At 70.0% G+C, this 56,093-nt stretch carries 54 protein-coding genes; 30 read left to right on the top strand and 24 right to left on the bottom strand.

Annotated features, from left to right (window positions below; translation table 11 throughout):
- Positions 1-198: 198 nt before the first annotated feature.
- A complete protein-coding gene (locus tag ACGFIO_RS41190; RefSeq protein WP_392835923.1) occupies positions 199-1,416 on the bottom strand; it encodes an ROK family protein in 1,218 nt (405 codons plus the stop codon).
- 85 nt (positions 1,417-1,501) lie between these two features.
- Here ACGFIO_RS41190 and ACGFIO_RS41195 point away from each other — a divergent pair, with 85 nt between their 5' ends.
- The gene (locus ACGFIO_RS41195) at positions 1,502-2,335 is read left to right on the top strand and encodes a class I SAM-dependent methyltransferase (protein ID WP_392835925.1); all 834 of its coding nucleotides are present in this window, start codon (positions 1,502-1,504) and stop codon (positions 2,333-2,335) included.
- Between the two features lie 52 nt (positions 2,336-2,387).
- Positions 2,388-2,597 carry a hypothetical protein gene (locus ACGFIO_RS41200; RefSeq protein WP_392835927.1) on the top strand — a complete coding sequence of 70 codons (210 nt, stop codon included), beginning with the start codon at positions 2,388-2,390 and terminating at the stop codon, positions 2,595-2,597.
- A 746-nt stretch (positions 2,598-3,343) separates the two neighbouring features.
- On the opposite strand, the gene ACGFIO_RS41205 is transcribed toward ACGFIO_RS41200, so the two are convergent.
- Positions 3,344-3,490 carry a hypothetical protein gene (locus ACGFIO_RS41205; protein WP_392835930.1) on the bottom strand — a complete coding sequence of 49 codons (147 nt, stop codon included), beginning with the start codon at positions 3,488-3,490 and terminating at the stop codon, positions 3,344-3,346.
- A 58-nt stretch (positions 3,491-3,548) separates the two neighbouring features.
- On the opposite strand from ACGFIO_RS41205, the gene ACGFIO_RS41210 reads away from it, so the two are divergent.
- The 9 genes from ACGFIO_RS41210 (at position 3,549) to ACGFIO_RS41250 (ending at position 10,912) form a co-directional block, all read left to right on the top strand.
- A complete protein-coding gene (locus tag ACGFIO_RS41210) occupies positions 3,549-3,752 on the top strand; it encodes a hypothetical protein (protein WP_392835932.1) in 204 nt (67 codons plus the stop codon).
- Complete coding sequence (locus ACGFIO_RS41215; protein ID WP_392835935.1) at positions 3,749-4,351, top strand: VOC family protein; 603 nt, start codon at positions 3,749-3,751, stop codon at positions 4,349-4,351. Before ACGFIO_RS41210 ends, ACGFIO_RS41215 begins: the two co-directional genes overlap by 4 nt.
- Before the next feature lie 106 nt (positions 4,352-4,457).
- Entirely contained in the window at positions 4,458-5,465 is a 1,008-nt protein-coding gene (locus tag ACGFIO_RS41220) for a SagB family peptide dehydrogenase (RefSeq protein WP_392835937.1), read from the top strand.
- A 9-nt stretch (positions 5,466-5,474) separates the two neighbouring features.
- A complete protein-coding gene (locus ACGFIO_RS41225) occupies positions 5,475-6,587 on the top strand; it encodes a TOMM precursor leader peptide-binding protein (protein WP_392835940.1) in 1,113 nt (370 codons plus the stop codon).
- Positions 6,588-6,608: 21 nt separating this feature from the next.
- Positions 6,609-7,952, top strand: a complete 1,344-nt coding sequence (locus ACGFIO_RS41230; RefSeq protein ID WP_392835943.1) for a YcaO-like family protein — start codon at positions 6,609-6,611, stop codon at positions 7,950-7,952.
- 16 nt (positions 7,953-7,968) lie between these two features.
- The gene (locus tag ACGFIO_RS41235) at positions 7,969-8,679 is read left to right on the top strand and encodes a type II CAAX prenyl endopeptidase Rce1 family protein (RefSeq protein WP_392835944.1); all 711 of its coding nucleotides are present in this window, start codon (positions 7,969-7,971) and stop codon (positions 8,677-8,679) included.
- Positions 8,670-9,446: a CPBP family intramembrane glutamic endopeptidase gene (locus ACGFIO_RS41240; RefSeq protein WP_392835946.1), complete on the top strand. Its 777-nt coding sequence runs from the start codon at positions 8,670-8,672 to the stop codon at positions 9,444-9,446. Before ACGFIO_RS41235 ends, ACGFIO_RS41240 begins: the two co-directional genes overlap by 10 nt.
- Before the next feature lie 4 nt (positions 9,447-9,450).
- Positions 9,451-10,671, top strand: coding sequence for a cytochrome P450 (locus ACGFIO_RS41245; protein ID WP_392835948.1), 1,221 nt, complete (start codon positions 9,451-9,453; stop codon positions 10,669-10,671).
- A gap of 22 nt (positions 10,672-10,693) precedes the next feature.
- On the top strand, positions 10,694-10,912 hold the full coding sequence (locus tag ACGFIO_RS41250; protein ID WP_392835951.1) for a hypothetical protein: 219 nt from the start codon (positions 10,694-10,696) through the stop codon (positions 10,910-10,912).
- A gap of 118 nt (positions 10,913-11,030) precedes the next feature.
- Here the strand turns inward: ACGFIO_RS41250 and ACGFIO_RS41255 are convergent, their stop codons facing one another.
- From ACGFIO_RS41255 to ACGFIO_RS41295, 9 genes are all read right to left on the bottom strand, one after another.
- Entirely contained in the window at positions 11,031-12,431 is a 1,401-nt protein-coding gene (locus ACGFIO_RS41255) for a GH1 family beta-glucosidase (protein ID WP_392835953.1), read from the bottom strand.
- Positions 12,431-13,459 (bottom strand): ABC transporter ATP-binding protein, encoded by a 1,029-nt coding sequence (locus tag ACGFIO_RS41260; protein ID WP_392835956.1) that lies wholly within the window; start codon positions 13,457-13,459, stop codon positions 12,431-12,433. The genes ACGFIO_RS41255 and ACGFIO_RS41260 overlap by 1 nt, the downstream gene beginning before the upstream one ends.
- Positions 13,456-14,541, bottom strand: a complete 1,086-nt coding sequence (locus ACGFIO_RS41265; protein WP_392835958.1) for an ABC transporter permease — start codon at positions 14,539-14,541, stop codon at positions 13,456-13,458. Before ACGFIO_RS41265 ends, ACGFIO_RS41260 begins: the two co-directional genes overlap by 4 nt.
- Before the next feature lie 3 nt (positions 14,542-14,544).
- Positions 14,545-15,525: an ABC transporter permease gene (locus tag ACGFIO_RS41270; RefSeq protein WP_392835961.1), complete on the bottom strand. Its 981-nt coding sequence runs from the start codon at positions 15,523-15,525 to the stop codon at positions 14,545-14,547.
- Entirely contained in the window at positions 15,522-16,580 is a 1,059-nt protein-coding gene (locus ACGFIO_RS41275) for an ABC transporter ATP-binding protein (RefSeq protein ID WP_392835963.1), read from the bottom strand. The genes ACGFIO_RS41270 and ACGFIO_RS41275 overlap by 4 nt, the downstream gene beginning before the upstream one ends.
- A gap of 65 nt (positions 16,581-16,645) precedes the next feature.
- Positions 16,646-18,334: an ABC transporter substrate-binding protein gene (locus ACGFIO_RS41280; protein WP_392835966.1), complete on the bottom strand. Its 1,689-nt coding sequence runs from the start codon at positions 18,332-18,334 to the stop codon at positions 16,646-16,648.
- A gap of 53 nt (positions 18,335-18,387) precedes the next feature.
- Positions 18,388-19,407 carry a LacI family DNA-binding transcriptional regulator gene (locus tag ACGFIO_RS41285; protein ID WP_392835969.1) on the bottom strand — a complete coding sequence of 340 codons (1,020 nt, stop codon included), beginning with the start codon at positions 19,405-19,407 and terminating at the stop codon, positions 18,388-18,390.
- A 168-nt stretch (positions 19,408-19,575) separates the two neighbouring features.
- Positions 19,576-19,974, bottom strand: coding sequence for a hypothetical protein (locus ACGFIO_RS41290; protein WP_392835971.1), 399 nt, complete (start codon positions 19,972-19,974; stop codon positions 19,576-19,578).
- Between the two features lie 72 nt (positions 19,975-20,046).
- Positions 20,047-20,886, bottom strand: coding sequence for an NAD-dependent protein deacetylase (locus ACGFIO_RS41295; RefSeq protein ID WP_392835974.1), 840 nt, complete (start codon positions 20,884-20,886; stop codon positions 20,047-20,049).
- A gap of 105 nt (positions 20,887-20,991) precedes the next feature.
- Here ACGFIO_RS41295 and ACGFIO_RS41300 point away from each other — a divergent pair, with 105 nt between their 5' ends.
- The 3 genes from ACGFIO_RS41300 (at position 20,992) to ACGFIO_RS41310 (ending at position 23,386) form a co-directional block, all read left to right on the top strand.
- Entirely contained in the window at positions 20,992-21,372 is a 381-nt protein-coding gene (locus tag ACGFIO_RS41300; protein ID WP_392835977.1) for a hypothetical protein, read from the top strand.
- A gap of 139 nt (positions 21,373-21,511) precedes the next feature.
- The gene (locus ACGFIO_RS41305; RefSeq protein ID WP_392835980.1) at positions 21,512-22,261 is read left to right on the top strand and encodes a hypothetical protein; all 750 of its coding nucleotides are present in this window, start codon (positions 21,512-21,514) and stop codon (positions 22,259-22,261) included.
- Between the two features lie 81 nt (positions 22,262-22,342).
- Positions 22,343-23,386 (top strand): App1 family protein, encoded by a 1,044-nt coding sequence (locus ACGFIO_RS41310; protein WP_392835983.1) that lies wholly within the window; start codon positions 22,343-22,345, stop codon positions 23,384-23,386.
- Here ACGFIO_RS41310 and ACGFIO_RS41315 read toward each other — a convergent pair whose 3' ends face one another.
- A complete protein-coding gene (locus ACGFIO_RS41315; RefSeq protein ID WP_392835986.1) occupies positions 23,387-23,554 on the bottom strand; it encodes a hypothetical protein in 168 nt (55 codons plus the stop codon).
- Positions 23,555-23,571: 17 nt separating this feature from the next.
- Between ACGFIO_RS41315 and ACGFIO_RS41320 the strand changes: the two genes are divergently transcribed.
- The gene (locus tag ACGFIO_RS41320) at positions 23,572-24,219 is read left to right on the top strand and encodes a hypothetical protein (RefSeq protein WP_392835987.1); all 648 of its coding nucleotides are present in this window, start codon (positions 23,572-23,574) and stop codon (positions 24,217-24,219) included.
- A 200-nt stretch (positions 24,220-24,419) separates the two neighbouring features.
- Here ACGFIO_RS41320 and ACGFIO_RS41325 read toward each other — a convergent pair whose 3' ends face one another.
- On the bottom strand, positions 24,420-26,015 hold the full coding sequence (locus tag ACGFIO_RS41325; protein ID WP_392835990.1) for a DEAD/DEAH box helicase: 1,596 nt from the start codon (positions 26,013-26,015) through the stop codon (positions 24,420-24,422).
- A gap of 306 nt (positions 26,016-26,321) precedes the next feature.
- On the opposite strand from ACGFIO_RS41325, the gene ACGFIO_RS41330 reads away from it, so the two are divergent.
- A complete protein-coding gene (locus ACGFIO_RS41330) occupies positions 26,322-27,152 on the top strand; it encodes a sigma-70 family RNA polymerase sigma factor (RefSeq protein ID WP_392835992.1) in 831 nt (276 codons plus the stop codon).
- Positions 27,153-27,420: 268 nt separating this feature from the next.
- Here the strand turns inward: ACGFIO_RS41330 and ACGFIO_RS41335 are convergent, their stop codons facing one another.
- The gene (locus tag ACGFIO_RS41335) at positions 27,421-27,936 is read right to left on the bottom strand and encodes a hypothetical protein (RefSeq protein ID WP_392835993.1); all 516 of its coding nucleotides are present in this window, start codon (positions 27,934-27,936) and stop codon (positions 27,421-27,423) included.
- A 141-nt stretch (positions 27,937-28,077) separates the two neighbouring features.
- Here ACGFIO_RS41335 and ACGFIO_RS41340 point away from each other — a divergent pair, with 141 nt between their 5' ends.
- The gene (locus ACGFIO_RS41340; protein ID WP_392835996.1) at positions 28,078-30,393 is read left to right on the top strand and encodes a HelD family protein; all 2,316 of its coding nucleotides are present in this window, start codon (positions 28,078-28,080) and stop codon (positions 30,391-30,393) included.
- A gap of 48 nt (positions 30,394-30,441) precedes the next feature.
- Here the strand turns inward: ACGFIO_RS41340 and ACGFIO_RS41345 are convergent, their stop codons facing one another.
- Positions 30,442-31,344, bottom strand: coding sequence for a sigma-70 family RNA polymerase sigma factor (locus tag ACGFIO_RS41345; RefSeq protein WP_392835998.1), 903 nt, complete (start codon positions 31,342-31,344; stop codon positions 30,442-30,444).
- Positions 31,345-31,678: 334 nt separating this feature from the next.
- On the opposite strand from ACGFIO_RS41345, the gene ACGFIO_RS41350 reads away from it, so the two are divergent.
- Positions 31,679-32,176, top strand: a complete 498-nt coding sequence (locus ACGFIO_RS41350) for a DUF456 domain-containing protein (RefSeq protein ID WP_392836001.1) — start codon at positions 31,679-31,681, stop codon at positions 32,174-32,176.
- A gap of 73 nt (positions 32,177-32,249) precedes the next feature.
- Here the strand turns inward: ACGFIO_RS41350 and ACGFIO_RS41355 are convergent, their stop codons facing one another.
- Together ACGFIO_RS41355 and ACGFIO_RS41360 are read right to left on the bottom strand one after the other, a co-directional pair.
- Positions 32,250-33,446, bottom strand: coding sequence for a D-alanyl-D-alanine carboxypeptidase family protein (locus ACGFIO_RS41355; RefSeq protein ID WP_392836003.1), 1,197 nt, complete (start codon positions 33,444-33,446; stop codon positions 32,250-32,252).
- Between the two features lie 368 nt (positions 33,447-33,814).
- The gene (locus tag ACGFIO_RS41360) at positions 33,815-34,273 is read right to left on the bottom strand and encodes a hypothetical protein (RefSeq protein ID WP_392836004.1); all 459 of its coding nucleotides are present in this window, start codon (positions 34,271-34,273) and stop codon (positions 33,815-33,817) included.
- Between the two features lie 225 nt (positions 34,274-34,498).
- Between ACGFIO_RS41360 and ACGFIO_RS41365 the strand changes: the two genes are divergently transcribed.
- Positions 34,499-34,843: an Lsr2 family protein gene (locus ACGFIO_RS41365; protein WP_392836006.1), complete on the top strand. Its 345-nt coding sequence runs from the start codon at positions 34,499-34,501 to the stop codon at positions 34,841-34,843.
- A 108-nt stretch (positions 34,844-34,951) separates the two neighbouring features.
- Here the strand turns inward: ACGFIO_RS41365 and ACGFIO_RS41370 are convergent, their stop codons facing one another.
- The 4 genes from ACGFIO_RS41370 to ACGFIO_RS41385 form a co-directional block, all read right to left on the bottom strand.
- Positions 34,952-35,833: an LLM class flavin-dependent oxidoreductase gene (locus ACGFIO_RS41370; RefSeq protein ID WP_392836009.1), complete on the bottom strand. Its 882-nt coding sequence runs from the start codon at positions 35,831-35,833 to the stop codon at positions 34,952-34,954.
- A 22-nt stretch (positions 35,834-35,855) separates the two neighbouring features.
- Positions 35,856-36,323 carry a MarR family winged helix-turn-helix transcriptional regulator gene (locus tag ACGFIO_RS41375; protein ID WP_392836012.1) on the bottom strand — a complete coding sequence of 156 codons (468 nt, stop codon included), beginning with the start codon at positions 36,321-36,323 and terminating at the stop codon, positions 35,856-35,858.
- An 80-nt stretch (positions 36,324-36,403) separates the two neighbouring features.
- Complete coding sequence (locus ACGFIO_RS41380) at positions 36,404-37,546, bottom strand: PP2C family protein-serine/threonine phosphatase (RefSeq protein WP_392836014.1); 1,143 nt, start codon at positions 37,544-37,546, stop codon at positions 36,404-36,406.
- A gap of 118 nt (positions 37,547-37,664) precedes the next feature.
- Positions 37,665-38,057: an ATP-binding protein gene (locus ACGFIO_RS41385; protein ID WP_392836016.1), complete on the bottom strand. Its 393-nt coding sequence runs from the start codon at positions 38,055-38,057 to the stop codon at positions 37,665-37,667.
- A gap of 123 nt (positions 38,058-38,180) precedes the next feature.
- Here ACGFIO_RS41385 and ACGFIO_RS41390 point away from each other — a divergent pair, with 123 nt between their 5' ends.
- Positions 38,181-39,980: a sigma-70 family RNA polymerase sigma factor gene (locus tag ACGFIO_RS41390; protein ID WP_392836018.1), complete on the top strand. Its 1,800-nt coding sequence runs from the start codon at positions 38,181-38,183 to the stop codon at positions 39,978-39,980.
- Between the two features lie 68 nt (positions 39,981-40,048).
- A complete protein-coding gene (fgd, locus tag ACGFIO_RS41395) occupies positions 40,049-41,047 on the top strand; it encodes a glucose-6-phosphate dehydrogenase (coenzyme-F420) (RefSeq protein WP_392836021.1) in 999 nt (332 codons plus the stop codon).
- Here the strand turns inward: fgd and ACGFIO_RS41400 are convergent.
- Both ACGFIO_RS41400 and ACGFIO_RS41405 read right to left on the bottom strand, forming a co-directional pair.
- Positions 41,005-41,391 (bottom strand): hypothetical protein, encoded by a 387-nt coding sequence (locus tag ACGFIO_RS41400; protein WP_392836024.1) that lies wholly within the window; start codon positions 41,389-41,391, stop codon positions 41,005-41,007. The two genes, fgd and ACGFIO_RS41400, sit on opposite strands and share 43 nt — an antisense overlap.
- Positions 41,392-41,399: 8 nt before the next feature.
- Positions 41,400-42,770, bottom strand: a complete 1,371-nt coding sequence (locus ACGFIO_RS41405; RefSeq protein ID WP_392836026.1) for a glycosyltransferase family 2 protein — start codon at positions 42,768-42,770, stop codon at positions 41,400-41,402.
- Positions 42,771-43,021: 251 nt separating this feature from the next.
- Between ACGFIO_RS41405 and ACGFIO_RS41410 the strand changes: the two genes are divergently transcribed.
- The 6 genes from ACGFIO_RS41410 to ACGFIO_RS41435 all read left to right on the top strand — a co-directional run bounded on the left by ACGFIO_RS41410 (position 43,022) and on the right by ACGFIO_RS41435 (position 48,044).
- Complete coding sequence (locus ACGFIO_RS41410; RefSeq protein ID WP_392836028.1) at positions 43,022-43,891, top strand: LLM class F420-dependent oxidoreductase; 870 nt, start codon at positions 43,022-43,024, stop codon at positions 43,889-43,891.
- Positions 43,888-44,541, top strand: a complete 654-nt coding sequence (locus tag ACGFIO_RS41415; RefSeq protein ID WP_392836030.1) for an HAD family hydrolase — start codon at positions 43,888-43,890, stop codon at positions 44,539-44,541. Before ACGFIO_RS41410 ends, ACGFIO_RS41415 begins: the two co-directional genes overlap by 4 nt.
- Positions 44,542-44,674: 133 nt before the next feature.
- On the top strand, positions 44,675-45,583 hold the full coding sequence (locus ACGFIO_RS41420) for a PrsW family intramembrane metalloprotease (RefSeq protein ID WP_392836033.1): 909 nt from the start codon (positions 44,675-44,677) through the stop codon (positions 45,581-45,583).
- 108 nt (positions 45,584-45,691) lie between these two features.
- Positions 45,692-47,374 (top strand): sodium:solute symporter family protein, encoded by a 1,683-nt coding sequence (locus ACGFIO_RS41425; protein ID WP_392836036.1) that lies wholly within the window; start codon positions 45,692-45,694, stop codon positions 47,372-47,374.
- An 11-nt stretch (positions 47,375-47,385) separates the two neighbouring features.
- Positions 47,386-47,685, top strand: a complete 300-nt coding sequence (locus ACGFIO_RS41430) for a hypothetical protein (protein WP_392836038.1) — start codon at positions 47,386-47,388, stop codon at positions 47,683-47,685.
- A 107-nt stretch (positions 47,686-47,792) separates the two neighbouring features.
- On the top strand, positions 47,793-48,044 hold the full coding sequence (locus ACGFIO_RS41435; RefSeq protein WP_392836041.1) for a hypothetical protein: 252 nt from the start codon (positions 47,793-47,795) through the stop codon (positions 48,042-48,044).
- Between the two features lie 228 nt (positions 48,045-48,272).
- On the opposite strand, the gene ACGFIO_RS41440 is transcribed toward ACGFIO_RS41435, so the two are convergent.
- Positions 48,273-49,364, bottom strand: a complete 1,092-nt coding sequence (locus tag ACGFIO_RS41440) for a PQQ-dependent sugar dehydrogenase (RefSeq protein ID WP_392836044.1) — start codon at positions 49,362-49,364, stop codon at positions 48,273-48,275.
- Between the two features lie 143 nt (positions 49,365-49,507).
- On the opposite strand from ACGFIO_RS41440, the gene ACGFIO_RS41445 reads away from it, so the two are divergent.
- The 3 genes from ACGFIO_RS41445 (at position 49,508) to ggt (ending at position 55,938) form a co-directional block, all read left to right on the top strand.
- Complete coding sequence (locus tag ACGFIO_RS41445; protein ID WP_392836046.1) at positions 49,508-52,579, top strand: M14 family zinc carboxypeptidase; 3,072 nt, start codon at positions 49,508-49,510, stop codon at positions 52,577-52,579.
- 40 nt (positions 52,580-52,619) lie between these two features.
- On the top strand, positions 52,620-54,074 hold the full coding sequence (locus ACGFIO_RS41450) for an alpha/beta hydrolase (RefSeq protein ID WP_392836048.1): 1,455 nt from the start codon (positions 52,620-52,622) through the stop codon (positions 54,072-54,074).
- A 79-nt stretch (positions 54,075-54,153) separates the two neighbouring features.
- Positions 54,154-55,938 (top strand): gamma-glutamyltransferase, encoded by a 1,785-nt coding sequence (ggt, locus tag ACGFIO_RS41455; protein WP_392836051.1) that lies wholly within the window; start codon positions 54,154-54,156, stop codon positions 55,936-55,938.
- Positions 55,939-56,093 lie beyond the last annotated feature (155 nt).

The following is a 56,093-nucleotide window of genomic DNA, read 5'->3' on the forward strand; positions in this document are numbered from 1 at the left end:
TTTGCCTCGTTCAGTGTCGGATGTGGTTGGTCTGGCGGCGGTTTGGTTTTGCCTCGTTCAGTGTCGGATGTGGTTGGTCTGGCGGCGGTTTGGTTTTGCCTCGTTCAGTGTCGGATGTGGTTGGTCTGGCGGCGGTTTGGTTTAGCCCCGTTCAGCCTCGGACGCGGCTGATTTGGCGGCGGTTTGGTTTAGCCCCGTTCAGCCTCGGACGCGGCTGATTTGGCGGCGATGGGCGGCCCGTGACACCACGGTGTGCGGGTCGGTCACCGCCATGCCGCCGTCGGCCAGCAGCCGGGCGATCGGCAAGGTGGCCGCGCCCATCGCGACCGCGTCCGGGCCGAGTTGGCAGACGTCGATGCGGGTGGTCGAGAACGGGTGCCGCAGCGCGTGCCCGGCCGCCGCGGCCCGGATCTCCGGCAGGAACCGCTCGCCCAGGGCCGCGCCGATCGGGCCGCTCAGCACGATGCGTTCGGGACTGAACAGGTTGACCAGGTCGGCGATCCCGGCACCGAGATAGCCCACCGTCTCGGTGACGACCACGGCGGCCGGCCCGGACACCTCGCCGACCAGGGTGCGGGCCAGCAGCCGGGGATCGGGCTCGGACCCGGTCGCCTCGGCCAGGCGGACGCTGACCGCGTCCGACCCGATGTACGCCTCGAGGCAGCCCCGGGCCCCGCATCGGCAGGGCAGTCCCTCGTACACCAGGGTGGTGTGTCCCCACTCGGCCGCACCCGAGTCGGGGCCGCGGTGCCCGCGCCCGTCCCGGACCACCGCCGCGCCGACCCCGCGGCCGATCAGCACGATCACCGCGTGCCGTGCCCCGCGCCCGGCGCCGAACCACATCTCGGCCTGCCCGACCGTCTTGGCGCCGTTCTCGACGAACACCGGCAGCCCGGTCGCGGCGCCGAGCACGTCGCCCAGCGGCACCGCCTCCCAGCCGGTGGTCTGCGAATGGACCAGACCCTCGCGGTCGACCACCCCGACCACGCCCACCCCGAAGCCGAGGACCTCGTCGCGGCTGATGTCGGCCTGCGTGGTCACGTCGGCCAGGCCGCGGATCAGCAGCTGGGTGACGCTCTCGTGGTCGGACGGGTCGGCCAGCCGGTAGCCGGCCGCGCCGAGCCGGGACATGGCCAGGTCGTACAGCTCGACCGCGACCCGGCTCTCGCCCACGTCGGCGCCGACCACGTACCCGTAGCCGGGCGCGACCCGCAGCAGCGCCCGCGGCCGGCCGCCGTCCGAGCCGACCAGCCCGGCCTCCTCGACCAGGCCCTCCTCGATCATCTCGCCGACCAGGTTGCTCACGCTGGCCTGGCTGAGCGCGGTGGTGTCGCCGAGCTGTTGACGACTCTGCCGGCCACCGTGGAACAGGTCGGTGAGCAGGCTGGCCCGGTTCGCCCGTCTGACGTCACGCACCGTAGTCCGCCTGGTCTCCACCACGTCTCCCCTGTTCATCAGCATTGGGGGCCATCTAACCACCGCCGCCGGTACGGTCATCGCCGTGACCGACTACCGCGACGTGAACCGGGCGAACTGGGACGACCGGGCCGACGCCCACGCCGCCTCGAACGACTACAACGTGGCGACGTTCGCCGCCGACCCGTCCTATCTCAGTGAGGTGGTGCGGTTCGACCGGCCGCTGCTGGGCGACGTCACCGGGCTGCGCGGCGTGCACCTGCAGTGCCACATCGGCACCGACACCGTGTCGCTGGCCCGGCTCGGCGCGACGATGACCGGCCTCGACTTCTCACCGAAGTCGCTGGCTCAGGCGCGCGCCCTGGCGACTGTCGCCTCTCCGTCCGAGATCAACTTCGTCGAGGCCGAGGTGTACGACGCACCCGACGTCCTCGGGGCCGAGAGCTTCGATCTGGTCTACACCGGGATCGGCGCGCTGTGCTGGCTGCCCGACATCAAACGCTGGGGCGAGACGGTGGCCCGGCTGCTGAAGCCCGGCGGCCGGTTCTTCATGCGCGAGGGCCATCCGGTGCTCTGGTCATTGGAATGGGAACGCGGCGACGACCTGCTCGTCCTCGACGCCCCCTACTTCGAGCTGGCCGATCCGTCCGTGTACAACGACGGCGGCACGTACGTGGACAGCGACGTCGACTTCGAGCACAACACCACGCACGAGTGGAACCACGGTCTCGGCGAGATCGTGACCGCGCTGCTGGACGCCGGCCTGACCATCACCGGGCTGGTCGAGCACACCACCGTCCCGTGGGACGGCCTCGGCGGCCGGATGCGCCAGCTGCCCGGCGGCGAGTTCCAGGTCGCCGCCCGGCCCGAGCGCCTGCCGCACACCTACACGCTGCAGGCGGTGCGCCCGGCCGTTTAGAGATCGATGTGTACGGGGTACCTCGCGATTCAACCCAATCAAGGAGTCCTCGATGCGCTTCGGAAGCATAGGCGGCGTGATCGTTCTGATCTGGCTCATCCTGGGCGGCGTAGCCGCGTACGCCCGGGGTTACTTCTCCGACAGCGGCGACGCCAGCTGCGCCAAGGCCACCACGGTCCTGGTCACCGTGGTGGCGGGCCCGCTCAACTGGATGGGCGTCAACCCGAAGGTCGACTGCGACATCCCCGAGCCCAGCAAGTAGACCGACGAGGTGATGCGTATTTGTGCTCAGAGCCTCTGAGCACAAATACGCATCACCCGTTGCTGGGCACCCTTCGTCGTGGAGGTCGGGCTCGGGGTTCGGTGTGCGGCGTGCGGGGGATCGGCGTGGTTGGGTGTCGCTGGTTCTTCTCGTGATGTGCCGGTGCGCCGGCTGGGCTGTACCTAGCGGCTGCCTATCCACCGTGGCGCCGAGGGTGACGAACACGCGATCGAGTGTTGGCGCGGCATCGCGATCAAGCCCGCAAAGCGTTGCAGGCACTCTCCGCGCGACTCCGCCGGGTCGGGTCGGGTCGGGTCGGTGGTGATCGTGTTTCCCGGGGCGTGCCGTCTGTCCAGGGTGGAATGTCGGCTGACGCCCGGTCGGCCAAACACGGCGTTGACTCCTATTACCGACATATCGAACAACGGCGTCCGCGCTAATCGCTGGTGGTCGTAGGGGCACGAGATCCCGCTCTCGATCGAATTCGACGAGTCGATATATCGATCATTGACCCTGGGTGAAGCCGCGGATTAACCTTGTTTTCGCCATTCCGGGTCTGCGCATTCAATGCCGGACGGCACGGGAGAGGCGCGATGGCGGCCAATTGCCGTTGTGACCTCTGCGACGCCGCTCACGATCCATTCGCGCGCTGATGATCCGGGCGGAGCCGGTTCGGCTTCGCCCGCAATTTGCCGTGCCGTGGCACAACCCTTCAGAAGGGAGGTAATTGCTGTGCTCCGATTTACTCAGCACTTCGGCTCGACCTGCTCGGCCTCGTCGAGCGTCGTCCTCACACCCGGCGGCACCACGTCCTGCCCGACCTGCTGCTGTTCCTGTTCGTGCTCCTGCTGAGCAGGGGTTCCCGCGCCGAGGCGTCTCGGCGGAACCGCCACCGTGAAATCGGCCCGGAGGCCTTCGCCGGCCGGCGAAGTCGCGCCCCGAAATGGAGGAATGGATGAAAAAGGAAGGAACCGGTGCCCCGCTGCGCTTCAACCGGCATTTTGGTTCGACGTGCTCGGCTTCGCGCGTTGTCCTCACGCCGGGGGGCACCACGTCCTGCCCGACCTGCTGCTGTTCCTGCTCCTGCTGCTGCTGACAGAGATCTCGTACGGAGATCCGCATCGGACGCAGATGCCGCGCCACGCTGTTCCGTGAGCGCCTACCGGTCACCGGTAATACGAGAGGATCGCCACATGGCTAACCAGCAATTGAACGCCAAACTGGTCATCTGCAGCGTACCCACCAGAAATTCAGCGAAGGCTCAGCAGTTCTACAACACCCTGCTCGGGGGCAGCGATTTCGCCCCTTCGCTCAATGAAGAGGTCGAGTCGTACTTCCGGCCGATCAGCGAGGACGGACTCACGCTGACGGTCGCCGCGCGGCAGAGCGACCGAGAATCGATCACCTGCTACTTCGCCGTCGACAATCTGGACGAGACGGTCAAGCAGTTGACCGCGGCCGGCGGCACCGTCGTGGTGAACTCCGCACCGGTCGCCGTTTCCGGCCCGGAGCAAGCCAAGCAGGCCTTCGCCGACGCTGTGGGTCACCCGGCGCCCCAGACGGCCGGACGCTGGGTCGGGATGATCGACCCCGACGGCAACTACCTCGCGCTGATGCAACTGGACAGCGCGACGCAGCGGCAGCTCAATGCCGAACCGTCGAACCGGAGGCTGTCGTCACAGCAAGCGGAACGGATCGATCGTTGGAAGCAGCACGGCGCGCCCGCGATGCGCCCAGGGCGCGGCCAGAAGTAAGGCTGACGACGTACAGCCCTCACTCAGGCGGTCCGGATCGGGCTGCCTGAGTGGCTCCTTCCGGCCTGACAACAACCTCGCTCCCGCCCATCATCGGAGGCACGGTATGGCGTCCGAGCAGTCCGGTCGAACCGAATTGCCGCTGCAGTACTACCTGGAGAACGAATACCAGTCCTTGATCGAGATCTTCCACTGGGTCGCGAACCTGGCCGGATCCGTCTACACGGACACCACGGCCGTGGTGTCGCCGGAAGCGGCCTACGCCGCGGCCCCACTCTCCGACACCCACCTGTTGAGCCAGGAGTTCCTGCTCAACTACAAGCACAGCTCCCTCGACCTCACGCTGCCCCTCGGCGTCGGCGGATACTTCGACTTCCCCGCACGGAGCAGTCTGTCGCTCCGGCACCTTCGGGAGCAGGAGGAAAAGGCCGGCCGGGGCCACATCGTCGAGCTGCCGCCGTACCAGAACGTCAACGCCTCCCTCGGCGTGACCATCCGGGCACGTCGCAGCCTGCGGACCTTCACGGGAAAGACGATGCCCCTGCGCACGTTGTCGACACTGCTGTTCTACGCGAACGGTGTCACGGGCGACATCGCCCTGGTGTCGGAGGACAACGATCCGCAGTGGCCCACCTACTCGCTCGGCCCCACCGAGGCGGCGAAGACCCGGGCTGCTTCCTCCGGGGGCGGCCTGAACCCGATCTCCCTGTATCTCGTGGTACGCGACGTGCAGACGCTCGACGACGGGATCTACGTCTATCTGCCCGTCGAGCACTCCCTGAAGAGGTTGGCGACGTTCGACGACGAGGCGCGGAATCGTCATCTCGCACTCGGCGTGAGCTGGGGACCGAACCTGGACCCGGCCACCGTGAACGTGACGGTCTACTACGTGTACAGCGTCTACGAGAACTCGCGGAAGTACGGGGATCTGGGGCTGCCCTTCGCGGTCGTCGAAGCGGGCGAGATCGCCGCGCACCTCCACCTGATCAGCACGGCGACCAAGGTCGGGTCGTCCGACATCGGCGGCTGGGAAAAGGTCCAGACGGAGCGTTTCCTCGGTGTCGACGGACTCTCCCGGCACCTGGTGCACGCCACCGTCATCGGCATGCTTTGAGGAGACGACATGACTGACGGCATGACCGCGAACGGATCGCAGAAGAGGCTGATACTCGGCGACGGCGTGCAGGTCTACTACAACGGCACCGACGAGCTCCGCCTCCGCAAGGGCGTCTGGAACTTCGAGGAAGGGGTGCTCTCCTTCGACGGTCTCAGCGAGGACCACAAGGAAAGCCTGGTGGCGTTGTTCGCCCTGCTCCAGGACGGCGGGGTCGATCCCGGGCGCCTCCCGAACGAGCAGAACCTGACCGCGCTGGAGCGGGAACAGGTGGCCGAGACGCTGGATGCGTTGCGCGCCAACGACTTCGTGTCCGACGGCGAGGACGTCGACGGCCGGCGCCTGCTCAACCAGCTGCTCAGCGGCGCGGACGACTATCTCACCGATCGCAGCGCCGGCGCCGGGCCCATCCTGTTCTTCGCCGACTCCCAGTCCATCAAGGACTACGCCGTGACGATGGCCACCGAGATCGACCTGCCGATGACGGTCCTGACGCAGGCGGACTTCAAACGGATCGAGGCACTGGACCTGACGACCAAGTTCGACGCCTACGGCACCCGGCAGCAGCTCGAGTCCGCGCGCCACATGATCGAGCCCTTCGGCAGCATCGTCGGGTGTCTCGAGCGGCCGCACATCGTCTTCCTGCGCAACCTCAACCGCGTACTCGTGCAGACCTCGCAAACGCTCAGTCTGAGCCTGCTGGACGGGCCGTTCACGACGGTCTTCACGATCAAGCCCCCCGAGACGGGGTGCTTCGAGTGTTTCGAGCAACGCCTGCTGGCGCGCATGGAGGAGAAGGCCGTCTACCAGGAGTACGTGCAACAGACCCGCGGCCTGGCCCGATCGCAGACCAAGGTCCACGCCAGCCCGTTGATGCACTCCCTGGCGGCGCAGGCGCTGTTCGAGGGGCTCCTGGTGCACCGGATCGGGAAGGCGAAGCTCGCGGGCCGGGTCCTGAACACCTATGTGCCGCTCCTGGAGATCCAGGTTCAGCCCCTGTTGCGAGTGCCGTTCTGCCCCGCCTGCGGCTTCGTGGCGCAGGCGCGCATGGAGGAGATGTACAGCTCCTCGAAGAAGATCATCGATCGCGTCGTCGACCGGATCGCCCTGGTGGACGACTAGCTCGTTCCCGCCCCCGACGAGATGAAGGGCAAGGCATTGCTCACGTTCTATCCGTCGAACGTTCACGTGGTCAACGAGCTCAGGCGGCTGTGCGGTCACCACTTCGGCATCGCCGAATCGCAGATCGTCCAGGTGACCCAGGTGGCCGGGGCCCCGCGTCTGCAGACGATGACCGCCCGGTTGCCCGACTATCACAAGCTTCTCCTCGGCGACAAAGCCGAGATCCAGTACCACCTCTCGGGCTACGGCGTGTACCGGGAGGAAGCGCTCATCCGCCTCCTCGGCGAATCCATCGAGCGGTACGCGCTGATCACGGCCGCGACGACGCTGCGGAACAAGCTCTTCAAGGCGAGCTACAACGAGCTCAAGAGCGATCCCGGGGTGCTGCCCTGGGAGCTGATCAACACGTTCAGCGAGCGCGATTACGAGCGGATGCGCGGCAAGATGATTTTCCGCCCGATCACGCCGGACGACCCGATCAGCTGGATCTGGTGCCCCTCGCTGGTCGAGCCCGGGAAGGAGATCTGCATCCCGGCCCAGTGCCTGTTCACCGGGCTGCACGCGCACGACGAGATCCCGTTCATAACGTCCTTCTCCAAGGGATGCGCCAGCCACACCACGCGAAAACTCGCCCTGCGCTCGGCCATCATGGAGGCGGTGGAGGCCGACGCGCTCATGGCTCGGTGGTACGCCCTCGTCAAGGCCCGCCGGGTCGTGCTCGACGATCCGGTCCTGCAGGGCCTGATCGCGGAGATCTTCCACGAGGTGAACGTCGACGTCGTGCCCTACGAATACACCATGCCGGGAATGCCGGGACACGTCTTCGCGGTCGCCCTGTTGAGCGAGGGGCGCGAGCGGCCGAGCGTACTGCTGGGCACCGGGGCCGGGCTCCTGCCCGGGGCCACCCTCTACCGGACGCTGATCGAGGCCGTGGCCATTCACTACATCGGCTACAACGGGCCCGTACTGCAACCGCGTGACTACCTCAGCGGCATCGCCGAGGACAGCCATACGAACCTGGACAGCAACGTCGCGTACTGGGCGAGTTCCGAGGACGGCGACCGGAAGCGGGCCTTCCTGCGCGGCATGGTGGACGGCGAGGTCCGGCTGAGCGCCTTGCCGAGTTACGAGTCGACCATCGACGGGGAGTTGGCGTACATCGTCGGAAGACTGAAAGACGTTTCCCGCTACGCCGTCCACTTGGACATCACTCCGCCGGAGCTGGCGGGAACGGACTGGTCGGTGGCCCGCGTCTTCATACCCGAACTCGTCCAGGTCTCGCTGCCGTCCTTCCCGTACAGCGCCCATCCCCGGCTACGCGGATTCGGAGGGGTTCGTAATGAGCTCCCTCATCCCTCACCTTGAGACGATCCTTCTCCTGATGGCTATCGTGTACCCGGCCGGCTTCTGCGCCAACGTGACCGCACTGCTCATGGGCGCACCGGGGTTCTCCCGCGCCAGGTCGCTGGGCGGAAGCCTGGCCGGGTTCGTGATCGGGTACGCCGTCGTCGTGGCGGTTGTCGCACTGGTGCGCCCGCACCAGATGGTCGCCTGGAACTGGCCGGCGTCCCCGCTGCTGCTGATGCTGGCACCGGTCGCCGGCCTCGCCTGCATCGCGCTCGAGTACGCGGTCGGCGTCGTGATCGTCTATGTGCGGACGGGCCGGCTCGTCACCAGGGCCGCGATTCACAGCAGCTACGCCGACTTCCGCCGCGTGCACGCCAAGGACGTCGCCGCCGTCCTGGCCCTGGTGGCGGGTGAGGAACTCGTACTCCGGCAGTTCCTCTACTCCGTGCTGGTCACCGACCTGGGCGTGGTGGTCTGGGCCGCGATCGGGTTGTGCGCGATGGCGTACGCCGCGAACCATCTCAGTTTCGGCGCCGCGAGCGCGCTGGCCAAGCTGCCCAGCGGCCTGCTCTACACCTGGCTGTTCTGGGCCTCGGGCATGTCCCTCGCCGTGGTCATCATCGCCCACGCCACGCAGAACCTCACACTGCTCGGCCTGTCGCGACGTCCTTTGTGGACGCCGGAGTCCGGGACCCGGTCGGGCGGCCGCAGAACGCGGGAAGTGAGCGACACGCGATGGCCCTGACCCTGTTCCTGAGCGTCGTCACGATCCTCGCCGTTCTCTGGGGCAGGACGAACCGGCTCGGCTACAGCCGATTCATCACGTCGCCCGCCCGCGTCATCATGACGTACTCGCGGATGACCGACGAACTGATCCGCAGCTGTCTCGTCTGGTGCCTCTATCTGTCCGTCGGGCTGCTGGGCGCCGTCGCGCTCCTGGTGGCGTACCGGATCAATCTCTTGAATCATCTGACCGTGTCACAGGGGCAGGCATGGGTGATCCCGGTCGCGTTCATCGCGCAGAACGCCCTGACCGGGCTGATGATGCAGCTGTGGCTCGTCGCCCGGCCCGGGAGCGACATCTTCGCCGACCTGGTGGGGATCCTGTGGGTCAGATACACGCTGATGATGCCCCGCCTGATGCGCGTGGCGGCCCCGCTGGGTGCGGCGGTGGTCGAGGAGGTCTTCTTCCGGGGCGCGGTGTTCCTGATTCTCCTGACCAGATTCCCGGGAATCGGCGCCTACTGGGCGATCGTCGTCTGCACGGCACTTTTCGTCGTACAGCAGATTCTTCAGACCGACACCACCGGACAACGCGTGATCTTCCTGGTCGGGTCGACCTCGATCTCGATCGTCGGGTGCCTCACGATGCTGTACACGGGCAGCTTCCTGCCGACCCTGGTGTGCCACGCCGCCTACGCGGCGGTCTACCTGCAACTCGGGACGACGCTGCCCAAATGGCAAGTGCGAAGGGCGGGCACGAAGGCGAGGGCCGGCAACTCGAGCTTTTGAGAGCGTGGAGAGGATTTCCGTGTACGGCAGGCAGATCCCCCGGCGACGGGTCGTCTACAACCCGGCGACGGCGGAATTCCAGCAGAACCCGTTCCCCGGCCTACGTGCGCTGCGCGAACAGGATCCGGTTCACCTCACGCCGCGAGGATGGGTGCTGACCCGCTACGACGACTGTGCCGAAGTGCTGTCGAGCCGGCAGTTCGGGATGCGGGGCATCGAGGGCATGTTGCGCCGACAGATCGGCCCCGGTCCGGCGTTCGAGGTCATCGCCCGGCGCTTCCACTCGTACGATCCGCCGGAACACACCCGCCTGCGATCCCTGGTCGCCAAGGCGTTCGCGGGCCCTCGCCTCGACCGGATGCGGGGGCAGATCGAGGCGCTGGCCGACCGTTTGCTGCACCACGCCGGGGAGCCATCCTTCGACCTGGTCGAAAAGTTCGCCAGCCCGCTGCCGTCCGCTGTCATCGCCGCGATGCTGGGCACCCCACCACGTGATCGGGCCCGGCTGAACGGCTGGACCGACCGCATCCTCGACCTGCAGGGGATGGCTCGGCCCGGCAGCGCGACGCTGGCGCAGGGCAACGCCGCCGCCCGCGACTACCGGGCGTACCTGCGGGCCTTCGTCGAAGCCCGGCGCCGGGAACCCGGCGACGACCTGGTCAGCACCCTGATCGAAGCCCAGGAACAAGGGCACCGGCTGACCGACGCGGAGATCGCCGACTGCGCGTTGTTCCTGGCCAACGCGGGGTCGGCCACGACCCGCAACCTCATCGCCAACGCGGTCAACGCCCTGCAATCGGACCGTACGCAATGGGAACTGCTCGTCGACGACCCGGCCCTGATCGGCCCGGCGGTCGCCGAGGCGCTGCGGTTCGACTGCTCGCTGACCAGTACGCCGCGGTTCGCCCAGCAGGAGGCCGTCATCGGCAATCGAAGGGTGGCCGCCGGAGCGGCCGTCTTCTGCCAGCTGAACGCGGCCAACCGGGATCCGGCCCGGTTCCCGGACCCCGATCGCTTCGACATCACGCGGGCCGACAAGAAACATCTGGCCTTCGGGGGTGGCGTCCATTTCTGTCTCGGCGCACGTCTCGCACACCTTCAGGGCGAGCTGGCGCTTCGCGCGCTGCTCCGACACCACCCCACGCTCCGGCTGGCCACGGAGCGAATCGAGTGGCGCTCCGGGCTGTACCGAGGCCCGCTGCGGCTCCCGGTCGTCACGGCCTGACCTCTACACCGAAGGAGTCCCCGTGAACAACGTTCGCAGCAAGGCCGGTCACGCGTTGATCAGCGGAGGTATCGCTCTGGTCATCGGCCTCGTCGCCACCTACGTGGCCTGGCAGCTCACTCCCCACCCATGGTCCCTGGGGTCCGCCTTGATCGCCGTCAGCTTCGCCTCCTTCTTCGCCGCCTTCGGTGGATCAATGGCCGCCCTGACCACCGCCCGGCGAGGCGATCGGCCAGCGTGACCGGGTCGTCTGCCCCGGACCGCCGAGCCCCGCAAACCTCCTCGCAAGCCTCTACCAGGGAGCTGACGAGGATGCGCGATGACCCGGCGGGCCGGATGCCTACACCACCCAGTTGGTCTTAACGAGACCGGAACTGGGCGATGGTGTCCCGGTAGCGCAGGGCGCTCTGCTTCGGGGTGCGCTTCTGGGTCTCGTAATCCACGTGCACGATGCCGAAGCGCTTGTCGTAGCCGTACGCCCACTCGAAGTTGTCCATCAGCGACCAGGCGAAGTAGCCGCGGATGTCGGCGCCCTGGGCCCGCGCCTCGGCCACGGCGGCCAGGTGCTCGGCGAAGTAGGCGGTCCGGTCGTCGTCGGCCACGTACCCCTGCTCGTCGGCCTGGTCGTCGAACGCCGCGCCGTTCTCGGTGACGATCATCGGCAGGCCGGGGTAGTCGCGGTGCAGCCGGACCAGCAGCTGGGTGAACCGTTCGGGGGTGATCGGCCAGTCCATCGCGGTCCGCTCGGTGCCCGGGAACACCGAGCGCACCACCGGGCTGCCCTCGTCGTCCACGGTGCGGCCCTGCTCGTCGACGCCGCTGAAGTCCTGTCCGAAGTAGAAGTTCACACCCAGCACGTCGAACGGCGTGGCGATGACCTCCATGTCGCCGTCCTCGATGGGCAGCGTGACGCCCTGCTCGGCCAGCTCGTCGACCATGTCCTGCGGGTAGTAGCCCTTGCGCAGCGGGTCGAGGTAGAGCCGCAGGCCCATCCCGTCCGCCCGGCGGGCCGCGTCCCGGTCGGTCTGGGTGTCCTCGGCCGGGTCGGCGGTGCCCATGTTGAGCGTGATGCCGTACCGGTGCGGGGTGGTCTCGGCCGCCCGCATCCGCTGCGTCGCCAGGCCGTGCCCGAGCAGCAGGTGGTGCACGGCGTCGATGGAGGCCTGGAAGTCCTGGCGGCCGGGGGCGTGCACGCCGACGTGGTAGCCGAGCCAGGCCGAGCACCACGGCTCGTTGAGCGTGGTGAACGTCTCGACCCGGTCGTGCAGCTTGTCGAACACCATCATCGCGTAGTCGGCGAAGCGGTAGGCGGTGTCCCGGTTGGGCCAGCCGCCGGCGTCCTCCAGCTCCTGCGGCAGGTCCCAGTGGTAAAGCGTCACGAACGGCCGGAGCCCGTTGGTCAGCAACTCGTCGACCAGCCGGTCATAGAAGGCCAGCCCGGCCGGGTTGACCGGGCCACGGCCGCGCGGCTGGACCCGGGGCCAGGCCACCGAGAACCGGTACGAGTCCACCCCCAGGCTCTTGATCAGCTGCACGTCCTGCGGCATCCGGTGGTAGTGGTCGCAGGCGACGTCACCGTGGTCGCCGTTGTGCACCGCGCCCGGCACGCGGCTGAAGGTGTCCCAGATGGACGGTGTGCGGCCGTCCTCGGCCACCGCGCCTTCGATCTGGTACGAGCTGGTGGCGACGCCCCACTCGAAGGTGGGAGGGAACGCGTCGCCGGGCAGGAGCAGGGTGGGGGAAGGGGCGGAGGAAGTCATCACTCTCCTGTGGGTGTGGCGCCGACCGGCACCTGGGCGGGGTGCAGATGGCACGCGACGGTGCGCGTGCCGCCGTCCGGGGTGCCCGGGCGGCCGAGGACCGGGATGTGCTCCGGGCAGGGTTCGAACGCCTTGGGACAGCGCGGGTGGAAGGAGCAGCCGGACGGCATGCCCTTGAGGTCCGGCGGGGAGCCCGGGATGCCGGACAGCTCGCGCCGGGGCCCGCGCAGGGCCGGGAAGGAGCTGAGCAGCCCCTCGCTGTACGGGTGGAGCGAGTCCCGGTACAGCGTCGCGGCCGGCGCCTCCTCGATGATCCGGCCGCCGTACATGATGGCGATCCGGTTGGAGAACTCGACCAGCAGCGACAGGTCGTGGGTGATGAAGATGACCGAGAAGCCGAGCCGCTCGCGCAGCTCGATCAGCTGACCCAGAATCTGCCGCTGCATGACCACGTCGAGCGCGGTGGTCGGCTCGTCCATGATGACCACCTGCGGCTGCAGGATCAGCGCCATGCCGATCATCACGCGCTGCCGCATGCCGCCGGAGAGCTGGTGCGGGTACGCGTCCATCCGGTCGGCCGAGATGCCGACCAGCTTGAGCATCTCCCGGGCCCGGGCGTTGCGGCTGTGCTGGGTCATCTTCGGCTCGTGGGCCTGCAGCACGTCGTTGAGCTGGGTCGAGATCTTGTGCACGGGGTTGAGCGAGTTCATCGCGCCCTGGAACACGATCGCCGTCTCGGCCCACCGGAACTTGCGCAGGCCGGCGTCGGAGAGACCGAGGACGTCGTACGGGTCGCCCTTCTCCGGGTGGTAGATGACCTCGCCGCCGCTGATCACGCCCGGGGGCGCGAGCAGCCGGGTCAGGCCGTAGGCGAGCGTCGACTTGCCCGAGCCGCTCTCGCCGGCCAGGCCCAGCACCTCACCCTTGTGCAGGGTCAGGTTGACGTCGCGGACGGCGTGCACCGCCTGGTCGCCCAGGCCGTAGTCGACGTTCAGGTTCTTGATCTCGAGGACGGGCTCGTTGCTCATGACGACTGCCCCTCTTTTTTCAGGACCGGGGTCGCCCCGTTCAGGTTGACCGGCAGCGGGCGCGCCTGCGTGTGCGGTTCGGACGAGTGGGCCAGGACCGGCGTGAAGCCGACGCGCATGCGTACCGTATGGCCGTCAGCGGTCTTGACCTTGGTCTTGCCGGCACTGCGCAACCGGGGGCTGACGAACTCGTCGATGCCGAAGTTGATCAGGGACAGCGCGGTGCCGAGGAACGCGATGGCCAGACCGGCCGGCACGAACCACCACCAGGCGCCCTGCGACAGCGCCTGCTGGCTCTGCGCCCAGAACAGGATCTCGCCCCAGTTCCAGTTGGAGATGCCGCCGATGCCGATGAAGGCCAGCGTGATCTCGGTGCTGACCGCGAAGATCACGGTGCCGACGAAGCCGGACGCGATGATCGCCGACAGGTTGGGCAGGATCTCGAAGAAGATCACCCGGAACGTGCTCTCGCCGGACGCCCGGGCCGCCTCCACGTAGTCGCGTTTGCGCAGCGACAACGTCTGGGCCCGGAGCACTCGCGCGCCCCAGGCCCACGCGGTCAGGCCGATGGTCAGGGCCACGATCGTCGAGCCGGCGTTCTCGAAGGTCGACGCCACGATGATGATCAGCGGCAGTGCGGGGATGACCAGGAAGACGTTGGACAGCGCGGACAGGGTGTCGTCCCAGCCGCCCCCCAGGTAGCCGGCGCTGACCCCGACCGCCACCGACACGATGGTCGCGGCGATGCCGGCGGCCAGGCCGACCACCATCACGCCGCGGGTGCCGACCAGCAGCTGGCTCAGCACGTCCTGGCCCAGGTGGGTGGTGCCCAGCCAGTGCGCGCCGGACGGCGGTGCGACCAGGTCGTTGCCGCGGGCGTTGGGGTCGTACGGCGCGACCCACGGCCCGATGACCGCGAACAGCAGGTAGAAGCCCAGCATGATCAGGCCGGTCATCGCCTTGCCGTTGGACAGGAAGCCGGACCGCTTGCGCTTGGCCCGGGCCGGCTTGGCCTCCTCCGGCTGTGCCATCGCGCCCTGGCCGGGGATCACCTGTTCGACGCTCGAGGTGGGAATGCTCATCGGTCAGCCCTCCTTCCGCGTACGCGGGTCGAGCAGCAGGTAGACGATGTCGGCGAGCAGGTTGGCCACCAGCACGCAGATCGTGATGATCAGGAAGATGCCCTGCATCAGCGGGTAGTCCTTGGCGCCCACCGCGCGGAACAGCAGGAAGCCCAGGCCCGGGTACGAGAACACGATCTCCAGGACGAACGTGCCACTGACGATGAAGCCGAGCGACAGCGCGAAGCCGGACACGTTGGGCAGCAGCGCGTTGCGGGCCGCGTAGGCCACCGCGACCCGGCGCTCGGGCAGGCCCTTGGCGTGCGCCACGGTGATGTAGTCCTCGGCCGCGACGGTCACCATCATGTTGCGCATGCCCAGGATCCAGCCGCTGACCGAGGAGATCAGGATGGTCACGGCGGGCAGGATGCCGTGTTGTAGCGCGCTGGAGATGAAGGTCCAGTCCGGGTAGGGGACCAGGCCGGCCTCGAAGCCGCCGGACGACGGGAAGAAGCTGTCCGAGCCGGCCAGCAGGTAGATCGCCAGCAGGCCGAGCCAGAAATACGGTACCGAGGAGAGGAACGTGGTGACCGGCAGCACGCCGTCGACCCAGGTGCCGCGGCGCCAGCCGGCCACCACGCCGAGCGAGGTGCCGAGCAGGAAGCTGATCACCGTGGTGATGCCGACCAGCGCCACCGTCCACGGCAGCGCGTCACCGATCACCTCGGACACCGGTGTCGGGAAGGCGCTGAACGACAGGCCCAGGTCGCCCGAGAACAGCTGCCTCCAGTAGTCGACGTACTCGCTCCACAGGCTGGCGTTCTTGTCGATGCCGAACAGCACGTAGAGCGACTCGATGGCATCGGTGTTCATCTGGCCCTGGAACCGGGCCAGCAGTGCGGTGATCGGGTCACCGGGGATCATCCGGGGGATGAAGAAGTTGAGCGTCATCGCGGCCCACGCGGTGAACACGTAGAACGCGATGCGCTGGAGGATGTACTTCACTTGCCGACCCCCTGCGCGTCGTAGAGCCAGCACGCCGCCCAGTGCCCGGGCCGATCACCGATCTCCAGGCGTACCGGCAGCTCGGTCGAGCAGCGCGGGCCGGCCATCGGGCAACGCGGGTGGAAGCGGCAACCGCTGGGCGGTGAGATCAGGCTGGGCGGTTCGCCGTTGCCCCGATCGCGGGTGTCGGGTTCCAGTTCGCCGTGCAGGCGGTCCGGGTCGGGCGCGCTTTCGATCAGGAGCCGGGTGTACGGGTGGGCCGGCGCCTGGGTCACCGTCTCGCTGTCACCGCCCTCGACCATCCGGCCGGCGTACATGACCAGCGTCTCGTCGGCGAAGTAGCGGGCCGACGCGATGTCGTGGGTGATGTAGAGGATCGCCAGGTTGAAGCGCTCCTTGAGGTCCCGCAGCAGGTTCAGCACACCGAGCCGGATGGACACGTCCAGCATGGACACCGGCTCGTCGGCCAGCAGCGCCTCCGGGTCGGCGCCCAGTGCGCGGGCGATCGCGACGCGCTGGCGCTGGCCACCGGACAACTCGTGCGGGAACTTGTCCAGGTAACGCTCGGGCGGCGTCATGCTGACCCGGTTGAGCAGGTCGTGCAGCGCCTGCTCGAGTTCCTGGGCGTTGTTGCCGGCGTTGTGGTGGATCTTCAGCGCGCGGGTCAGGTGGTACCGGATGGTGTGCACCGGGTTCAGCGACGCGAAGGGGTCCTGGAAGATCATCTGTACGCGGGCGGCGTACCGGCGGAAGTTGCGGCCGCCCTTGACCCGGGTCGACTCGCCGTGCAGCCGGATGTCGCCGCCGGTGCGCGGGTAGAGCTGGGCCAGCAGCCGGGCCACGGTGGACTTGCCCGAGCCGGACTCGCCCACCAGGGCGGTCACGCGGCCGCGGCTAAGGATCAGGTGCACGTCGTCGACGGCGTGCACGGCGGCGCGATCGCGCCGGTTGAAGAGGTCACGCAGACCCCGGCGGACAGGGAAGTGCTTGGTCAGGCTCTGAGCCTCAAGCACCACCTCGCCGGCCGGCGCCTCGGCGTCCTGTAGCGACGTCATTTGCCGGGTCCTTTACGAGGGGGTGCCGCTCCCGCACGGGTCAACCGCGCGGGAGCGGCCGCGAATCAGCTGTTGGCGGGCTTGAGGTGCAGGATGACGTCCAGCGCGTTGGCCTGGGTGGGCTGCCCGGCGGCGTACGGGTTGGAGTCGTCGGGCCAGCCGATCCAGTTCTTCGTGCTGTACGCCATGCCGATGTTGTCGGCGCCGACCGGGATCATCGGGACCTGCTCGACGAAGACCTTCTGCAGCGTGTCCAGCGCGGTCTTGCGGGCGGCGTCGTCGGCGGCCTCCTTGTAGGCCTGCAGCGCGGCGGTGGCCTCAGGGCTGTCGAAGCGGCCGAAGTTGCCGGCCGGGGACGGCTTGCCGATCGGCTTGAGCAGCGTGCCGTCCATCACCGTCTGGTACAGGTCGAACGGTGTGGAACCACCGTTGGTCCAGCGGAACGTCGCGTCGAAGTTGCCCTCCTCGACGTTCTTGAACCACGCGTCCTGGTTGGCCTTCTCGACCGTCGCGGCGATGCCGATCTGCGCCAGGTTGTCCTTGACGATCTCCAGCGAGGTCTGGTAGTCGGACCAGCCGGCCGGGTCGGTCAGGGTCAGCTTCACTGGCTTGCCGCTCGGGTCGGTCAGCGTGGTGCCGTTGAGCTTGAAGCCGGCCCCGGTCAGCAGCGCCTTGGCGCCCTCGATGTCGACCTTCTGGTTCTGGCCCTTGTAGGCGTCGGCGACGAACGCGTCACCGGCCGGCGACGGCAGACCGGTCACGCTGGTCACCAGCGGGTGGAAGTAGCCGGCCTCGGCCTGGTTGAAGATGTCCTCGCGGTTGACCACCATGTTCATGGCCTTGCGCAGGGCGACGTTGTCGAACGGCTTCTTGGTGGTGTTGATGTAGAGGCCGTGGATGCCCAGCACCGGCGGCGCCCAGACCTTGTAGTGGTCGGGGTTCTTGCCGATGAAGACCGTCTTGTAGTTCGGGATGAACACGAACGACCACTCGATCGAGCCGTCGGCCAGCGCCGTGGTCTGCGCGTCGTTACCGGTCGGCGAGCTGTAGCGCAGCTCCTTGACGGCCGGCGCGGTGCCCCAGTAGCCGTTGTCCCGGGCGACCAGCGTGGTGGTCTGCGGGGTGAAGGACTTCAGGGTGTACGGACCGGAGCCGATCGGGCTCTTGTTGGTGTCGGTCGACGGGTCCTTGATGTCCTTCCAGATGTGCTCCGGGACGATCGGCGTCTGGCCCAGGAACTTGTCCTTGTAGACGAACATCGACGAGGCGAAGTTGATCGTCACGACGCTGCCGGCCACGGTGATCTCACCGTACGGCGTGTTGTTGGTGTTGAGCGCCTTGGTCTTCTTGATCAGGTTGTGCGTGAAGGCGACGTCGTTCGCGGTCAGCTTCTGACCGTCCGACCAGGTCGCGTTGTCCCGCACCGTCACCTTGACGCTCTTGAAGTCCGGCGACCACTCGGCCGCGGTGGCCAGCCACGGCTTCGGCGGGTCGGCCGGCTTGACCGGGTTCCACATCATCAGGGGCTCGTAGATGACCCACTTGTAGCCGAGCGACGCGGCGGCCGAGGTGGTCAGGAAGGGGTTGTGGTTCTCCGTCTGCGGGCCGTTCGGCATGCTGACGGTCAGCACCGTGGCGCTCGACTTGTTGCTCTTGCTGTTCGGGCTGCTGTTCGGCGAATCGCCGCAGGCGGCGAGGACGCCCGTGGCGAGCACGCCCGCCAGGGCAGCCGAGAACAACTTCCTTCTCTGCATTACAGATACTCCTCAACGGTTATCAGGGGTGGCCCGGATGAGGGCTGCGGTTTTCAGGAGGGATCGGCGACGGAGACCGTGGTGGACCCACGGGCCATGAACGTCGCCGGTATGACGGTCGGACGGTTGGGCAGGGGTGTGCCCTCGAAGTGGGCGAGCAGCGTGCGTGCCGCGGCCTCGCCCATCTCGCGCAACGGTTGGTGCACGGTGGTGAGCGGCGGCTGGGTGTGTGCCGCCATGGGGATGTCGTCGAAGCCCACCACCGCCACGTCCTGCGGGACGCGCCGCCCGGAGTCGAGCGCCGCCTGCATCGCGCCGGTGGCCGAGAGGTCGTTGTGGGCGAAGACCGCGTCGAAGTCGATGCCGGCGTCGATGGCGTGCTGCACGCCCTCGAAGCCGCACGCGATGGTGAAGTCGCCGGGGAGCAGGCGCTCGTCCGGGATCGGGTGACCGGCATCGGCGTACGCCGCGGCGAAGCCGTCCAGGCGCTGCTGGGTGCATCCGAAATGGCCCGGGCCGGCGATGACCAGCGGCTTGTGCCGGCCGATGGAGAGCAGGTGCCGGGCCGCGGCGCCGGCGCCGGTGTGGTTGGTGGTGCCGACGCTGGGGATCTGCGCCGGCTGGGTGTCACGGTCGTCGATCAGCACCACGGGCAGGCCGCGCGAGTGCAGCTGCGCGATGTAGTCCAGGGTGCCCTCGGGCTCGATCACCAGCAGGCCGTCGAACGACTTGGCCGACACCTGGGCGCCGAACTGCCGCATCGACTCCTCACCGCGGTTGCAGGTGAACAGCAGCAGGCCGTAGCGCTCGGTCTCGAGCACGTCGACCGCGCCCTGCAGGACCTCGCCGATCCACGGCCAGGTGAGCGAGGGGACCAGCATGCCGACCACCCGGGTACGCCCGCGGGCCAGGCCGACGGCCCGGGAGCTGGGCACGTAACCGAGCTCTTCGATCACCGCACGGACCCGGGCGGCGGTGGACTCGTCCAGCTCACCCTTGCCGTTGAGGACCCGCGAGACGGTGGTCTTGCTGACCTTCGCCCGGGCCGCCACATCGGCGATGGTGATCGGCACTGGTCCTCCGAGTGATCCGGAAAGCATGTATCCCGCGGGTTGCAGACCGGTTTCGGAACCGGTTTCGGGAGCGGTTCCGGGCAGTTAACAGCAGTGAGCCGGGTCACGTCAATGTGAGGACACCTTTATTTAAGTTGCGAGACTGTAACGCGGGTGCATCGAAGGTCCTCAGCGGGTAAAAGCTTTGCCCCCGCGCGTCAGGTCGGCCAGAAACGCGACCACAGCACTACCCACCGCGGTCACGACCAGCACCAGCAAGCCGCCGATCACGAACAGCCCCGACTGGTCCTTGATGGCCGCGTCGACCGTCCAGGCCGCCGTGAACCCCACCGTCGTCGCGCCCACGGCGAGCAACGGATGCACGTCGGCGAAGCGCACCGCGACCGCCAGCAGCACGGCGATGGTCAGCACGCAGAAAGCAACCTGCGCGGTGGTGTACGGGCCCTGCCGGTTACCGTTCGCATCGACCTGGTAAGTCCGGTCGTGGCCCAGCCACGCCCACCACGCCACCACCGTCGCGACGGCCAGCCCGGCCGCGCCGAACCAGCCCTTCTTGCCGAATCTCATGGGCCATGACGCTAGGGCGTGTGTTGTGTATCAGCCAAGTGCCGCAGCCCTGGCTGATCGACAAGACACGCCCTACACGGTGGCGGCCGAACTCATTCCGGCGAGCCGGGTCAGCTCGGGCAGAACCGTGCCCAGCGGGGCGTCCACCACCAGCCCGGCATAGGGCTCACCGCGGGTCACACCCTGGTTGACGATCGCCACCCGGATGCCCAGCTTGGCCGCCCGCAACACGAACCGCCGGCCCGACATCACGGTCAGCGACGAACCCAGGACCAGCAGGGTGCGCCCGCCGCCGACCAGATCGAAGCTGCGCGACACCCGCTCCGGCGGCACCGTCTCACCGAAATACACGACGTCCGGCTTGAGCATCCCGCCGCAACCGTCGCAGTCCACCACCACGAACCCGTCCAGCTCGTCGTCGGCCAGCTCGACGTCACCATCCGGATTGATCACGGTCGGCGTCTTGTCGAAGCCCGGGTTGGCCGCCAGCAGCCTGTCCTCGAGACGGCCACGGGTGGTCGACTCGCTGCAGTCCAGGCAGGTCACCTGGGCCAGATTGCCGTGCAGCTCGACCACGCCGGTCGCGCCGGCCGCCTGGTGCAGCCCGTCCACGTTCTGGGTGATGATGCCGCGCAGCAGACCCAGCTCCTGCAACCGGGCCACAGCGCGGTGACCGTCGTTGGGCCGGGCGTCGCCGATCGTCCGCCAGCCCAGGTGGCTGCGGGCCCAGTAGCGGCGCCGGGCCATCGGATCCCGGGTGAAGGTCTGGTAGGTCATCGGGGTCGCCCGGCGCGCCAGGCCACTGGGACCGCGGTAATCCGGGATGCCCGACTCGGTGGACAGGCCCGCCCCGCTCAGCACGACCACGTCACCCTCGGCGACCCACCGCGCCAGCTCCGCCACATCACTCACCCACCCATAATCCCTCGCCGGCGGCCGAGCTCCCAGCCGGCCGGATGAACCGGACAGATCGACCGAGTGGTGCGGTTTACCGGCCAGAACGGTAGGTTGGTCATCGTGGCTGAGGTGGCACGCCTGCTTCCCCGTCTGTGGGACGGGCAGCGTGCGCTGCGCTTTCTTACCGGGCTGGCCATGCTCGCCCTGGCCTTCGCGGCCAACGCGGGGCTGATCGGGTCGCCGGCCACGCCGGTGCGGGTCTCAGCCGCGGCCTCGGTTTCGCCGGCCGTGTCTTCGGTTTCCCCGGCTTCCGCCTCTGGGCCCTCGGCTTCTGCTTCCGTTGTCACGGGTGCGGGCGATGAGGCGCCGGCTCCGGCGATCGCCGATGTGGTGGTTCCGGTACTGCTCGTGGTCGCCCTGGTGGTGACCGGGGCGCTGCTGCTGGGGGCGGGACGCCTCGGGTGGCGGCTCCCCGCTCGGCGCGGTCCTCCGCTGGGCTGATTTCTTTCTTCCACGTTTTCGGTGACGGGGTTCGACGCAGCCTGCTCGGACGATCGTCAGCTTGGTGCCTGCTCCTGGGGATGAGGACAGGCGTACCGGAAGAAAACCTTGATCAACCAGCCACCGCGAGGGAAATCCCATGGAGATCGTCGCTGCCGTCTGGATGCTTCTGATCCTGTCCATCGGGGTCGCCGCCGCCGCGTTCGCGCTGCCCAAGCGACCCGCCGTTCCCGCACCAGCCTCGACCCCGGCGCCCGGCCGCCGCCGCTCCGCCGCTCACGCCGCGTCGCTAGACGACCGTAATGCCGCGTCGCTCGACGAGGACCGTTATGCCGCCGAGGTGGCCGTCGCCGCGGAGCGGGCCGCCGTCACCGCCCAGCGCGCCCGGGACGCCTGGGCCGACCAGCAGGACGCGGTCGACGCGGCCTGGATCGCTTACGAGCACGCCGATCGGGAGGCGCGCCGGTTCGCCGCCGCGGCCGTCTACCCGGTGCAGCGGCGGCGCCGCGGCAAGGGCGAGAACGCCGACCGGGAGCGCTTCCTGCACCGGGCCGCGCTGGCCGCCTGCCGCAACCGGGAGATCTCGATCGGGCAGCTCAACGACATCCTGGCCCACCGCGGCTGGAACGAGCGGCTGGACCCGGCGGCGCAGGAGTCGGCGCTGCGGACGGCCGTTCGCGATCACCGCTACGACGACTATCGCAAGGCGGCCGAACGGGAACGGCGGGCCTGGCAGGATGCGGAGAGGGCGGCGGTCGCCCTGCGCAGCCTGCGGGCCGAGGCGTGCCTGGCCACCGTACGCGGCGACGAGGAGGACACCCTGTCGATGGACGTCACCTGGTGGTCGCGGCAGTGGTCGGCGGCCGAACCGCGCGCAGCCGCCGCCTGATGTAAACGCGGTCATCGAGAAACTGTCAGACACGCCGGGTACCGTCACGGGACAGGACGCCCGAGATGGGGAGGCATCAGCGTGACACCGAGTCCGACCGCCCGGCCGCCGGCCGTCCGGCTGCACCGTGCCGCCCGCTTCGAGGACGCGATCCACGAGGTCGTCGAGCGCCGGCTGCGCCAGCGTGGCTGGGTGCCGGTGATCACCTCCTACACCGGTTACGGCGCACCGGGCTGGGCCCGGGTGATGGCCCGGGTCGTGCTCACCCGCAACCCGCGGGCCAAGCGGAAAAAGCTCGACAAGACGCGGGGCTGGCGCAACTTCACCACCTCGCCGGTCAACCACGAGCGGGTCCTGATCCAGATCGGTGAGCAGGTCCACGAGACACACACCGACCGCAGCGGCTATGTCGACTGTGTGGTCAAGGGCGACCTCGAGCCCGGCTGGAGCTCGGTGCGGCTGATCGCAGAGGGGGCCGAGCCGGTCGAGGCGCCGATCCGGGTCGTCGATCCCGGCGCGCGCATCGGTGTCATCTCCGACATCGACGACACGGTCATGGTCACCGCGCTGCCCCGGCCGCTGCTGGCCGCGTGGAACACGTTCGTCCTCGACGAGCACGCCCGGATGGCCGTGCCCGGCATGGCGGTGCTATATGAGCGGCTGGTCACGGCCAACCCCGGCGCCCCGGTGTTCTACCTGTCGACCGGCGCGTGGAACGTCGCCCCGACGCTGAGCCGCTTCCTGTCCCGCCACCTCTATCCGGCCGGCCCGCTGCTGCTCACCGACTGGGGCCCGACACCGGACCGCTGGTTCCGCAGCGGCCAGGAACACAAACGCAACACCCTGCGCCGGCTGGCGACCGAGTTCCCCGACGTGCGCTGGCTGCTGATCGGCGACGACGGCCAGCACGACCAGGAGATCTACTCCGAGTTCGCGCACTCCCACCCGGAAAACGTGCTGGCCGTCTGCATCCGCCGGCTCTCACCCACCCAGGCGGTGCTGGCCGGCGCCATCCCCGGCCCGTCCGGGCAGGCCGAGGCGGTCGGCTCGCATGGCAAAACCTGGTTCGCCGCGCCCGATGGCGCCGGTCTGTGGTCCCTGCTCCGCGACTCGGATGTGGTGTGATTACTTGTCCGGCCCACCCGTGTTCGTCTCGCTGACCCGCGCGTGCAGCCGCGTGCGGATCTCATCCGGCGTGTACGCCCGCCGCTGCCGTTCCGCCCGCGCGAGCACGATCCCCGTCGCCGCGACCCCGGCCAACCCGGCCAAACCGACTACCTTCCACCAACGCATCTGCTGAGGATAGACACGTGGACGCCGACCTGACCCTCGACGAGGCCCTCGACCTGACGCGAACGGGTGACATCTGGATCTTCCGTGGCCGCTCCGGCCCCGACCGGGCCATCCAGACCCTCACCAACAGCCCCGTCAACCACGTCGGCATGTCGCTGGTCATCGAGGACATGCCCCCGCTGATGTGGCACGCCGAACTCGGGCGGTCGCTCCCCGACATGTGGTCGGGAACCTTCCAGCGCGGCGTCCAGCTGCACGACCTGCGCGACGCGGTCACAGTGTGGGCACGGCGCTACGGGCAGCGCGGCTGGCTCCGTCAACTCGAGCCGACCGCGCCGAAGGAGATGGAGGACCGGGCACTGCGCACGGTCGCCCGGCTCGACGGCACCCCGTTCCCGTCGTCGGCCCAGCTGACCTGGCGGTGGGTGCGGGGCCGAGTGCCGCAGGTCCGGCTGCCGTGGAAGCCCGCCCCCGGCGAGCCGGCGGCGCTCGAGACGGCGTACTGCGCCGAGGTGGTCGCGGTGACCTATGAGGACATGGGCCTGCTGGCCCGCGGCCGCAAGCCCAACTGGTACGACCCGGGCCGCTTCTGGAGCGGTGACGACCTGGAACTCGCCGACGGGCATGTGCTGGGCGCGGAGATCCCGGTCGACATTCCTTCGTAAATTCTTCCTGTTCCCACGAACCGTGGACACGGGCCGTGTGCGGTTCCGCCGGCCGCTGGACAAGAGCTTTGTGCGGCTCCGCCGATCGTTGGACAGGAGCTGCGTGCGGTACTACCGGCCGTGGATATGGGCTGCGACCGGACCCACCAGACCTTCACCGCGAATTGTCGAGGTAGCAGGTCTGGTGGGCAGGCGGTAGGTCAGGCGCGGCCTCGACGGGAACCGGCGCGGGAGCCGGCGGAGAAGGCCGCGGCGCCACCACGCGGGTGGGCTGCTCGGGCGGGCTGACCCGACCGGGCGGTCTGGGAAGACCTGGCCGGCTGAGCGGTGCGGGTCGACTGCCCGGTGCGCGCGGGCTGGGCGGCGGTGCGGGTGGACTGCGCCGAGCGGGTCGACTGCCCGGCCCGCGAGGACTGTGCGGTGCCCGTCGACTGCCCGGCCCGCGAGGGCTGGGTCGAGCGGCCCTCGGTGGTGCGGTGTGCTGATGCGGCGGCCGGCTGCTGGGCGGGACCGGAGCCCCGGGTGCCACGTCGGCGGCCGCGGGATGAGGGGGCGGCCGGAGTGGGCGGCAGCTGCTTGCGGGGGCGGGAGCGGGCCGCCGTCGGCTGGTCGGTGGGGGACGGCGGGGCCTGGAAGACGCGTTCGCCGGGGGCCAACTCGGAGAGGACCGGATCGCCGGGGCGGGTGTTGGTCGTGGTCGGGCGGATGCCGGCACGGCGGGTCAGGTCGCGTACCTCGGACTGCTGGTCGTCGGTCATCAAGGTGATCACCGTGCCCGCGGCGCCGGCTCGGGCGGTGCGGCCCGAGCGGTGCAGATAGGCCTTGTGCTCGACCGGCGGGTCGGCGTGGATGACCAGGGCCACGTCGTCGACGTGGATGCCGCGGGCGGCGATGTCGGTGGCCACCAGGGTCGGCGCGGAGCCGTCGGAGAAGGCGCTCAGGTTGCGGTCGCGGGCGTTCTGGGCCAGGTTTCCGTGCAGCTCGACGGCGGGTACGCCGGCGGCGATCAGCTGGCGGGTCAGCACCTTGGCCCGGCGCTTGGTGCGGGTGAAGACGACCGAACGGCCGGGCGCGGCGAGCAGGTCGACGAGCACCGGGAAGCGGTCGTCGTGGCGTACCCGCAGGACGTGGTGGGCCATCTCGATCGGCTTCTCGTCGGCCGGGTCGACGTGGTGCGTGGCCGGGCTCCGCATGAAGCGCTTGACCAGCACGTCGACCCCGTTGTCGAGGGTGGCCGAGAAGAGCAGCCGCTGGCCGTCGCGCGGGGTGGCGTCCATCAGCCTGCGTACCACCGGCAGGAAGCCCAGGTCGGCCATGTGGTCGGCCTCGTCCAGCACGGTGATCTCGACCGAGCCCAGGTCGACGTGACCGTGCTCGAGGTGGTCGAGCAGCCGGCCGGGGCAGGCCACCAGCACGTCCACGCCCTGGCGGAGTGCGGTGATCTGCGGGCCGGCGCCGACGCCGCCGTAGACCGTGCGGGTGCGCAGGCCCAGCGCCTCGGCCAGGGGCGCGAGGGCGGCGTCGATCTGGTTGGCCAGCTCGCGGGTCGGCGCCAGGATCAGGGCGCGCGGGCGGCGGGACTGGCGGGTGGTGCGGGAGGCGGCGAGCCGGGCGATCACCGGGAGGGCGAACGCGTACGTCTTGCCCGAGCCGGTGCGGCCGCGGCCGAGCACGTCGCGGCCGGCCAGAGAGTCGGGCAGCGTCGCGGCCTGGATCGGGAAAGGCTCGGTGATGCCGCGGGCGGCGAGGATCGCGGCGAGCTCAGTGGGCACGCCGAGGTCGGTGAATGAAGCCATGAAAAGGGTGAACTCCGAACGTCTGGATGGTCGTCCTGCCCGGCGCAGACCCAATCGCGGGCCGCGGCGCGTGGTGGTCGAACCGAAGGCGACCCGAGGCAAGACGGTGCGGGCCGCGAGATCAAGTGTACGCCCTCGGTGCCGAACTGCCGACCGACCGGGGGTTACGAGGGGTCGGCCGGCCGGCCGGGACCTTCCGATGCAACCGGCCTGCACCCGAAAGTGACCGGGTCGGCTCTCATCGCGGCGGACCTTGATGTCAGTGCCGGACCCCCCGCCCCGGCCCTGGTCGCAAGGAGTCCCCCCATGAGTGGTGACCGCCGTCGTGACGACACCGTGAAGGCGCACATGCCGCTCGTCGGCCACCTGGTTCGCGAGATGCTCGCCCGGGTGCCGGCGCACGTCAGTCGTGACGATCTGCTCTCCGCCGGGTACGCCGCCCTGGTCGCCGCCGCCCGTGGCTTCGACGAGGACCGGGGTGTGCCGTTCGCCCGGTTCGCCGCCGCCCGGGTCCGTGGCGCGCTGCTCGACGAGTTGCGTGGCCTGGACTGGGCCAGCCGGTCGGTGCGGCAGCGGGCCCGGCGTACCGACTCGGCCCGGCAGGAGCTGACCGCCGAGCTCGGGCGTACGCCGACGGTGGCCGAGGTGGCCGAGCGCCTGGGCTGCTCGGTCGAGGACATCGAGTCGGCCGATGACGATGTGCAGCGCGCGGTGGTGTTCAGCCTGCAGGGCTTCGCCACGGCCGGCGCCGAGGACATGGTCACCGAGAAGACCCCGGGCCCGGAGGACATGCTGATCCGCCGGGAGCGGATGGGCTACCTGGCGCACGCGATCGAGGCCCTGCCGGAGCGGTTGCGGGCGGTGGTACGCGGCTACTTCTTCGAGGAGCGGCCGATGGCGCAGATCGCGGTGGAGCTGGGCGTCACCGAGTCGCGGGTGTCGCAGCTGCGGTCCGAGGCGCTGAGCCTGCTCCGTGACGGGCTGAACACGCACCTGGATCCGAACCTGGCCACCCCGGTCAAGGACGGTTGCGTGGCGCGTCGCCGGGCGGCGTACTTCGAGTCGATCGCCGACCGTGGCACCCTCAAGTCGCGCCTCGCGCTGACCAGCCCGGACGGTCTCCCGGTCGCGGCCTGAGGGCAGGTGTCCGGAAACCGCCTGAGGGCAGGGCGTCCGGAAGCGCCGGAGGGCTGAAGTCCCGAAAGCGCCGGAGGGCAGGAGGCCTGAAACGGCCATGCCGACGGCCGGCAAGCGAAGGCGGCGCGGCCAGAAGGGGGCGCGGCCAATGGCCACGCCCCCACAACCGCGCGGCCGAGAACGGTGGCGCCCCAGGAGGGTGGCGCCCTCAAGAGCCATGCGGCTAAGAACAGGGGCCGCGCCTGAGGGTGGCGCCCCAACGAAGCCCTTATGCGTTCGCGCAGGTACCGGCCCGCTTCTGGGCCGCGATGGCCTTGGCCGCGCCCTGTGAGTAGAGGGCCAGACCTTCCTTGGCCGGCTCCAGCTTCCAGGCGTTCTGCTCGTACACCATGGTGTAGGACTGCGCCGCCACGAGTTGCTTGGCGATCACGACGGCCCGGTCCGTGCCCTCGAGCCGCGCGCTGGTCAGGCTGATCGCGAGGCCCTTGCGCGAGCAGGCCTCGTTGAGCTTGACGTAGTCGACCTTGGAGATGGCCGCCTTGCCCTGGGCGGTGTACATCTCCCAGGCGCCGGCGAAGTCACCGCCGCTGAAGCGGTCGAACATGGTCTGAGCGGCGGCCTTCGCGCCCTCGAGGGTCTTCGGCTCGGGACCGCCCGGAGCGGCGGCGGCGGAGTTGCCGGCCGGCTCGTCGTCGTCGCCGGAGCAGCCGGCACTGAAGCTGAGGGCGGCCGCCGCGATCAGGGCCAGCGCGCCGACACGGCGGAACGGGTGGTGGTTGGTCATGCCCGGGTTAATCGAGAGCGGCCGTTCGACGTGACGGGGGGCGCCGATACTGACGGATTGCGGACACTTGCCGCCCCGGCCGTAACCTGAGAGCCACGCGCTATTCTTTTCGTTTGCCGGAGACGAAAAAAGCGACCTGAAATGGTCGCCGACTCGCGAATGCTACCACATCAAGGAGCGGTTTTGTCAAGCTCGAACAGCGCTGACATCCGAGACGAACAGCACTATCTCGACCGCCTCTACGCTCGCCTCGACACCCTGCGCGAGCAGGCTGACCAGCGGCTTCGCTCCATCCTGCTGGAGGCCGGTGGAACTCCGCAGGGCCGGTCGCTGCGTGAGGCCAACCGCGCCCATTACGCCGAACAACTCGCCCAGATGAATGCGGTGGAGAACGGCCTGTGCTTCGGCCGGCTCGATTTCGACGCCGATCATCCTCGCTATATCGGCCGGATCGGGTTGTTCGCCGAGGACCGCGACGCCGAGCCGCTGCTGATCGACTGGCGTGCACCCGCCGCACGCCCGTTCTACCTGGCCACGGCCGTCTCGCCGGAGGGCGTGACCCGGCGCCGGCACCTGCGGACCAAGGGCCGGGAGCTGACCGGCATCGACGACGAGGTGCTCGACCTGGCGGCCGGTGGCCCGGGCCGGGAGGACGTGACCGGCGAGGCGGCGCTGCTGTCAGCGCTGACCGCGGGCCGCACCGGCCGGATGCGGGACATCGTCGAGACCATCCAGGCCGAGCAGGACGAGGTCATCCGGTCCGGGCTGCCGGGCGTACTCGTCGTCCAGGGCGGACCGGGCACCGGCAAGACCGCGGTGGCGCTGCACCGCGCCGCGTACCTCCTCTTCACCCACCGCGCCCAGCTGACCAAGCAGGGCGTTCTCATCCTCGGGCCGAACGCCACCTTCCTCCGCTACATCTCCCAGGTCCTGCCGTCGCTGGCCGAGACCGGCGTGCTGCTGGCCACGCTGGGCGACATGTTCCCGGGGGTACGCGCCCGCGCCGAGGAGCCGCCGGCCGTGGCCGCGCTCAAGGGCCAGCTGACCATGACCGACGCCCTGACCAGAGCGGTCGCCGACTGGCAGACCGTGCCCGACGACTACGTCGAGGTCGACCACGACGGCTACCCGCTGCGCATCGAACGGGCGATCTGCGAGGACGCCCGGGCCGTCGCGCGACGGACCGGCCGGCCGCACAACATCGCCCGGTCGATCTTCGTCACCGAGGTGATCCACGCGCTGTCGCTGCAGATCGCCGAGCGGATCGGCGCCGACCCGCTGGGCGGTGACAACCTGCTGTCCGAGGCCGACCTGGCCGAGACCCGGCGCGAGCTGCGCGAGGACATCGACGTGCAGATCGCCCTGTTCGAGATGTGGCCGGTGCTCACCCCGCGCCGGGTGCTGCGCGAGCTGCTGTCCGAGGCCGACCGGCTGGCCTCGGCCGGCGCGCCGGCCGAACTGCTGCGCGACCGGGACGCGCGGTGGGCGCCGGCCGACGTGCCGCTGCTGGACGAGCTGGCCGAGCTGCTGGGGGAGGACGACACCCTCAAGAAGCGGGCCGCCGCGCAGGAAAGAGCCGAGGCCGTCGAGTACGCCGAGGGCGTACTCGAGATCGTCGAAGGGTCCCGGTCGCTGGACTTCGAGGACCAGGAGGAGGAGATCCTCTCCGCGATCGACGTGGTCGACGCGAGCGCGTTCGTCGAGCGGCACGAGGTGCTCGACACCCGCACCGCGGCCGAGCGTGCGGCGGCCGACCGCACATGGGTCTTCGGTCACGTGATCGTCGACGAGGCGCAGGAGCTGTCGCCGATGGCGTGGCGGCTGCTGATGCGGCGGGTGCCGAGCCGGTCGCTGACCGTGGTCGGTGACGTCGCGCAGACCTCCGAGCTGGCCGGGACCACGACGTGGGAGCAGGTTTTCGAGCCGTACGTGGCTCAGCGCTGGCGCCTCGCCGAGCTGACCGTCAACTACCGCACCCCGGCCGAGGTCATGGCCGTGGCCTCCGACGTGCTGAACGCGGTCGACCCGTCGCTGCAGCCACCCCGGTCGGTCCGCGAGGCCGGCGTGGCACCGTGGGCCCGGCGGGTCACCGAGGACGAGCTGCCGGCCGTCGTGGTCGCGGCGGTGCGGGCCGAGGTGGCCGAGGTCGGCGACGGCCGGGTCGGCGTGATCGTGCCCGAGGGGCGCGAAGGTGAGCTCGGGCACGAGCTGATGAAGGCGCTGCCCGAGGCGGCCGTCGGCGAGCAGCCCGATCTGCTCAACCAGGTCGTCATGCTGACCGTGCGGCAGGCCAAGGGGCTGGAGTTCGACGCGGTGCTGGTCATCCAGCCCGACGAGATCATCGCCGGTTCGCCGCGCGGCCTGAGCGACCTCTATGTCGCGGTCACCCGGGCAACGCGGCGTCTCGGCGTACTCCACACCAATGATCTTCCGAAGGAGCTCAGCGCGCTCCACTGAGTTCTTCAGGAGACAGGCGTTTCAGCGTGCTCCTTTTGAGACTGGCGATCAGCGCGCTCCGGTGAGCGTGAGGCCGTTGACGTTGGTCAGGCTGAGCCGGCTCTGTACTGAGGTGTTGCCGGCGATGTTCGAGTAGTAGGACGCGCGGCGGCGGGCGACGATCGACTCCGGGTTGTCCGGCACCGGCGCCAGGTCCGGGTCCAGGTGCGTGTTCATGCCGTCCTTGAGCAGGCTGAGCGCCTCGGCCCGGAGCTGGCTGATCCGGCTCTCGGTGACGCCCAGGTCGTCGGCGATGTCGGCCATCGGGCGCTCGTTGAGGAAATACTCGGTGACCACGACGCGCAGGCGCTCGGGCAGGGCGGCGATCGCGTGGTGCAGGTAGCCGATCTGCTCGCGGCGCAGCAGCATGTCCTCCGGGCCCGGGGTGCGCTCGGTGACCAGGTCGTCGGCGGTCGAGGTGGTGAAGCCCTGCAGCGACAGGACGGTGGCGCGCTGCACGTCGGTGTCGGTCTGGTGCAGGTCGGTGGTGGTGGTGCCGAGCGCCTGGGCCAGCTCCTCCGCGGTCGGCGTACGGCCCAGCGTGCTGGTCAGGTGCTGCCGGGTGGTGTCGGTGGCCCGGGCCTTGGTCCGCACCGAGCGGGTGGCCCAGTCCAGCGACCGCAGCTCGTCCAGGATGGCGCCGCGGATCCGCGTGGTGGCGAAGCGGTGGAAGGGGATGCCACGCTCCGGGTCCCAGCCCCGGGCGGCGGTGACCAGCGCGTGCAGGCCGGCGCTGGTGAGGTCGTCGCGGTGGATGTGGTTGGGGATGCGGCTGAGCATGTCCCGGACGAGGTGACCGACCAGCGGCATGTGCTGGCGGATCAGCTCTTCCTGCTCGCGCGCGGAGAGCACCGTGGCCTCGGCGATGTCGGCATCGAGGTCGGCAACGGCGGTGGTGACGGTGCTGGTCATGTGAGTCCCCCGTGTGTCTGGCGCTCGCTTCTCGGCGTCAGGGAGAACTTTCAGTGACTCGGGGTACGCCTTCCGGTCGCTGTCAGTTGCCGCCCGGTTGTTTGCCTGCCCGGCCGGTGACCCGCTGGTTGTCCTTCGGTCACGGACGCCCCCGGTTGAGGGTTCGAGCCCCGCTCCGGTGGTGGGCCCCGGCGGTATCCGGCGTGGGCGCCCTCGGTTGAGGGTTCGCGCTGAGCTCCAGTGGTAGGCCCGGGCGGTGTCCGGGCCCGGAATACCGCTCTGCGCTACCACCTGGCTGATTCACCAGTTGGACCTTTAGGGCAAGGTGGTGGCCATGGATCTCACCGACAGCGGGAGTCTGGCCGTCGTGATCGCCGCGGTGCTGATCGTGGCCGGGATTCTCGGCGTGGTCATCCCGGTGCTGCCCGGCCTGATCCTGTGCTGGCTGGGCGTGCTGATCTGGGCGCTGTTGACCGACGCGGGCGGGGCCAAGTGGCTGGTGCTGGCCCTGAGCACCGGGATCGCGCTGGCCGGCACGCTGATCAAATACCTGTGGCCGGGCCGCCGTCTCAAGGAGAGCGGCGTGCCCAACTGGTCCCTCGTGGTGGGCGGGATGCTCGGGGTGATCGGGTTCTTCGTGGTGCCGGTGGTGGGGCTGGTGCTCGGCTTCGTCCTCGGCATCTGGCTGGCCGAACGCGCCCGCCTCGGCCCGGGGCAGGCGTGGCCGTCGACCCGGCGGGCGCTCGGCGCCGTCGGCCTGTCCCTGCTGATCGAGTTCGCGGCGGCGCTGGCCGTCGCGGTCATCTGGCTTCTCGGCGTGCTGAACGCCTGACCAGCCTCACAAGAAAGGTGGTAGCCCCGCGCGGTGTCCGAGGCCCGGATATCGCCCGGGGCTACCACTGGTGTCAGGTTGGGCCGGGGCGGTAGTGGGGGCGGCGGCGGACGCGGTGGCGGCGGCGCTGGGTGAGGAGCAGGAGCAGCGGGGTCGCGGCCAGGACCAGGGCGATGGCCGCGGCGGCCACGAAGGTCAGCGTGCGGGACGGGCCGTGCTGGGGTGCGGCGGCCTTCTCCTGCTTACCGGCCGGCGGGGCCGCGGCCGGGGCGTTCTCCGCGCTCTCGGTGGTGGCGTCGGCCGAGGCCGGTTCGACCAGCTTGCCGACCGAGGCGTCCTTGGGCAGCTTGAAGCCCCAGTCCAGCAGAGCCGCACCCTGCTGCCAGCCCTTGAGCGGATTGTTCTCGGCCCCGAGCAGGGTCACCACCAGCCGGCGGCCGTCGCGCTGGGCCCCGCCGACATAACTGTGCCGGGCCAGCTTGGTGAAACCGGTCTTGCCGCCCAGCGCGCCCGGGTAGTTGAAGATCAGGCGGTTCTCGTTCTGGAACTGGAAGCCGCCCTTCTTGAGCTTCTTCTGGGCCGGCATCTCGGCGACCTTGGTCAGGGCGTACTTGCGGAAGTCGGGAATGGCGAAGCAGACGCGGGCGATCAGCGCCAGGTCGTACGCGCTGGTGAACTGCCCGGTGCCGTCGAGCCCGGACGGCGTGACCGCGTGCGTTTGGAGTGCGCCGAGCCGCTTGGCCTCGTCGTTCATGGCCTGCACGGTGGCCGGCACCCCGCCGCTGCCGCCGCCCAGCCGGGCCAGGGTGTTGGCCGCGTCGTTGCCGGAGTTGAGGATCAGACCGAGCCAGAGCGCCGAGATGGGGTACGTGCCCCCGTCCACCAGCCCGACCGCGGAGCTTCCGGGCTCGATCTCCAGGTCCGACTCCTGGACCTTGATCGACTGTTTCGGGTCGAGGTGCGGCATGACCGTGGCCGTGAGCAGCAGCTTCTGCACGCTGGCCGGGGTCTGGTAGACGTGCGGCCCGCACCCGCCGAGCACCTCGCCGGTGTCCAGATCGGCGACGAGCCAGGTGGTGGCCGTGACGGCCGGCGGCGCGGGGGCGCCGGGTGGCACGGCCAGTCCGTTGGTGTCCAGGGCGTCGCCGCCGACCGCCCGCGCGACCGGATCGTCCGGCGGGGGAACGGGCCGGGGTGGCCGCCCGGCCGGCGGCTTGACGTTGGGCTTGGGGCAGGGGATATCGGCCCGTGCCTTGCCCGCGGCCCGCAAACCGGAGGCTGACCGGCCAGGCGGCGCCCCGGCGGCGAGACCGCGCGATGACGCGGCGGCAAGACCGGGCGGCGCCCCGGCGGCGAGACCGCGTGGTGGGGCAGCGGTGAGGCCAGGCGGCGCGGCGGCGAGACCGCGTGGTGGGGCAGCGGTGAGGCCAGGCGGCGCGGCGGTGAGGCCGCGTGGTGGGGCAGCGGTGAGGCCAGGCGGCGCGGCGGTGAGGCCGCGTGGTGAGGCGGCGGCGAGGCCGGGTGGCGCGAGGACGGCGAGTGAGGCCGGCACCGCGAGAGCGGTCGTGGCCAGGGCCGCGGCCACGGCCCGGCGTCGTCGGGTCCGGAGAGATGTCGGGGAGGGGGTGGAACCAGAGATCACGGCCAGGAAACTCCGAGGTCGAGACGGCGCCGCAGGAGCTGCGCCAGGGGGATGGTCTCGCCGTCGCCGCCGCCCGCGCCGACCACGAGCCTGGGGACGCTCGGTTGCAGGTCGGCACCGGTGAATCTGGCGCGCAGTGACGTCGGCACGGTCATTACGTAATATCCACCGTCCGCGCCGACGGCGACGGACTTGTTGCTCTTGAGGTACCACCCCCGGATCTTCGTGCGGTAGGTCGACCGGCCGTCGAACGACCGGGCGCTCAGCACCTCGGGGGTCAGGCCGCGCTCGGCGGCCGCACGGACGAACTCGGCGATCAGCCCGGCCGCCTCGGATGCCTCGGCGGCCCGGCCGGCCTCGAGGGCCGCCGCGTGCCCGGCGATCGCCCGCCGCCGCTGCTCGTGCCAGTCGGCGGCGGCGTCCGGGCCCGGCCCGGGCGCTCGCTCGTCGTCCATGGCGACGACCCTAACCTCATCCCTCGGCTTCCATCCACCCGTCCTTTCCGGCACCGGCCGGCCGCCGCCGTGACCGGCGATTACCCGGCCGAATAGGTCGTTCCATTTAATGACCAAGCCGTCTCCGGCAGAAAAGAATGGTTGAATCCGAGGGAAGAGTTGCGCGCGGAGCCGCTGAAGAGCGACACTGAGCGCGGCTATTCCGGATAACCAACGGGAGTCGGCATGGCGCGGCAGGTAATCACCACTCTGATCGACGATCTGGACGGAAAGAAGGCTGACCGCACCGTCGAGTTCAGTCTGGACGGAACGAGCTACACGATCGACCTTTCCGACGCCAATGCCGGAAAGCTGCGCAAGGCCCTGGACCCGTTCATCAACGCGGGCACGCGGGTCGGGCGCGGCGGGGCCACGCGCACCCGGGCGTCGGCCGGGGGCCGCACGGCCACCAGCCGCGACGAAAACCGGGCGATTCGCGAGTGGGCGCTGGCCAACGGCCACCAGATCTCCGAGCGCGGCCGCATTCCGCAGGGCGTCAGCGACGCGTACCGTGCCGCGCAGCGCCGCTGACTGTCCCCATTGCGCATTTGGAACCGGTGGTAGGTCTGGGCGGTATCCGCGCCGCGGATACCGCCCAGACCTACCACCGAAGGCGTCCGGTGAGCCAAACCCGGTGAGCTAAATCTTCCGGAGCTTGGGCAGGAGTCCGGCGACTGTTTCCAGCGTCTTCTCGGAACCGGCGTACCAGCCGCTCGCCCGGGGCCAGTGCCCGACCACATCGGTGAAACCGAGCTCGGCCGCGCGGGAAGTCGCGTCGGTGAATGCGTCGGCGCTGCTCATCGGTGCGCCGGGTGCCGAATCGAGGGTGAGATATCGGCTGACCGTGGCCGGGTCTCGGCCGGTCTCGGCCAGGGCGGCTTCGAAGCGGTCGCGCTGCCGGGCCAGCGCTGTCCACCACTCTTCGGTGCCCTCGGCGGCGGCGTCGCCGTACGTGATCCAGCCGTCGCCGTGCCGGGCGGCCAGCTTCAGCGAGCGTGGCCCGGCCGCCGCGACCAGCAGCGGGGTTCGTGGTTTCCGGGTCGGTCCGGGGCGGTTCCGCGCGTCCACGGCGGTGTAGTACTGCCCTTGGTACGAGACGTGGTCGGTGTTCAGCAGCTGCCCGGTGATCTCGAGGAACTCGGCGAACCGGTCGACCCGCTCGCGTGGCGGCAGGACCGGCCCGCCCAGCACCGAGGTGTCGTGACCGGTGCCGCCCGCGCCCACGCCGAGCAGCAGCCGGCCCTGCGAGATGTCGTCCAGGGTGAGCGCCGAGCGGACGAACGGGACCGGATGCCGGAAGTTGGGCGAGGCGACGTACGTGCCCAGCTGGATCCGCCGGGTCACCATCGCGGCGGCGGTGAGGGTGGGCACGGCGTCGAACCAGGGGCCGTCGACCAGGTCACGCCAGCCGATGTGGTCGTAGGTCCAGGCGTGGTCGAAGCCGTACTCCTCGGCCCGCTGCCAGCGGCGGCCGGCGACGGACCAGCGTTCGTCGGGAAGGATAACGATGCCGATGCGCATCGGACGATCTTAGAAGAGCAGATCAGGCTGTACGTAAGCCCGCGTCCTTGTCGCCGAGGCCACGGGCCGCCGCGGTGTCGAAGGCGCTCAGGGCGCGTACCAGATCGTTGCGGGAACTGGCCGTCATCCGCTCGAGCACCGCGGCCAGCGCGGCCTGCCGGGCCGCGCGCAGCTCGTCCAGCAGTCGCTTGGCCGCGGGCGTGAGCAGCAGCCGCACCTCGCGCCGGTCGCGCGGGTCGGGCACGCGGCGGAGCAGTCCGGTGGCCTCCAGCCGGTCGCACAGCCGGCTGGCCGAGGACGGCACCACGTCGAGGGCCTCGGCCAGGCGGCTCATGTTGGTGTCGTCGGTGGCCCGCTCGATGATCGTCAGCACGCGCAGCTGGGTCGGCGGTATCGCGGGGGACTGCGCCAAGCGCGCGGTGTCGAGCACGGCAAGCAGCGACTCGACCGCCGACTCGACCGCGGCGGCGGCGTCGGACGCGTGATCCATGCCGATCCTTCGTGCTTCATCAACCTGGGGGCGGGATGTCACTACCCGCTCGGGGACCGATCCAAGCCTCGCCCGGCCGATCAGCGTCGCCAGTCCAGGCACACGATGACGGCGTCGTCGGCAGGGTCGTCGCCGGCGTGGTAGTCACGCAGACTACGCATCACCGTACCGACCGCCTCGGTGGCGGGCTGCAGCCGCGTCCGGCGCAACGCGCTCAGCAGGCCGGCGCCACCGAACGCGGCGCGTCCGGCCGGGGCCGCGGCGTGCACGCCGTCGCTGACCACGAGGAGGCGGTCACCGGGTTCGAGCCGGAAGCGCTGGGTCTCGTACCGGGAGTCGCCGAACATACCGAGCGGCAGCTGCTGCTCGAGCTCGATCGGGCGGATCTCCCCCTCGCGGGCGACCATCGCCTTGGGCGAGCCGGCGTCGACCGCCTCGACCTGCCCGCCGACCAGGTCGATCTCCAGCAGCAGGGTGGCGGCGTGGCCGTTGCCGCCGGCCCGGGACCAGATCGCGTCCGAGGCCAGCTCGGCCTGCTCGACCAGGTTGGCGCCGGAGCGGCGGGCATTGCGCATGGCGTTGACCGCGGTCGTGGTGAGCAGGGCGGCGGCCAGCCCGTCGCCGAATCCGTTGAGCACGGTGACGGTGAGCCGATCGCCGTCGAGGGACCAGTCGAAGTGGTCGCCGTGTACGTCGTAGGCGGGCTCGAGCTGCCCGGCGACCAGGAACCGGTCGTCGCCCAGGGAAGAGCCGGGTAACTGGTTCCACTGCAGCTCGGCGGCCATGGTGAGGCGCTCGCGACGCTGCACGCGGTGGTACCGGTCGGTGTCGGAGCCGGCGGCGCGGATGGCCACGGCCAGTTCGTCGGCGATCGCGGCGAGCTGGTCGGTGAGCCCGTTCCCGGCCGGCTGTGTGGTGTCGACCACGAGCACGCCGAGCCGTTCGCCCCACACGGTGAGTGGGAGGTGGACCCGGTTGGTGCCGGCGATGCCGATGTCGGTGACCGGCCGCTGGCTGCCGAAACAGCGCAGGGCCCGACTGTCGCCGGGTGCGCCCTCGGGGTCGAGGACAGGCCATAATCCGGTACGGGTGAGATCCGCCATAAGCACCTCGACCCGGCGCGCGGCATGATGCTGGCGGAGTTGGTCCGCCAGCAGTTCGGGCAGCCGGTCGGGGGGCGTGGCGCGCAGCAGGACGCCGATCGGCGCGGGGCCTTCGGACAACTGCGGTCACTCCTTCCGTGACTGAATTTGCTGTGCAGCAAGATTTGCTATGGGGCAAGAATGATGGCACGCCGGTAGCACGCGACGCCAAGCGGGGCCACGGCGCGTCGGAATTCGCTCAGGCGAAGGACTTCTCGAAGTGGATCAGGCTGCCGTGGCGCGGAACGGACTGCAGTCGCACGTTCTCGCTCAGCGCCCGGATCAGGTACAGCCCGCGGCCGTTCTCATGCTCGTCGCCCGGCTTGCCGTCCTCGGCGGCGGCCGGGTCGAACCCGGGGCCGTCGTCACGCACCTCGATCGCGCAGCGCCGGTCGTCGACGTCCAGGTGGACCTCGAACTTCTCGACGCCGTCGGCGTGCTTGACCACGTTGGCGCACGCCTCGGTCAGCGCGATCTCCAGATCGTCGCCGGACTCCCGGTCCACCCGCAGGATCGACAGGGCAGCCCGGAGCAGCCGGCGCACGGCGGGAACGCTTCCCGCTTCCCGCGGCAGGTTGAGTCGAACCGACATGCGCATGCCCTTCAGATGCCCGTACACGCCCGCCCCTAATCCAGGGTTTCTGTTATGCGGTCCTGACCTGGACGGTCTCCTTCTGCTGAGTCATGATCTGATGCGCCACGGAGAGGTCAGCACATGCCGGAGCAACCCGACACCGCCACCGTCGTCGCCGCCCGGGCCGGCGACCCGGCCGCGGTGGACCTGCTCGTCGCCGGGTATCTGCCGCTCGTCTACACGATCGTCGGCCGGTCCCTGGACGGCCACGCCGACGTCGACGACGTGGTCCAGGACGTCATGCTGCGGGTCCTGCGCAACCTCGGCGACCTGCGCGACCCTGACGCGTTCCGGTCCTGGCTGGTGGCGATCACGGTGCGGCAGGTACGCGAGCGGTTCCGCACCCGCCGCGGTGGACCGGACACGCTGCTGCCCGACGACGTCCGCGATCCGGGGGCCGACTTCACCGACCTGGCGATCACCCGGCTCGAACTGTCCGGGCAGCGCCGGGAGACCGCCGAGGCGACCCGCTGGCTCGACGAGGACAACCGGGAACTGCTGTCGCTGTGGTGGCTGGAGGCCTCCGGCGAGCTCACCCGGGACGAGATCGTGGCCGCGACCGGGGTCACCCGGCAGCACGCCGCGGTACGCATCCAGCGGATGAAGGGCCAGCTCGAGACCGCCCGCGTGGTGGTACGGGCGCTGGCCGCCGACCCGCTCTGCCCGGAGCTGCGGGTGGTGCTGACCGGCTGGGACGGCCGGCCCGGCGCGCTGTGGCGCAAGCGTGTCGCCCGGCACACCCGGGAGTGCCGGGACTGCTCGCCGGCCTGGTCCGGGATGGTCGCCGCCGAGCGTCTGCTGGCCGGCATGGCGCTGATCCCGGTGCCGCTGGCGCTCAAGGGCGCGCTGGTCACCGGCGGTGCGCAGGCGACCGGGCAGCTGGCCCTGGCCGGCAAGGTCGCCGTCGGCGTGAGTCGTCGCGTACTCACCGCCGTGCTCTCCACCACCGCCGTGGCCGGCGGCGGGGCCGCGGCCGTGATCTACCACCAGCAGTCCGAACCACCCACGGCCCGGGCCGCGGTCATCGCCCCCACCACCGCTCCCGCGCGTTCCTTGGCCCCCGTGATCAGCTTGCCCCCGTCGAAGGCCGCCCCGAAGCCGAAGAAGACCACGAAGAAGGCTCCGCCGGTCGCGCCCAAGCAGGTCACCGGCAAGAAGGGCGCGGCGGTGTGGAAGTTCGCCGGGTCCAAGGGCGCGCTGGCCGACGTCGGTGCGAGCTGGTATTACACCTGGGGCTCCAACAACAACGACATTCCGGGCCCGGCCGGCGTCGAGTTCGTGCCGATGATCTGGGACGAGCGCAACGTCACCGCGGGCACGCTGGCCGAGGCGAAGCGCGAGGGCGACGGCACGCTGCTCGGCTTCAACGAGCCGGACATGAAGGGGCAGGCCGACATGACCGTCGAGCTGGCCCTGGCGAAGTGGCCCGAGTTGGAGAAGACCGGCCTGCGGCTGGGCGCGCCGGCCGTCGCCTTCGGCGGCGAGACGGAGAACGGCTGGCTGGACCGGTTCATGGACGGCGCGAAGGCGAAAGGTCTGCGGGTCGACTTCATCCCGATCCACTGGTACGGGTCGGACTTCAGCGCCGCGGCGGTGGGGCAGTTCCTGGGGTACGTCGACGCGGTGCACAAGAAATACGGCAAACCAGTCTGGATCACCGAGTACGGGCTGATGAACTTCGGCGGCACCCCCAAGTACCCGAGCACGGCCCAGATCGTCGCCTTCATCAAGGGCAGCACGGCCGGGCTGGAGAAACGGTCCTACGTCGAGCGGTACGCCTGGTTCGGGCTGCCGGCGGTCGGTGACAGCGTCGACTTCGGGCTGTACCAGGACGCTTCCACGCCGACCGAGGCCGGTAAGGCGTACCGCGCGGCGGGGTGACGTCCCTTACTTCCGGCGGCCTGTGGATAACCGGCCGGGCCTCCGCGGCCAGGGATAGGGTCGGATCCATGATTCGGTTCGGCTACAAGGCCTCCGCGGAACAGTTCCCACCCTCCGAGCTGCTCGGTTATGGCGTCCGCGCCGAGGAGCTCGGCTTCGACTCGGTCTTCGTCAGCGACCACCTGCAGCCGTGGCGGCACGACGGCGGGCACGCCCCGGCGGCGCTGCCGTGGCTCGGTGCGCTCGTCGCGCGCACCGAACGCGTCGCGATCGGCACCAGCGTGCTCACGCCGACGTTCCGCTACCACCCGGCCGTGGTCGCGCAGGCCTTCGCCACCCTGGGCTGCCTGGCGCCGGGCCGGGTGATCCTCGGGGTCGGCTCGGGCGAGTCGCTCAACGAGGTGCCGTTGGGGGCCGAGTGGCCGGACGGCAAGGAGCGCTTCGCCCGGCTCAAAGAGGCCGTGACGCTGATCAAGCAGCTGTGGTCGGAAGACCGGGTCGACTTCGAGGGGCAGTTCTACCGCACCGACAAGGCGACCATCTACGACAAGCCCGAGACGCCGGTGCCGGTCTACATCGGCGCGTCCGGCCCGGCCGCCACCCGGCTGGCCGGCCGCATCTCCGACGGCTTCATCACGACCAGCGGCAAGGGCCACGAGCTCTATACCGACACGCTGCTGCCGGCCGTGCGCGAGGGCGCCGAGAAGGGCGGCAAGACGCTCGACGACCTCGACCTGATGATCGAGGTGAAGGTCTCCTTCGATCACGACCTGGAGGCGGCCCGGCAGAACACCCACTACTGGGGTGCGCTGGCCCTGACGCCGGAAGAGAAGCACAGCGTCGAGGACCCGATCGAGATGCAGCGCCGGGCCGACGCCCTCTCGGTCGACCGCACGGTGACCCGGTGGATCGTCTCGACCGACCCGGACGAGCACGCGGCCAAGGTCGCGGAATATCTCGACATGGGCTTCAAGCACCTGGTCTTCCACGCGCCCGGGCCCGACCAGGAAAAGTTCCTCAAGCTCTACAGCGAAGAGGTACTGCCCCGCCTGCGCGACCGCGGCTGACCGTCGGAGGCCCGGCGTGCGCTCCGGCGCCGGGCACCGATGCGGGCAGCGATCGCAGCTCCGGCCTGGGCCGCCGACAGTCCCTCGGGCGGGACGCGCAGCAGCAGCTCGCCGATCGGCACCTCGCCGATCCGCAGCAGCAGCCAGGCCAGGGTGACCGAGCCGCCGGCGATGTCCGGCAGCGGCCGGCTCAGGTCGACGCCGACGACCACCGTCGGTTCGGGCCGGTCGGGCGTCCGTTGCCGGGGGAGGGGGCCGGGGGCGGCGGGGAAGGGGCGGTCGCCACTGCGGCCCTGTTCCAGCGCGCGCGGCGGGGGCGGGCCGGGGTTCATGAGGCGGCTCATGGGCTCGGTCATCGCGGGTGGCCGGGTCGCCCGCCGGCATACGGCATGTTCCCGTCGGGACCGGCGGGGTACGCGGGGTTGGCGGGGTACGCGTGGTCGGCGGAGTACGCCGGGTCGGCCGGGTAAGCCGAGTCAGCGGGATAAGCCGAGTCGGCCAAATAGGCGTGGTTGGCGGGGTACGCCGGATCGGCCGGATACGCGGGGTGGGCCGGAGCGGCGGGGATCTGGGCGCGGCGGTCGGTGGCGTCGAGGCGGCGGCGGCCGCCGCCCACCTCGCGGGGGACGCTCTCGACGACCTCGCCGGTGTCGTAGATCTCGGTGCGGTGGACGCCGGTGTCGTACACGCCGGTGCGGTGGACGCCGGTGTCGTAGAGGGCGCTGCGCCGGACGCCGCTGTTCTCCACGTGGTGCAGCCCGCTCTCGTAGATGCCGCTGCGGCGGCGGGAGTTGCCGATGATGTCCTCGGTGCGGTGCTGGCCCACCGAGTCGGCCCAGGCCGGGCGCGGGCCGGGGTAGGGGCGCCGCGGTGCCGGCGACTCGGCCAGGGCGTGCCGGCCCGTGGTGGTGCGTTCGCCGGGCAGTTCCATGGCGGGGCGCGGGCTGCGGTCGTACCCCGGCCCGCTCTTGCCCTTGGCTCGCTCGGCCTCCAGGCGCGTCATCCGGCGCTGCTCCGCACGCAGCACGCGGCGCCCGCGGAGAATCCGCGCGAACGGGCGGCGGCGCCGCGCCGCGCCGTGGATCCGCGGGTAGCGCACCGTGGCGATCTCCACGACCCGCAGGCCGAGCGCCGCCATCCGTACCGCGATCAGCGGGTTGATCTCCGGACCGTCGCCCCACACCGTCTCGCCCCGGCGCAGGCCGGGCAGCTCGGGCGCGGGCAGGTCGAAGCCGTCCAGTGTGGTACGCCAGAACGCGTGGTAGCCGGAACCCAGGTCGGTGTAGCGGGTACGGAAGACCTTGTTCACCCGGCGCCGCAGCAGGTGGCCGCCGAACCGTTCCAGCCGGCTCGACTCCAGGTCGCCGCCCCGGCCGCGAAACCGGGAACCGTGTGCGGCGTCGGCGCCACCGGCCAGGGCCTGCACGAAGCGCGGGATGTCGCTCGGATCGCACGACCCGTCCGCACTCATCAGCACCACGATGTCTCCCCGGCTGGCCGCTATCCCGCAGGCCAGAGCGTTGCCCTTCCCGGAGCGGGTCTGCCGGACCACGTGTGTGCCGGCGCGGCTCTGCCGGGCCACCGCGACCGTGTCGTCGGACGATCCGCCGTCGACGACGATCACCTCGTCGACCAGCGCGGGCAGGCCGTGCAGGACGTGGGCGATGTTGGCCGCCTCGTCGAGCGCCGGCAGAACGACACTGACGCTGGGCGAAGGAGGCATGGGCGGTGGCTCCTCGGCTCATCGAATTCGGATCAAGGTCAACCTAACAAGCGACTACCCACCGTCAACTCACCGAAACGGATGACCCGCCGCGCCAACCGGACCAAGCTGCCTAGCTGCGAATATGGGGATGGGGATCGGAATGTAGTCAACACGAAGAGTGATTTTGACCGGACGCGCGCGGGCAAGACCGGGTAAACCGGACTCCTTTTGGCCGCGTTCGGTTCATCAAAGCGGAGTAGGCTCCGGTTATGAGACTTGGCCTCCACATCTCCAACTTCACCTGGCCCGAAGGCGCCCCTCGCCTCGGCCCCGTCTTCGCCGACATCGCCTCCGCCGCCGACGAGGCCGGCTTCGAGCGGATCAGCGTCATGGACCACCTGTGGCAGATCGCCGTGATCGGGCCGCCGGAGCACGAGATGCTCGAGGCGTACACCGCCCTGGGTTTCCTGGCCGGCAAAACCAAGCGCGCCAAGCTGCTCACCCTGGTCACCGGCGTCGTCTACCGCGACCCGGGCCTGCTGGCCAAGGCGGTCACCACGCTCGACGTGCTCTCCGGTGGCCGGGCCATCCTGGGCATCGGCGCCGCTTGGAACGAGGAGGAGTCCCGCGGCCTGGGCCTGCTCTTCCCGCCGACGGCCGAGCGGTTCGAGCGTCTCGAGGAGGCGCTGAAGATCTGCCGCCAGATGTTCGACGGCGACGAGACCGCGTTCGAAGGCAAGCACTACCGCCTCGGCCGGCTGCTCAACTCGCCCGCACCGCTCAGCCCCAAGGTGCCGATCCTGATCGGCGGCGGCGGCGAGAAGAAGACGCTGCGGCTGGTCGCGCAGTACGCCGACGCCTGCAACCTGTTCCCGGTGCCCGACATCGACCGCAAGCTCGACGTGCTCCGCCAGCACTGCGCCGACGTCGGCCGTGACTACGACGACATCGAGAAGACCGTCCTCTACAACTGGGACCTGGGCGAGAAGGGTGAACGGGTCGGCGAGATCATCGACGACCTGCGGCGCCTGGCCGGCCACGGGTTCACCGTCGCGCACGGCGGCCTGCGCAACGCGTGGGACACCAAGCAGTTCGAGATCTTCCAGAAGGAGATCGTGCCCGCCGCCGAGGCGCTGTGACGGTCGAGGCGGTCGTCTTCGACCTCGACGGGGTCATCATCGACTCCGAGGAGACGTGGGAGGAGGTGCGCCGCGGCTACGTCGCGGCGCACGGCCGCCAGTTCCTGCCCGACACCCAGACCCGGATGATGGGCATGAGCACCGGCGAGTGGTCCCGTCACCTGGCCGTCGACGTGGGCGTGGGACTGCCGGCCGAACAGGTCGCCGACGAGGTGCTGGCCGCGATGGCCGCGCGATACCGGGAACATCTGCCGCTGATCCCGGGGGCGGTCGACGCGGTCCGGCGGATCGCGGCGGTCTACCCGGTCGCGCTGGCCAGCTCGTCCGCCCGGATCCTGATCGACAGCGTGCTCGAAGCCTCCGGGCTGGACGCCGTCTTCCAGGTCGTGCTGTCCACCGAGGAGGTCGCCCGGGGCAAGCCGGCGCCCGACGTCTATCTGCTCGCCGCCTCGAAACTCGGGTTCGCGCCGTCGCTGTGCGCCGGGATCGAGGACTCCAGCAACGGGCTGCGGGCGGTGGCGGCGGCCGGCATGACTGTCGTGTGCGTCCCGCACGGCGTCTACCCGCCCGCCGACGACGCGCTGGCTCACGCGTCGCTGGTGGTCCCCTCCCTCGCCGAGCTGTCGGTGAACGCGCTGGCCGAGCTGTAGCCGGGCAGCGCCAGCCCGGTGCCGCGGCCGGCGGCGACCGACCAGGCCACCCCCGATCAGCAGTTCGCCTTCGGCCTCGACCGCATCCTCGACGGTCTTGCGTTCCTGATCGACCGGCGGCGATGATCGCCGCATGGCGAACACCCGGCGGCCGTGGCTGCGAATCTTCCTCACCGGCCTGGTCCTGTGGGTGCTCACCGTGGTCGTCACCTTCCTGACCGGCAACCCCAACCTGATCCCGACACTGGTGCTGCTGGGCAGCTTCCTGGTGCCGGTCAGCTTCGTCGTGTGGGCGTTCGGGCGCCGGCACAGCGGCGAGGTCACCGCCGAACTGCTGTTCAGCACGTTCGTCACCGGCGGGGTGCTGGGCGTGCTGTCCGCCGCGGTGCTGGAGAGCTACCTGCTGAGCCCGTCGCCCGGCCTGTTCTTCGGGGTCGGCCTGATCGAGGAGGCGGCCAAACTGGCGGCGCTCGCCTTCCTCGCCCGCCACCTGCGCCACAAGTACGCGTTCGACGGCCTGATCCTGGGCGCGTCGGTCGGCTTCGGCTTCTCCGCCTTCGAGTCGGCCGGCTACGCGTTCACCGCGATGCTGACCGAGAACGGGCTGTCGGTGACCCAGCTGGTCCAGACCGAACTGCTGCGCGGCCTGCTCGCTCCGGTCGGCCACGGCCTGTGGACCGCCATCCTCGGCGGCGTCCTATTCTCGGCCAGCGGCCGCCGGCACTTCGCCTTCACCGGCCGGCTGCTGCTGACCTACCTGGGCGTGGCGCTGCTGCACGCCCTGTGGGACAGCTGGCACAGCATCGCCCTGTTCATCACCCTGATCCTGACCGGTACGCCCGGCCAGTACTCGCTGATGCAGCGCGGCTACCAGCCCGAGCCCACCCCGACCCAGGCCGACGTCTTCACCGCCCTCTCCTGGGGCGGCCTGATCGTCGTCTCCTTGATCGGCATAGCCTGGCTGATCCACGTCCGCCGCCGCGCCGACCAGGAGGCCCGAGCCGTCCTCTGGCGCATCCCACTCGCCGGCGCGCCGCTGTGAACCGCACCTGATCAAATGCGCTGAACTGGGGCGACGAACCATGGTGATGGGCCAGGTGTGAAAGATCTTCACTAGGGGTAGACGGGCTGTCGACCCCTGGAGGTGCTTGTGCCTGGTGATGTGGTTCTCGCCGCGGAAGGGCTTCGGCTCGATCTTGACATCTTCGACTATCTGATCTTGGCGATCTATTTCGCCTTCGTGCTGGGGATCGGGTTCGCCGCGCGGCGGGCGATCAAGACCAGTGCGGACTTCTTTCTCTCCGGCAGATCGATGCCGGCCTGGGTCACCGGTCTCGCCTTCGTCAGCGCCAACCTCGGCGCCCTGGAGATTTTGGGCATGGCGGCCAACGGGGCTCAGTACGGGTTGCTGACTCTGCACTATTACTGGATCGGCGCGGTGCCGGCCATGGTGTTCCTGGGCATCGTGATGATGCCGTTCTACTACGGCTCCAAGGTGCGCAGCGTTCCGGAGTTCCTGCGGCTGCGGTTCAACCGGCCGACCCACCTGCTCAACGCGATCAGCTTCGCGCTGGCCCAGGTGCTCATCGCCGGCGTCAACCTGTACGCGCTGGCGCTGATCCTGGACGCGTTGCTGGGGTGGCCGCTGTGGCTGTCGATCGTGCTGGGGGCGGCGATCGTCCTCACGTACATCAGCATCGGTGGTCTTTCCTCGGCCATCTACAACGAGGTGCTGCAGTTCTTCGTCATCCTCGCCGGCCTGATCCCGATCACCATCATCGGTCTGAAGAAGGTCGGCGGCATCGACGGGCTGTTCGAGAAGGTGCGCAGCGGGCCGCTCGGCGACGCCGCCCTGCACGCCTGGTCGAATACCGGCAGCTCGGCCGACAACCCGCTGGGCGCCAACTGGATCGGCATCGTGTTCGGGCTCGGGTTCGTGCTGTCGTTCGGGTACTGGACGACGAACTTCGCCGAGGTACAGCGGGCGCTGTCGGCCAAGGACATGAGCGCGGCCCGGCGTACGCCGATCATCGGCGCCTTCCCCAAGCTGCTGATCCCGGTGATCACCGTCATCCCGGGTCTGATCGCGATCGTGACCGTGAAGGGCCTGGGGGCCGATTCGGGCGACCTGATCTACAACAACTCGATCCCGCTGCTGATGAACGACCTGCTGCCCAACGGCGTGCTGGGCGTGGCGGTGACCGGTCTGGTCGCCTCGTTCATGGCCGGCATGGCCGCCAACGTGTCCGGGTTCAACACCGTCTTCACCTACGACATCTGGCAGTCGTACGTCCGGAAGGACCGCTCGGACGAGTACTACCTGCGGGTCGGGCGCTGGGCGACGGTCGCCGGCGTGATCATCGGGATCGGCACCGCGTTCATCGCGGCCGGCTTCAGCAACATCATGAACTACATCCAGGCGCTGTTCTCGCTGTTCAACGCGCCGCTGTTCGCCACCTTCATCGTGGGCATGTTCTGGAAGCGGATGTCGGCGGCGGCCGGCTTCTGGTCGCTGCTGCTGGGCACCCTGTCCTCGCTGACGCTCTACCTGCTCTACCTGGGTGACGCGGTGAAATTCAACTCCGACCTGGAGGAGAGCTTCTACGGCGCCGGACTGGCCTTCGTCACTGCGGTGGTGGTGGCGATCGTGGTCACCCTGTTCACCCCGGCCCGGCCCGAGAACGAACTGCGCGGCCTCGTGTACGGCCTGGCCGGCACCGACACCTCCGGCGCCGCGGTGCTGGTCGCCGACAAGGTCTGGTGGCGTAATCCGGTGCTGCTCGGCTCGATCGCCGTCGGGCTGGCCATCCTCCTCTACATCCCGGTCTGGTAAGGAGCCCCGCAATGGCCGAAGAGAAGATTCCCGACGAGCGGGACAAGCGTTCCGCCGCGGCCCGGTTGTTCGACGTACGCCGGGTGATCGGTCTGCTGTTCGTGACGTACGGCGTGATCGTCACGCTGCTCGGCCTGTTCGACAGCGACGCCGAGATCGCCAAGGCGCAGGACATCCGGATCAACATCTGGATGGGGCTGGCCATGCTGGTGCTCGGCGGGCTGTTCCTGCTGTGGCAGCGGCTGAACCCGACCAAGCCGCCGACCGAGGAGGAACTGGCCGAACAGGGCGACCGGCCACCTTCCCACTAGCCCGGCTGGGCCGTTTGATGGAGGGGGCGGTGCGGCTCGGGTGCAACCGGGTTGCAGCGCCCCCTCGAATGTTCCAGTCCGGCTCCGGGCTTCCGATACTCGTGGGCATGGAACCCCTCGCCTCCGTCAGCTTCGCCACGACGAGCGGCCCTCGTACCGCCGGCTGGCAGCAGCAGCTCCGCGTCGACTATGTCGTCAACAAGGTCATGCAGACCCATCGCGGCCAGTCCGAGGATGTGGTCAAGCAGGCGATCCAGGACCAGCTCCGGTCCTTCGGCGTGGTGCCGAACGGCCGGCAGGTCTCCCAGTACGCGGCGGTGATCTCACAGTTGCCGCTACTCCCACCGGCCAACGCCTGAGCGGGGGCCGGCCAACGCCCGAGCGGAAGCCGGCCAACACCCGAGCGGGTGTGGCCAACGCCCGAGCGGGGGCCGGCCAACGCCCGAGCGGAAGCCGGCCAACACCCGAGCGGGTGTGGCCAACGCCCGAGCGGAGGCCGGCCAACGCCTGAGTGCGAAGCCGGCCGCCGCCTGAGCGGAGGCCGGCCAACGCCTGAACTTCCTGCGGTTCCCGGCCCGGTCAGCCTGTCAGCCGGCCTTGGCCGGGAACCGCAGGATCCGGTCGTCGCCGTCCCGGACGTTCACGTCCCGGTCGGTGTTGGACGACGTCAGCCACAGGGCGCCGTCGGGTGCGACGGCGACCGTGCGCAGCCGGCCCCACCGGCCGGTGAAGTGCGCCTGCGGCGTGCCCCCGGCCAACGGCACGGTCCACAGCCGTTCGCCCCGCAGCGCCGCCACGTACATGGTGTCGCCGGCGATCGCGCCGCCGGACGGTGACGCCTCGGACGTGGGCCAGGTGACCAGTGGCCGGGTGAACCGGGCCGGCCCGGAGTCGCCCTCGGCCTCGGGCCAGCCGTAGTTCCGGCCTTTCTCGATGTGGTTGACCTCGTCGAGGCGGTTCTGGCCGAACTCGGTGGCGTACATCGCGCCGTCCGCGGTCCAGGCCAGGCCCTGCACGTTGCGGTGCCCGGAGGTCCAGATCGGCGAACCGTCCTCGGGGTTGCCCGGTGCCGGCCGGCCCTCGGGCGTGAGCCGCAGGACCTTGCCGTTGTTGCTGCCCCGGTCCTGTGAGCGGGAGGGCTCGGCGGCGTCCCCGGTGCCGACGTAGAGCATGCCGTCCGGCCCGAACGCGATCCGCCCGCCGTTGTGGTTCCCGGCCTTGGCCAGCCCGGTGAAGATCACCTCGGGCTTGGCGTCGCTGCCCAGTTTGAACCGGACGATCCGGTTGTCGTCGCCGGCCGTGGTGTAGGCGTAGACCCATTGGGTCTGTGGGTAGTCCTTGGCGAGGGCGAGACCCAGCAGGCCACCCTCACCTCCGGGGTCGACGTCCGACACGCGGTACGCCTCGCGCGGCTTCTGCCCCGGCGTGATCTGCAGAATGGTCGTTTTGTCGCGCTGGCCGACCAGGGCGCTGCCGTCGGGCAGGAACGCCAGCCCCCAGGGCACGTCGACGCCGGTCGCGAGGGTTTCCGGCTCGGCGTTAAGGTCCGGGAGCCCGGCCCGCGCGGGGGGAGCGGATGCGAACGACGGCGCCGGCGGCTGTGGCGCGTCCTCGGAAGAACAGGCCGTGAGCAGCGCTGTTGTCGCGACCAGGCAGACCAGGCGATGGGTACGGGTCATGGCCACAACGGTGCCACGGGCTAAGTGGGGACAATTCTCCGTTACCTGAACTTAACCGATTGAGCCGGATGAATGATTGACAGCGCCGATGGGGTGCCAGAGGGTCCACTCACGACCTTCCAACCCATCGGAGGCCATCCATCATGAGATCCAGACGCTGGCTCACCGCCGGCGCTGCCATCATCCTGGGCGCGGTCACGGCCGTCACCCAGGCCCCGGCGGCCATCGCGGCGCCGGCCCCGGACGCCGACTCGCTCGGGGTCTACGTCGGCACGCTGGACGGCGCCCAGCTGGAAAAGCTGCGCGCGGCCGGCATCGACAGCCACGAGAGCAACATCGCCCCGCCGGCCGGCGGCAAGGTCGCCGTGGAGACGATCCTCGCGCCCTCGCAGGCCGCGAAGTTGATCGCTGACGGCGTACCCCTCAAGGTCAAGGCGGCGACCAAGGCCATGCGCAAGCAGGCCGCGGCCGGGCCCACCGTCTTCCGCCCCTACAACGCGCCCGGCGGCCTCCGCGACGAGATCGCCGCGACCGCGGCCCGCAACCCCAAGATCGCCAAGCTGATCACCATCGGCAACAGCCTGCGCGGCGTGCCGATCCAGGGCATCAAGCTGACCAAGGGCGCCCGCAACGTGCCCGACGGCGCCCGGCCCTCGGTGCTGTACATCGGCGCCCAGCACGCCCGCGAGTGGATCACGCCGGAGATGAACCGGCGGCTGATGCACTACCTGGTCGACGGCTACGGCAAGGACCCGGCGATCACCCGGCTGCTCGACACCACCGAGGTGTGGATCATCCCGGTGCACAACGTCGACGGCTACGACTTCACCTTCACCGGGGACAACCGCCTCTGGCGCAAGAACCTGCACGACAACAACGGCGACGGCCAGATCACCTCGGGCGACGGCGTCGACCTCAACCGGAACTTCGCGGAGAAGTGGGGCTTCGACAACGAGGGCTCCGCGGACGACCCGTCGGACGAGACCTACCGCGGCACCGGCCCGAACTCCGAGCCCGAGACCCAGGCGCTCAACCGGCTCTTCCAGAAGGTCGGCTTCGAGTTCTTCGTCAACTACCACTCGGCCGCCGAGCTGCTGCTCTACGGCATCGGCTGGCAGGTCGACACGATCAGCCCGGACGACCAGATCAGCGTCGCGATGGCCGGTGACGACGCGCACCCGGCGGTACCGGGCTACGACCCGGACATCTCCGCCGAGCTGTACACCACCAACGGCGACACCGACACGCACGCGCAGGTCCGGTACGGCACAGTCGGCTTCACGCCGGAGATGACCACCTGCGAGACCGCGTCGGCGATCGACCCGGCCGACCAGTGGGACCCGGCCGACTGCCAGAGCGGCTTCAACTTCCCCGACGACGAGAAACTGATCGAGCAGGAGTTCGAGAAGAACATCCCGTTCGCGCTGTCGGTGGCCCAGTCGGCCAAGGACCCGGCCAACCCGGTGTCGGCGGTCGGGCGGACCGCGCCCGACCTGCAGGCCGACCCGTTCGACGTCTCCTACGGCACCACCCAGACGGTGGCCGTGGTGGCCGAGCGGGCGCTCAAGGACAAGGTGCTGCACTACCGCGTCAACAACGGCGCCGAGCGCACCGCGGCGATCCGTCGCTGGGACGGTGGCGAACGCTACGGCAACACCAACAACAAGTACTACGCCGAGTTCCGCGGCCTGGTCCGCGGGCAGAAGCCGGGCGACAAGGTGAGCGTCTGGTTCACCGCGACCGGGGCGCAGCCGACCGTGCCGTTCACCTACACGGTGGCCGGTGACATCGGCGGCGACGTGCTGGTGCTCGCGGCCGAGGACGTCACCGGCGTCTCCCCGGCCAACACCGACGGCGCCACCTCGGCCCGGTACGCCGACGAGCACGTCGCCGCCATCGAGGCGGCCGGCCTGGCCGCCGACGTGTACGACATCGACGCCAACGGACGGAAGGCGCCGCACCCGCTCGGCGTGCTGTCGCACTACAAGGCGGTCGTCTGGGAGACCGGCGACGACGTCATCCCGCGGGCGGCCGGGCAGCCGTCCGGCACCGCCTCCCGCAACGCCTGGCAGACCGAGCTGGCCGTCCGGGACTACCTCAACGAAGGCGGGAAGCTGATCTACGACGGCAAGTACGCGGGCTACGCCAACGCCGCCGACGGTCAGTACGACTACCAGCCCAACCCCGGCGCCGAATGCTCCAGCGGCACCGACGCGACGTGTCTGCCCCTGTTCAACGACTTCCAGCAGTACTGGCTGGGGGCGTACGCGTACATCGACAACGGCGGCACCAGCCCCACCGGGCCGTACCCGCTGGAGGGCAACGCCGGGAAGTTCGACGGGTTCTCCGCGGCCCTGAACACGCCCGGCTCGGCCGGCAACCAGGACCACACCGGCGCGTTCATGTCCACCTCCAGCATCCTGCCGGCCGACGAGTTCCCGCAGTTCGCCAGCGCCGCGCCGGTCGATTGGGACACCCCCGGGGCGGCGCCGTACGACCCGTACGACGGCGACTGGTACCTGTACAGCGGCCAGGCCGACAGCAGCTACAAGCGGCTCACCCGCACCGTCGACCTGACCTCGGCCACCTCGGGCAAGCTGCTGTTCAACGTGTCGCACGACATCGAGCCCGGCTGGGACTTCATGTTCGTCGAGGCGCACACGGTCGGCCAGGACGACTGGACGACGCTGCCCGAGACCGGTGGACACACCCAGACCGGCACCGGTGACAGCTGCGCCTCGGGCATCCAGGAACTCCACCCGTTCCTCACCCACTACCAGGGTGCGGACTGCTCGCCCACCGGCACCACAGGCACCTGGAACGCGGTCACCGGGCCCAGCGGCGGCTGGCAGGAATACGGCTTCGACCTGTCCGCGTACCAGGGCAAGCAGGTCGAGCTGTCGATCAGCTACATGTCCGACTGGGGCAGCCAGGGCCTCGGCGTCTTCCTCGACAACGTGCGGGTGCAGACCAACGGGGCCACCACGGCGCAGACCTCGTTCGAGACCGACCTGGGCGGCTGGACCGTCGCGCCCCAGCCGGCCGGCTCGCCGGTCAACGCCAACTCGTGGAGCCGCAGCCAGAAGGCGTTCGACCAGGGTGCCCTGACCACCACCAAGCGCTCGGTGTTCACCGGCTTCGGTCTCGAGGGTCTCGCCCCCGCGGCCCGGGCCGACTTCGTCAAGCGCGCGTTCCGCCACCTCGGGGTGAAGTAGTCCCGGATTCCACCGATCCCGCCAGGGATCATGACGCAGGATGGGCCGGGTGCGAACCACCCGGCCCATTCTCGTGGCCCTGCTCGTCGTGCTTCTGCTGCCCGCCCCGGCAGCCGTCGCGGCGAGCACGGTCCTCGATTGGCAGCCCTGCGCGGACGACCCCTCCGCCCGCTGCGCCGTTCTGAGAGTGCCGGTCGAAACCGACGGCGACGGGTACGCCGAAACGCTGCCGATCGCCGTGGCCAAACGCCCGGCCACCCAGCCCGCCCAGCGCATCGGGACCCTGATCGTCAACCCCGGCGGCCCCGGCGGCAGCGGCGTCGACATGGTCATCGACGCGCCCCGGTTCTTCAGCGCGGCCCTGCGCGCGCGATTCGACATCGTCGGCTTCGACCCGCGCGGCGTCGGGCGCAGCAGCCCCGTGATCTGCGCCCGGTCCCTGCTCGACACCACGCCGTCGCCGCTGGTCGCGACCAAATCGGCGTACCGGAAGCTGCTCGGTTTTCATCGCGCGCTGACCGAGGACTGTGCCCGGCGCAGCGGCCCCGTCTATCGGCACGCCGACACGCTCAGCGTGGTGCGCGACATGGACCGCCTGCGGCACGCGCTGGGGGAGGAGCGGATCAGCTTCTACGGCGCCTCGTACGGGACACTGCTCGGCACCCAGTACGCCGCGCTGTACCCGCGCCGGACCCGCGCGCTGGTGCTGGACAGTGTGATGGACCACAGCGTGGACACCGCGCAGTTCCTGGCCGAAGGCACGGCGGCCGCCCAGGACGCCTTCGCGCAGTTCGCCGGCTGGTGCGGCCGGTCGCCCGACTGTGTCCTGCATGGAAAGAACGTCCGGGTGCTGTGGCAGGCGCTGCTGGCCCGGGCGGCGGCCGGCACCCTGGTCGACCCGTACCGGCCGGGCTTCCGGCCCAACGTCTTCGACCTGCTCGACGTGGCGTTCGGCTCATTCTATGACCCGCAGTGGTCCTCCCTCGCCTACTACATCCAGGAGGCCCTGACCGGCCCGCCGGCGCGCCGAGCGGCCGGCCCGCCGACCGCGGAGAACAGCTTCCCGGCCATCTTCTGCTCCGACTACCGATTCCCGACCATGGGGTACGCCTCATACGCGCGCCGCCTCGCCACCCTGCGCGCCTCGGCGCCCGACATGCGGGCGTCGTCGCTGGCCCTGTCGTCGGTGGCCGCCTGCCTGGGCCGATCCGGTCCGATCGCCAACCCGCAGCGCCCGTTCGCCCGCACACCGGTGCCGACGCTGGTGGTCGGGTCACGCCACGACCCGGCCACCCCGTACATCTGGGCCACCCGGGTCGCCGCGCAACTGGGCCCGAACGCGTCGATGGTCACCTACCTCGGCTGGGGACACGTGTCGTACGGGCGTACCACCTGCGTCACCGGCCTGATCGACCGCTACCTGATCTCGCTCACCCGGCCCGCGCCCGGAGCCGCCTGCCCCGGCGTGTTGCCGCCGCCGTCCGGGGTTGGCTGACCCTTCCAGTTGTGCGACCGCCTGATCACGGGTAGGCAGGAGTTCGCACACCCATCAATTTCCCTTCTGCGGAGGAACGATGCGGTTCCGACTTCTCGGCGCAGCTGCTCTCGGCCTCGTGGTGGCCGCTCCCGGCGCCGCGCCGGCCCAGGCCGCTCCCACTGATTCCAGCCCGACCGCCCGCGGCTACGGCGGCGCGGTCGCCACCGTGGATCCGACCGCCACCGCGGTCGGCATCGACGTCCTGCGCAAAGGCGGCAACGCGGTCGACGCCGCCGTCGCCGCGGCGGCCACGCTCGGCGTGACCGAGCCATTCTCGGCCGGGATCGGGGGTGGTGGGTTCTTCGTCTACTACAACGCGGCCACGCACCGGGTGCAGACGATCGACGGCCGCGAGTCCGGTCCCGCGTCGATGACCCGGGACTGGTTCATCGACCCGGCCGACGGCAAACCCTACGACTTCCAGGAGGCCCGGGTCAGCGGCCTCTCCGTCGGCACGCCCGGCACGCTCGCCACCTGGGACTCGGCCGCCCGCAAGTGGGGCACGAAGCCGCTCAGCCAGCTGCTGCAGCCGGCCGCGAGGGTCGCCGAGAACGGGTTCCCGGTCGACCCGACGTTCCGCCAGCAGGTGATCGACAACCAGGCGGTGTTCGGGCAGTTCGACTCGTCCAGCGACATCTACCTGCCCGGCGGCGCCCCGCCCACGGTCGGCTCGACGCTGCGCAACCCCGACCTGGCGGCGACCTACCGCTTGATCGCCCGCAAGGGCACCGGCGTCCTCTACAACGGCCCCGTCGGCCGCGACATCGTGCGGACGGTCCAGCACCCGCCGGTGTCATCGTCACCGATCGGCTCGTGGGCGTACCCCATCCGCGGCGCCGACCTGCGGCTGTCCGACCTCTCCGGGTACCGCCTCCGCTACCCCGCGCCGACCCGGTCGGACTACCGCGGCCTGACCGTCTACGGCATGACCACCCCGTCTAGTGGCGGGGTCGCGGTCGGCGAAGCCCTGAACATCCTGGAGCGCACCGACCTGTCCTCGGCATCCCGCGTCCAGGCCCTGCACCAATACCTCGAGGCGAGCGCGCTGTCCTTTGCCGACCGCAACCGTTACGTCGGCGACAACACCCCGCAGTGGAAGCTGGACCGCCTCATCTCGGACGGCTGGGCCCGGCAGCGAGCCTGCCAGATCGATCCGGCCCACGCCCTGACCAAGCCGGTCCCGCCGGGCGACCTGACCGCGTCCGGCTGCACCCCCGCCAAGGCCGGAGGCAAGGTCGAGGAGGGCCAGAGCACCACCAACCTGACCGTCGCCGACAAGTGGGGCAACGTCGTCGAGTACACGCTGACCATCGAACAGACCGGCGGCAGTGGCATCGTCGTCCCCGGGCGTGGCTTCCTGCTCAACAACGAGCTGACCGACTTCAACTTCACCGGTACGCAGGGCGACGCCCCCGACCCGAACCTGCCCGGCCCCAACAAGCGCCCGCGCAGCTCGATGTCGCCCACCATCATCCTCAAGGACGGAAAGCCGTACCTGGCCGCGGGCTCCCCCGGCGGCGCGACCATCATCACCACGGTCCTGCAGGTCCTGGTCAACCGCATCGACCTGGGCATGACCCTGCCGGAGGCGATGGCCGCACCGCGTGCCTCCCAGCGCAACACCCCCGGCATCCAGGCCGAACCGGCGTTCCACACCCAGTACGGTCCCGAACTGGAGGCCCTCGGCCACACCTTCGGCCCCGACGTCCCCGAACTGGGCGCCGCCACGGCAATCGAGTTCGGCCGCAACGGTCGCGTGATCGCCTCGGCCGAACCGTCCCGCCGTGGCAGCGGCGCCGCGGCGGTCGAGTTCCCCCGCTGAACCCAACCCGGGCCGGTGCGGCTGATCACCGGCCCGGGTTCCGGCCCGCCCTCGGAGGCGGGTCCCTTGCCCCAGCCGCCGACGTCGTTGGAGACGTGGGCGATGGTCTTCGGCCCCTTGGCCTGCTGGCTGGTCGCGTCGCCCTTGCTGATTGT

It is taken from the genome of Actinoplanes sp. NPDC049265, assembly GCF_043197135.1.
Lineage (GTDB): Bacteria > Actinomycetota > Actinomycetes > Mycobacteriales > Micromonosporaceae > Actinoplanes.

Coding starts and splice junctions, on each gene's coding strand:
- ACGFIO_RS41375 (WP_392836012.1), bottom strand. CDS start 36,323: ATGGATCACGCGTCCGACGCCGCCGCCGCGGTCGAGTCGGCGGTCGAG.
- ACGFIO_RS41430 (WP_392836038.1), top strand. CDS start 47,386: ATGGCCGAAGAGAAGATTCCCGACGAGCGGGACAAGCGTTCCGCCGCG.
- ACGFIO_RS41280 (WP_392835966.1), bottom strand. CDS start 18,334: ATGCAGAGAAGGAAGTTGTTCTCGGCTGCCCTGGCGGGCGTGCTCGCC.
- ACGFIO_RS41385 (WP_392836016.1), bottom strand. CDS start 38,057: ATGTCGGTTCGACTCAACCTGCCGCGGGAAGCGGGAAGCGTTCCCGCC.
- ACGFIO_RS41255 (WP_392835953.1), bottom strand. CDS start 12,431: ATGACTTCCTCCGCCCCTTCCCCCACCCTGCTCCTGCCCGGCGACGCG.
- ACGFIO_RS41440 (WP_392836044.1), bottom strand. CDS start 49,364: ATGACCCGTACCCATCGCCTGGTCTGCCTGGTCGCGACAACAGCGCTG.
- ACGFIO_RS41265 (WP_392835958.1), bottom strand. CDS start 14,541: ATGAGCATTCCCACCTCGAGCGTCGAACAGGTGATCCCCGGCCAGGGC.
- ACGFIO_RS41315 (WP_392835986.1), bottom strand. CDS start 23,554: ATGCGTTGGTGGAAGGTAGTCGGTTTGGCCGGGTTGGCCGGGGTCGCG.
- ACGFIO_RS41340 (WP_392835996.1), top strand. CDS start 28,078: ATGGTCGCCGACTCGCGAATGCTACCACATCAAGGAGCGGTTTTGTCA.
- ACGFIO_RS41445 (WP_392836046.1), top strand. CDS start 49,508: ATGAGATCCAGACGCTGGCTCACCGCCGGCGCTGCCATCATCCTGGGC.
- ACGFIO_RS41240 (WP_392835946.1), top strand. CDS start 8,670: ATGGCCCTGACCCTGTTCCTGAGCGTCGTCACGATCCTCGCCGTTCTC.
- ACGFIO_RS41230 (WP_392835943.1), top strand. CDS start 6,609: ATGAAGGGCAAGGCATTGCTCACGTTCTATCCGTCGAACGTTCACGTG.
- ACGFIO_RS41335 (WP_392835993.1), bottom strand. CDS start 27,936: ATGACCAACCACCACCCGTTCCGCCGTGTCGGCGCGCTGGCCCTGATC.
- ACGFIO_RS41410 (WP_392836028.1), top strand. CDS start 43,022: ATGAGACTTGGCCTCCACATCTCCAACTTCACCTGGCCCGAAGGCGCC.
- fgd (WP_392836021.1), top strand. CDS start 40,049: ATGATTCGGTTCGGCTACAAGGCCTCCGCGGAACAGTTCCCACCCTCC.
- ACGFIO_RS41330 (WP_392835992.1), top strand. CDS start 26,322: ATGAGTGGTGACCGCCGTCGTGACGACACCGTGAAGGCGCACATGCCG.
- ACGFIO_RS41200 (WP_392835927.1), top strand. CDS start 2,388: ATGCGCTTCGGAAGCATAGGCGGCGTGATCGTTCTGATCTGGCTCATC.
- ACGFIO_RS41450 (WP_392836048.1), top strand. CDS start 52,620: ATGGGCCGGGTGCGAACCACCCGGCCCATTCTCGTGGCCCTGCTCGTC.
- ACGFIO_RS41220 (WP_392835937.1), top strand. CDS start 4,458: ATGGCGTCCGAGCAGTCCGGTCGAACCGAATTGCCGCTGCAGTACTAC.
- ACGFIO_RS41210 (WP_392835932.1), top strand. CDS start 3,549: ATGGATGAAAAAGGAAGGAACCGGTGCCCCGCTGCGCTTCAACCGGCA.
- ACGFIO_RS41350 (WP_392836001.1), top strand. CDS start 31,679: ATGGATCTCACCGACAGCGGGAGTCTGGCCGTCGTGATCGCCGCGGTG.
- ACGFIO_RS41290 (WP_392835971.1), bottom strand. CDS start 19,974: ATGAGATTCGGCAAGAAGGGCTGGTTCGGCGCGGCCGGGCTGGCCGTC.
- ACGFIO_RS41345 (WP_392835998.1), bottom strand. CDS start 31,344: ATGACCAGCACCGTCACCACCGCCGTTGCCGACCTCGATGCCGACATC.
- ACGFIO_RS41260 (WP_392835956.1), bottom strand. CDS start 13,459: ATGAGCAACGAGCCCGTCCTCGAGATCAAGAACCTGAACGTCGACTAC.
- ACGFIO_RS41305 (WP_392835980.1), top strand. CDS start 21,512: ATGGAGATCGTCGCTGCCGTCTGGATGCTTCTGATCCTGTCCATCGGG.
- ACGFIO_RS41390 (WP_392836018.1), top strand. CDS start 38,181: ATGCCGGAGCAACCCGACACCGCCACCGTCGTCGCCGCCCGGGCCGGC.
- ACGFIO_RS41370 (WP_392836009.1), bottom strand. CDS start 35,833: ATGCGCATCGGCATCGTTATCCTTCCCGACGAACGCTGGTCCGTCGCC.
- ACGFIO_RS41365 (WP_392836006.1), top strand. CDS start 34,499: ATGGCGCGGCAGGTAATCACCACTCTGATCGACGATCTGGACGGAAAG.
- ACGFIO_RS41400 (WP_392836024.1), bottom strand. CDS start 41,391: ATGAGCCGCCTCATGAACCCCGGCCCGCCCCCGCCGCGCGCGCTGGAA.
- ACGFIO_RS41420 (WP_392836033.1), top strand. CDS start 44,675: ATGGCGAACACCCGGCGGCCGTGGCTGCGAATCTTCCTCACCGGCCTG.
- ACGFIO_RS41225 (WP_392835940.1), top strand. CDS start 5,475: ATGACTGACGGCATGACCGCGAACGGATCGCAGAAGAGGCTGATACTC.
- ACGFIO_RS41435 (WP_392836041.1), top strand. CDS start 47,793: ATGGAACCCCTCGCCTCCGTCAGCTTCGCCACGACGAGCGGCCCTCGT.
- ggt (WP_392836051.1), top strand. CDS start 54,154: ATGCGGTTCCGACTTCTCGGCGCAGCTGCTCTCGGCCTCGTGGTGGCC.
- ACGFIO_RS41360 (WP_392836004.1), bottom strand. CDS start 34,273: ATGGACGACGAGCGAGCGCCCGGGCCGGGCCCGGACGCCGCCGCCGAC.
- ACGFIO_RS41235 (WP_392835944.1), top strand. CDS start 7,969: ATGGCTATCGTGTACCCGGCCGGCTTCTGCGCCAACGTGACCGCACTG.
- ACGFIO_RS41325 (WP_392835990.1), bottom strand. CDS start 26,015: ATGGCTTCATTCACCGACCTCGGCGTGCCCACTGAGCTCGCCGCGATC.
- ACGFIO_RS41405 (WP_392836026.1), bottom strand. CDS start 42,770: ATGCCTCCTTCGCCCAGCGTCAGTGTCGTTCTGCCGGCGCTCGACGAG.
- ACGFIO_RS41275 (WP_392835963.1), bottom strand. CDS start 16,580: ATGACGTCGCTACAGGACGCCGAGGCGCCGGCCGGCGAGGTGGTGCTT.